At 67.8% G+C, this 57,671-nt stretch carries 49 protein-coding genes and 1 pseudogene (1 of these 50 running past the window's edge); 24 read left to right on the top strand and 26 right to left on the bottom strand.

Annotation, left to right across the window (positions count from 1 at the left end; all coding sequences use genetic code 11):
* Window positions 1-90: 90 nt before the first annotated feature.
* Together KUG41_RS13085 and KUG41_RS13090 are read right to left on the bottom strand one after the other, a co-directional pair.
* Window positions 91-474, bottom strand: coding sequence for a CrcB family protein (locus KUG41_RS13085; RefSeq protein WP_371734145.1), 384 nt, complete (start codon window positions 472-474; stop codon window positions 91-93).
* A 1-nt stretch (window position 475) separates the two neighbouring features.
* Entirely contained in the window at window positions 476-781 is a 306-nt protein-coding gene (locus KUG41_RS13090) for a SemiSWEET family sugar transporter (protein WP_216904656.1), read from the bottom strand.
* Window positions 782-832: 51 nt separating this feature from the next.
* Here KUG41_RS13090 and KUG41_RS13095 point away from each other — a divergent pair, with 51 nt between their 5' ends.
* Both KUG41_RS13095 and KUG41_RS13100 read left to right on the top strand, forming a co-directional pair.
* Window positions 833-2,350: a peptide ligase PGM1-related protein gene (locus KUG41_RS13095; protein ID WP_216904657.1), complete on the top strand. Its 1,518-nt coding sequence runs from the start codon at window positions 833-835 to the stop codon at window positions 2,348-2,350.
* A gap of 23 nt (window positions 2,351-2,373) precedes the next feature.
* Window positions 2,374-2,868, top strand: coding sequence for a septation ring formation regulator EzrA (locus tag KUG41_RS13100; RefSeq protein WP_216904658.1), 495 nt, complete (start codon window positions 2,374-2,376; stop codon window positions 2,866-2,868).
* Between the two features lie 18 nt (window positions 2,869-2,886).
* On the opposite strand, the gene KUG41_RS13105 is transcribed toward KUG41_RS13100, so the two are convergent.
* Window positions 2,887-3,723, bottom strand: coding sequence for a carbohydrate ABC transporter permease (locus KUG41_RS13105; RefSeq protein WP_216904659.1), 837 nt, complete (start codon window positions 3,721-3,723; stop codon window positions 2,887-2,889).
* Window positions 3,720-5,345 carry a 2-isopropylmalate synthase gene (locus KUG41_RS13110; RefSeq protein WP_216904660.1) on the bottom strand — a complete coding sequence of 542 codons (1,626 nt, stop codon included), beginning with the start codon at window positions 5,343-5,345 and terminating at the stop codon, window positions 3,720-3,722. The genes KUG41_RS13105 and KUG41_RS13110 overlap by 4 nt, the downstream gene beginning before the upstream one ends.
* Before the next feature lie 174 nt (window positions 5,346-5,519).
* On the opposite strand from KUG41_RS13110, the gene KUG41_RS13115 reads away from it, so the two are divergent.
* The 3 genes and pseudogenes from KUG41_RS13115 (at window position 5,520) to KUG41_RS13125 (ending at window position 9,755) form a co-directional block, all read left to right on the top strand.
* The gene (locus KUG41_RS13115) at window positions 5,520-7,097 is read left to right on the top strand and encodes a glycoside hydrolase family 57 protein (protein ID WP_216904661.1); all 1,578 of its coding nucleotides are present in this window, start codon (window positions 5,520-5,522) and stop codon (window positions 7,095-7,097) included.
* Window positions 7,098-7,168: 71 nt separating this feature from the next.
* Window positions 7,169-7,965 (top strand): annotated as a pseudogene (locus tag KUG41_RS13120) (IS630 family transposase).
* 827 nt (window positions 7,966-8,792) lie between these two features.
* Complete coding sequence (locus KUG41_RS13125) at window positions 8,793-9,755, top strand: hypothetical protein (protein WP_216904662.1); 963 nt, start codon at window positions 8,793-8,795, stop codon at window positions 9,753-9,755.
* 11 nt (window positions 9,756-9,766) lie between these two features.
* Here KUG41_RS13125 and KUG41_RS13130 read toward each other — a convergent pair whose 3' ends face one another.
* From KUG41_RS13130 to KUG41_RS13175, 10 genes are all read right to left on the bottom strand, one after another.
* Window positions 9,767-10,516 (bottom strand): amino acid ABC transporter ATP-binding protein, encoded by a 750-nt coding sequence (locus tag KUG41_RS13130; protein WP_305798579.1) that lies wholly within the window; start codon window positions 10,514-10,516, stop codon window positions 9,767-9,769.
* Window positions 10,517-10,533: 17 nt separating this feature from the next.
* Complete coding sequence (locus KUG41_RS13135) at window positions 10,534-11,745, bottom strand: amino acid ABC transporter permease (protein WP_216904663.1); 1,212 nt, start codon at window positions 11,743-11,745, stop codon at window positions 10,534-10,536.
* A gap of 1 nt (window position 11,746) precedes the next feature.
* Window positions 11,747-12,751 carry an ABC transporter permease subunit gene (locus KUG41_RS13140; protein ID WP_216904664.1) on the bottom strand — a complete coding sequence of 335 codons (1,005 nt, stop codon included), beginning with the start codon at window positions 12,749-12,751 and terminating at the stop codon, window positions 11,747-11,749.
* On the bottom strand, window positions 12,751-13,815 hold the full coding sequence (locus tag KUG41_RS13145) for an amino acid ABC transporter substrate-binding protein (RefSeq protein ID WP_216904665.1): 1,065 nt from the start codon (window positions 13,813-13,815) through the stop codon (window positions 12,751-12,753). Before KUG41_RS13145 ends, KUG41_RS13140 begins: the two co-directional genes overlap by 1 nt.
* A gap of 81 nt (window positions 13,816-13,896) precedes the next feature.
* A complete protein-coding gene (locus KUG41_RS13150) occupies window positions 13,897-14,298 on the bottom strand; it encodes a fasciclin domain-containing protein (protein WP_216904666.1) in 402 nt (133 codons plus the stop codon).
* Window positions 14,299-14,308: 10 nt separating this feature from the next.
* Window positions 14,309-15,619, bottom strand: a complete 1,311-nt coding sequence (locus KUG41_RS13155; RefSeq protein ID WP_216904667.1) for a CO2 hydration protein — start codon at window positions 15,617-15,619, stop codon at window positions 14,309-14,311.
* Entirely contained in the window at window positions 15,616-17,112 is a 1,497-nt protein-coding gene (locus KUG41_RS13160; RefSeq protein ID WP_216904668.1) for an NADH-quinone oxidoreductase subunit M, read from the bottom strand. Before KUG41_RS13160 ends, KUG41_RS13155 begins: the two co-directional genes overlap by 4 nt.
* A complete protein-coding gene (locus tag KUG41_RS13165; RefSeq protein ID WP_216904669.1) occupies window positions 17,112-18,986 on the bottom strand; it encodes an NAD(P)H-quinone oxidoreductase subunit F in 1,875 nt (624 codons plus the stop codon). The genes KUG41_RS13160 and KUG41_RS13165 overlap by 1 nt, the downstream gene beginning before the upstream one ends.
* Before the next feature lie 189 nt (window positions 18,987-19,175).
* Window positions 19,176-21,905, bottom strand: a complete 2,730-nt coding sequence (locus tag KUG41_RS13170; protein WP_216904740.1) for a cation-transporting P-type ATPase — start codon at window positions 21,903-21,905, stop codon at window positions 19,176-19,178.
* 56 nt (window positions 21,906-21,961) lie between these two features.
* A complete protein-coding gene (locus tag KUG41_RS13175; RefSeq protein ID WP_216904741.1) occupies window positions 21,962-23,185 on the bottom strand; it encodes a cation:proton antiporter in 1,224 nt (407 codons plus the stop codon).
* Window positions 23,186-23,524: 339 nt separating this feature from the next.
* On the opposite strand from KUG41_RS13175, the gene KUG41_RS15850 reads away from it, so the two are divergent.
* A complete protein-coding gene (locus tag KUG41_RS15850) occupies window positions 23,525-23,659 on the top strand; it encodes a hypothetical protein (RefSeq protein ID WP_256438952.1) in 135 nt (44 codons plus the stop codon).
* A 76-nt stretch (window positions 23,660-23,735) separates the two neighbouring features.
* On the top strand, window positions 23,736-25,556 hold the full coding sequence (locus KUG41_RS13180; RefSeq protein ID WP_216904670.1) for an SLC13 family permease: 1,821 nt from the start codon (window positions 23,736-23,738) through the stop codon (window positions 25,554-25,556).
* 15 nt (window positions 25,557-25,571) lie between these two features.
* Here KUG41_RS13180 and KUG41_RS13185 read toward each other — a convergent pair whose 3' ends face one another.
* Entirely contained in the window at window positions 25,572-26,237 is a 666-nt protein-coding gene (locus tag KUG41_RS13185) for a DedA family protein (protein WP_216904671.1), read from the bottom strand.
* Between the two features lie 35 nt (window positions 26,238-26,272).
* Between KUG41_RS13185 and def the strand changes: the two genes are divergently transcribed.
* The 15 genes from def (at window position 26,273) to KUG41_RS13260 (ending at window position 43,205) form a co-directional block, all read left to right on the top strand.
* A complete protein-coding gene (gene def, locus KUG41_RS13190) occupies window positions 26,273-26,767 on the top strand; it encodes a peptide deformylase (RefSeq protein WP_216904672.1) in 495 nt (164 codons plus the stop codon).
* On the top strand, window positions 26,682-28,334 hold the full coding sequence (locus tag KUG41_RS13195) for an NCS2 family permease (RefSeq protein WP_371734146.1): 1,653 nt from the start codon (window positions 26,682-26,684) through the stop codon (window positions 28,332-28,334). The genes def and KUG41_RS13195 overlap by 86 nt, the downstream gene beginning before the upstream one ends.
* A gap of 53 nt (window positions 28,335-28,387) precedes the next feature.
* Window positions 28,388-29,116, top strand: coding sequence for a VIT family protein (locus tag KUG41_RS13200; RefSeq protein WP_216904674.1), 729 nt, complete (start codon window positions 28,388-28,390; stop codon window positions 29,114-29,116).
* Between the two features lie 76 nt (window positions 29,117-29,192).
* Window positions 29,193-30,263, top strand: coding sequence for a dihydroorotase (gene pyrC, locus KUG41_RS13205; protein ID WP_216904675.1), 1,071 nt, complete (start codon window positions 29,193-29,195; stop codon window positions 30,261-30,263).
* A gap of 392 nt (window positions 30,264-30,655) precedes the next feature.
* Window positions 30,656-30,994, top strand: coding sequence for a hypothetical protein (locus tag KUG41_RS13210; protein WP_216904676.1), 339 nt, complete (start codon window positions 30,656-30,658; stop codon window positions 30,992-30,994).
* Window positions 30,995-31,131: 137 nt separating this feature from the next.
* The gene (locus tag KUG41_RS13215) at window positions 31,132-32,100 is read left to right on the top strand and encodes a toll/interleukin-1 receptor domain-containing protein (RefSeq protein WP_216904677.1); all 969 of its coding nucleotides are present in this window, start codon (window positions 31,132-31,134) and stop codon (window positions 32,098-32,100) included.
* Between the two features lie 401 nt (window positions 32,101-32,501).
* A complete protein-coding gene (locus tag KUG41_RS13220) occupies window positions 32,502-33,011 on the top strand; it encodes an MgtC/SapB family protein (protein WP_254217272.1) in 510 nt (169 codons plus the stop codon).
* A gap of 107 nt (window positions 33,012-33,118) precedes the next feature.
* Complete coding sequence (locus KUG41_RS13225; protein WP_216904678.1) at window positions 33,119-33,574, top strand: DUF6194 family protein; 456 nt, start codon at window positions 33,119-33,121, stop codon at window positions 33,572-33,574.
* A gap of 223 nt (window positions 33,575-33,797) precedes the next feature.
* Window positions 33,798-34,079, top strand: coding sequence for a type II toxin-antitoxin system PemK/MazF family toxin (locus KUG41_RS13230; RefSeq protein WP_216904679.1), 282 nt, complete (start codon window positions 33,798-33,800; stop codon window positions 34,077-34,079).
* A 100-nt stretch (window positions 34,080-34,179) separates the two neighbouring features.
* On the top strand, window positions 34,180-35,931 hold the full coding sequence (locus tag KUG41_RS13235; protein ID WP_216904680.1) for an NAD-dependent malic enzyme: 1,752 nt from the start codon (window positions 34,180-34,182) through the stop codon (window positions 35,929-35,931).
* A gap of 4 nt (window positions 35,932-35,935) precedes the next feature.
* Window positions 35,936-37,282, top strand: a complete 1,347-nt coding sequence (locus tag KUG41_RS13240; protein WP_216904681.1) for a hypothetical protein — start codon at window positions 35,936-35,938, stop codon at window positions 37,280-37,282.
* 108 nt (window positions 37,283-37,390) lie between these two features.
* A complete protein-coding gene (locus KUG41_RS13245; RefSeq protein ID WP_216904682.1) occupies window positions 37,391-38,950 on the top strand; it encodes a bifunctional orotidine-5'-phosphate decarboxylase/orotate phosphoribosyltransferase in 1,560 nt (519 codons plus the stop codon).
* A gap of 43 nt (window positions 38,951-38,993) precedes the next feature.
* Entirely contained in the window at window positions 38,994-39,215 is a 222-nt protein-coding gene (locus tag KUG41_RS13250) for a DUF3136 domain-containing protein (RefSeq protein ID WP_216904743.1), read from the top strand.
* A 69-nt stretch (window positions 39,216-39,284) separates the two neighbouring features.
* Complete coding sequence (locus KUG41_RS13255; RefSeq protein ID WP_216904683.1) at window positions 39,285-42,425, top strand: efflux RND transporter permease subunit; 3,141 nt, start codon at window positions 39,285-39,287, stop codon at window positions 42,423-42,425.
* Between the two features lie 93 nt (window positions 42,426-42,518).
* Complete coding sequence (locus tag KUG41_RS13260; RefSeq protein ID WP_371734147.1) at window positions 42,519-43,205, top strand: phosphoribosyltransferase; 687 nt, start codon at window positions 42,519-42,521, stop codon at window positions 43,203-43,205.
* Between the two features lie 128 nt (window positions 43,206-43,333).
* Here the strand turns inward: KUG41_RS13260 and KUG41_RS13265 are convergent, their stop codons facing one another.
* Both KUG41_RS13265 and KUG41_RS13270 read right to left on the bottom strand, forming a co-directional pair.
* Window positions 43,334-44,215 (bottom strand): transposase, encoded by an 882-nt coding sequence (locus KUG41_RS13265; RefSeq protein ID WP_216904684.1) that lies wholly within the window; start codon window positions 44,213-44,215, stop codon window positions 43,334-43,336.
* A 118-nt stretch (window positions 44,216-44,333) separates the two neighbouring features.
* On the bottom strand, window positions 44,334-44,789 hold the full coding sequence (locus KUG41_RS13270) for a transposase (RefSeq protein WP_216904685.1): 456 nt from the start codon (window positions 44,787-44,789) through the stop codon (window positions 44,334-44,336).
* A gap of 527 nt (window positions 44,790-45,316) precedes the next feature.
* On the opposite strand from KUG41_RS13270, the gene KUG41_RS13275 reads away from it, so the two are divergent.
* Window positions 45,317-46,654 carry a ferric reductase-like transmembrane domain-containing protein gene (locus tag KUG41_RS13275; protein ID WP_216904686.1) on the top strand — a complete coding sequence of 446 codons (1,338 nt, stop codon included), beginning with the start codon at window positions 45,317-45,319 and terminating at the stop codon, window positions 46,652-46,654.
* A gap of 369 nt (window positions 46,655-47,023) precedes the next feature.
* Here KUG41_RS13275 and KUG41_RS13280 read toward each other — a convergent pair whose 3' ends face one another.
* The 3 genes from KUG41_RS13280 to KUG41_RS13290 all read right to left on the bottom strand — a co-directional run bounded on the left by KUG41_RS13280 (window position 47,024) and on the right by KUG41_RS13290 (window position 49,586).
* Complete coding sequence (locus KUG41_RS13280; protein ID WP_216904687.1) at window positions 47,024-48,376, bottom strand: transposase; 1,353 nt, start codon at window positions 48,374-48,376, stop codon at window positions 47,024-47,026.
* 7 nt (window positions 48,377-48,383) lie between these two features.
* Window positions 48,384-48,569: a hypothetical protein gene (locus tag KUG41_RS13285; protein ID WP_216904688.1), complete on the bottom strand. Its 186-nt coding sequence runs from the start codon at window positions 48,567-48,569 to the stop codon at window positions 48,384-48,386.
* Between the two features lie 99 nt (window positions 48,570-48,668).
* A complete protein-coding gene (locus KUG41_RS13290; RefSeq protein WP_216904689.1) occupies window positions 48,669-49,586 on the bottom strand; it encodes a TraB/GumN family protein in 918 nt (305 codons plus the stop codon).
* A gap of 407 nt (window positions 49,587-49,993) precedes the next feature.
* Here KUG41_RS13290 and KUG41_RS13295 point away from each other — a divergent pair, with 407 nt between their 5' ends.
* On the top strand, window positions 49,994-50,446 hold the full coding sequence (locus KUG41_RS13295) for an Hsp20/alpha crystallin family protein (RefSeq protein WP_216904690.1): 453 nt from the start codon (window positions 49,994-49,996) through the stop codon (window positions 50,444-50,446).
* Between the two features lie 15 nt (window positions 50,447-50,461).
* Here KUG41_RS13295 and hypE read toward each other — a convergent pair whose 3' ends face one another.
* The 6 genes from hypE to KUG41_RS13325 all read right to left on the bottom strand — a co-directional run.
* Entirely contained in the window at window positions 50,462-51,478 is a 1,017-nt protein-coding gene (gene hypE, locus KUG41_RS13300; protein ID WP_371734148.1) for a hydrogenase expression/formation protein HypE, read from the bottom strand.
* Window positions 51,471-52,604: a hydrogenase formation protein HypD gene (gene hypD / locus KUG41_RS13305; protein WP_216904746.1), complete on the bottom strand. Its 1,134-nt coding sequence runs from the start codon at window positions 52,602-52,604 to the stop codon at window positions 51,471-51,473. Before hypD ends, hypE begins: the two co-directional genes overlap by 8 nt.
* Window positions 52,601-53,635, bottom strand: a complete 1,035-nt coding sequence (locus KUG41_RS13310) for a dihydroorotate dehydrogenase-like protein (protein ID WP_216904691.1) — start codon at window positions 53,633-53,635, stop codon at window positions 52,601-52,603. The genes hypD and KUG41_RS13310 overlap by 4 nt, the downstream gene beginning before the upstream one ends.
* A complete protein-coding gene (nifJ, locus tag KUG41_RS13315; RefSeq protein ID WP_216904692.1) occupies window positions 53,632-57,258 on the bottom strand; it encodes a pyruvate:ferredoxin (flavodoxin) oxidoreductase in 3,627 nt (1,208 codons plus the stop codon). Before nifJ ends, KUG41_RS13310 begins: the two co-directional genes overlap by 4 nt.
* Window positions 57,255-57,500: a HypC/HybG/HupF family hydrogenase formation chaperone gene (locus tag KUG41_RS13320; protein ID WP_254217273.1), complete on the bottom strand. Its 246-nt coding sequence runs from the start codon at window positions 57,498-57,500 to the stop codon at window positions 57,255-57,257. The genes nifJ and KUG41_RS13320 overlap by 4 nt, the downstream gene beginning before the upstream one ends.
* Before the next feature lie 137 nt (window positions 57,501-57,637).
* A protein-coding gene (locus KUG41_RS13325) for a hypothetical protein (RefSeq protein ID WP_216904693.1) crosses the window boundary here: on the bottom strand, window positions 57,638-57,671 show its final stretch. The gene runs 377 nt beyond the window's last position; only the last 34 of its 411 coding nucleotides appear in the window; its start codon lies beyond the right edge, outside the window; it ends in the stop codon at window positions 57,638-57,640.

The raw sequence follows: 57,671 nt of genomic DNA on the forward strand, positions 1-57,671 counted from the left end.
ACAGGGGGCCGGTGCGTTCCTGCTGGCCGCGCATTCGCTCAGTGCCGTTAGGCCATTCTCCCGCGGCTGAGCTGGTTTTTCAGCAGCCTCCTAGGCGCCGCCCAGGGCGAGGCCGGCCGTCATGGCCAGCAGTCCCCCCAGCACCGAACCGCCGCAGAGCAGCAGGGCCTCGACGTGATGACGACGGTGGAGGGTGTCCTGCAGTTCCGCCACCCAGGTGGAGAAGGTGCTGAAACTGCCCAGGAATCCCGTTGCCAGCAGCAGCATCAGGCGGCCTGCAGCCGCCCCGCAGCTGGCCTCCAGGGACACCAGCAGGCCCAGGGCGAAGCAGGCGATCAGGTTGACGCCGAAGGTGCCCCAGTGCCTGCGGGGCAGCATCGGCTCGAAATGGTTGACCACGCGGAAGCGGAGCCAGGCTCCCGGCACCGCTCCGACCGCCACGAGCAGGGCGTCGTTGCCCAAAGGGGGCCCCACGTCAGCCCGCACCACCGGGAGGATGGCGCTGGCCAGGCCGGCTCCCCAGCGAGACCCTCAGCTTGCGTTCCAGCACCGCCGACGCCGGCACCGGAATGATCAGATTGGCGGCGATCAGCGGTCCGTCGGCCTTGAGCAGACCATGGAGAGCTCTGAGCAACACCTCGAGCGTGAACAGCCCGTCCATCGGCAGCGAAATGGCGCTGGTGTCACCGCTGCGAACGGTCTTGACCGCCTGGGGACAGAGGCTGAGGGTGGTGCGCGATGCGGCGCCGTGCCCGAGGGCGCTCACCGTGAAGGGCTCCATGGGCGTTGGTCGCTGACCTGGTCAGCATGAAGGCATTCCGCCCCTGCCGCCATGGCGCTCAGCTTCCGCGAACTGCAGCAGCAACTGCAGGCCGCATGGGGCCGCGAGCACGGCGAAGGCTGCGGTGATTTCGATCTGCTGATGGTGCCCTCCCTCACCATGGATCAGGCCCAGCTGGAACTGGTCACGGGGGCCCACCACTACGAGGAACGCCAGCTGTTCTCGCTGATGCGGCTGCGCCATCCCGCCGTCCAGGTGGTCTACGTGACCAGCAAACTGCTGCCGGAGCTGGTGGTGGACGCTGTGCTGGAGCTGATGCCCGGCGTGCCCACCTCCCATGCCCGCCGCCGGCTGCACCTGTTCGACACCGACGACGGCTCCGCCCGACCGCTCACCCTGAAACTGCTGGAGCGTCCGGCCCTGCTGGGGCGCATCAGGGAGCGGCTCAGGCCCGGTCGCAGTTTCATCAACTGCTATGTGGTGACGGAGCTGGAGAAAGCGCTCTCGGAGCGGTTGCAGGTGCCGCTGCTGGGCACCGATCCGGCCCTGGGCTACTGGGGCACCAAGGCCGGCAGCCGGGACCTCTTCGAGCGCTGCGGGGTGCCCCATCCCCCGGGAACCGGCCTCGCCCACAGCCTGGAGGACCTGGCCGAGGCCATCGACGATCTGTGGGAGACGCACCCGGATCTGGGGGGCTGCGTCGTCAAGCTCAACGAGGGCTTCAGCGGTGAAGGCAATGCCCGGCTGGTCTTCGGGCCGCTGGCGCTGGCGGGGCTGAGCAGGAAGGAGCGGCTGGGGAGGCTGGGCCAGGCCCTGGCGGCCCTGCCGATGCCCGCGGCCGGATGGCAGGCGCGGCTGAAACGCCAGGGGGCCCTGGCGGAGGCCTGGCTGGAGGGCGGTGACGCGATCCGCTCGCCGAGTGTTCAGGGCACCATCCATCCGGGAGGGGAGGTGGAGATGCTCTCCACCCACGAGCAGATCCTCGGTGGCGCCGGTGGCCAGACCTACCTGGGCTGCTGTTTCCCCGCCGCGGAGCCCTACCGCGCCCGGCTGATGGAGCATGGTCTGGCCGTCGGCCGGGCCCTGGCCGCCGAAGGCGCCCTGGAGCGCTACGGGGTCGACTTCATGGCTCGCCGGTTCGGTGAGCACTGGGATCTCCAGGCCATCGAGGTCAACCTGCGACAGGGGGGAACCACCCACCCCTTCATGGCCCTGCGGGCCATCACCGCCGGCAGCCTCGAGCCCGGCAGCGGCCGCTTCCTCTCCCCCACCGGCCAACCGCTGCACTACCGCGCCACCGACAACCTCAGCGACCCCCGCCTGCGGGGCCTGATGCCGGTCGACCTGGTGGACATCGTGGCCGAGGCCGGCCTGCACTATGACCCTGCCCGTCTGCAGGGCAGCGTGTTCCACCTGCTGGGCTGCCTCTCGGAATTCGGCAAGCTGGGAATGACCTGCATCGGCCGGGATCCGGAGCAGGCCGCCGCCGTCTACCGCTCCACGGTGGCGGAGCTCCTGGCGGGAGCCGCGGCCCGCAGCAACGACACCCTCCCCCGCGCCGACCGCTGACGGCCCGGCCGGATCGGGGCAGGATGGGGCAGCGCGACGACACCATGGTCTCCATCACCGACCTCGATGACGACAGGTCCCGCCGTCGCCCCCAGCTGCCGGCGGGACCGCCGCCCTGGACCGGCTGGCTGCAGATCGGCCTGAGCACCATGCTCGGCGTGCTGTTCCTGGTGATGCTCGCCAAGACCCGGGAGCAGAACCAGCTGCTGCGGCAGCTGGAGGAGCGGGTGCAGGGACTGGAGAACAGCCGGGCTCTCGATCGCACCTCCGTGCTGGAGGAGCAGCAGCGGGCGATGGTGGAACGGCTTCAGTCGCTTGAGGCCGGAGCCAAACAGCTGGAGGCCATCGAGGAGCAGCAGGAACAGTGGCGGCAGGCCCTGACCGATCTGCAGAGCCGCCGCCAGCGGCGGCCGGCCCCGTCTGCCGACCGCTTTCCCTCCCCGCCGCCGCCACCGGCCCCCCCGACCCCACCCAGCGACGGGGGAGTGCTCCGTCCTCCTGGCCCCGCCAGCCCCTGAGGGCCTCCTGACACCTGATCAGCCCTTCACCGCATCACCGCTGGCGCTGGGCAGGATGTAGCGCTGCAGCAGCACGAACAGCAGCAGCACCGGCAGGATCGACACCACCGAACCGGCGGCCACCAGGCGCCAGTCGAGGGAGAAGCTGCTGGCCAGCTGCTGCAGGCCCAGGGGCAGGGTGTAAAGGGTGGGGTCGTCGAGAATGATCAGGGGCCAGAGGAAATCACTCCAGGTGCCGATGAACACGAACATCGCCAGGGTGATCAGGTCGGCCCGGGCGGCCGGCAGCATCACGTTCCACCATTCCCCCAGGGGCGTGCAGCCGTCGATGCGGGCCGCCTCCTCCAGCTCCACCGGCACGCCCAGGAAGCTCTGGCGCAGCAGGAAGATGCCGAAGGCGGTGGCCGCCTGGGGCACGATCAGAGCCCAGAGGCTGTTGCGCAGGCCGATCTGCACCATCAGCAGGTAGAGGGGGATCATCACCACCTGGAAGGGGATCAGGATCGTGGCCACCACCAGGGCCAGCACCAGCCCCCGGCCGCGGAAGCGCATCCGCGCCAGGGGGTAGGCCGCCAGGGAGCAGAACAGCAGGTTGGCCAGCACCGCCAGGGCGCTGACGATGGTGCTGTTGAGCAGGTAGGTGCCCATGGGGTTGGCGGCGAACAGCCGCCCGTAGGCCTCCAGGCTGGGCTGGACCGGCAGCAGGGCGGGGGGGCTGGTGAAGATGTTCTCCGCCGGCCCCTTCAGGGAGGTGCTGACCAGCCAGAACAGGGGCAGTAGCAGCAGCACCGCCACCAGCAGCAGCACGGCCAGCTGCAGGCCCGTGGCCAGGGGGGAGCGGCTGGCGGGACTCACAGGCGCGGCAGTTCCGCCACGGGCAGGGGGGTCTTCTGGGGGTGCAGGGGCGCCCGCTGGCTGCCCGACACCAGCCGGTTGAGGGCGTTGACGAAGGCATGGGCCGCCGCCACGACGATGTCGGTGTCGGCGGCATGGCCGGAGTAGAGCACCCCCTGGTGGCGCAGGCGGATGGTCACCTCGCCCATGGCGTCGATGCCCTCGGTGACCGACTTGACGCTGAACTCCACCAGCTCGTTGGGCACCTGGGCCAGGCGGTTGAGGGCCTGGCAGACCGCATCCACCGGTCCGGTGCCGATCGCCGCCTCGGTGAGGTCGACGCCGTCGCCGTCCCGCAGAGTGACCGTGGCGGTGGGCTGGAGGTTGGTGCCGCAGCTCACCTGCACCGACTGCAGGGCATAGCGGGCCTCGTCCTGCTGCTGCACCTGCTCGCTGACGATCGCCTCCAGATCCCGGTCGGTGATCTCCCGCTTGCGGTCGGCCAGCTCCTTGAAGCGGGCGAAGGCGTCGTCGAGGTCGTGGCGCTCGAGGGTGTAGCCCAGTTCCTCCAGCCGGGCCCGGAAAGCGCTTCGGCCCGAAAGCTTGCCCAGGGAGAGCCGGTTGTCGGCCAGGCCGACGGTGCGGGCATCGATGATCTCGTAGGTGAGTCGGTGCTTGAGCACCCCGTCCTGGTGGATGCCGGACTCGTGGGCGAAGGCATTGGCCCCCACGATCGCCTTGTTGGGCTGCACGGCCATGCCGGTGAGGTTCGACACCAGCCGCGAGGTCTTGGTGATCTCCTCGGTGCGCACGTTGGTGAGCGGATCGCGCCGGTCGGCGGGCCGGCCGAGGAAGGGATTGAAGTAGCTGCGGCGCACGTGCAGGGCCATCACCAGCTCCTCCAGGGAGGCGTTGCCGGCCCGTTCGCCGATGCCGTTGATGGTGCACTCCAGCTGGCGGGCACCGTGCTTCACGGCCTCGAGGAAGTTGGCCACCGCCAGGCCCAGATCGTTGTGGCCGTGCACCGAAATCACCGCCTGGTCGATGTTGGGCACCGAGCGGTCGATGCCGGCGATCAGTTCACCGAATTCGGCCGGGGTGGTGTAACCCACCGTGTCAGGAATGTTGATCGTGGTGGCACCGGCGGCGATGGCCGCCTCGATCACCTGATGCATGAACTCCGGATCACTGCGGCCGGCGTCCTCGCAGGAGAACTCGACGTCGTCGACCAGGGAGCGGGCGTAGGCCACCATCTCGGCGGTGATGGCGAGCACTTCGGCGCGGGTCTTGCGCAGCTTGTGCTCCAGATGGATGTCGCTGGTGGCGATGAAGGTGTGGATGCGGCGCCGGGCGGCGGGGGCCACGGCCTCGGCGCAGGCCTTGATGTCGCCCCTCGCGGCGCGGGCCAGGCCGCAGATGACCGGTCCGTCGGGGGTGCCCACGCTGGCGGCGATGCGCTGGACGGCGTGGAAATCGCCGCTGCTCGCGAAGGGGAATCCGGCCTCGATGATGTCCACCCCCAGGCGGGCCAGCTGCTGGGCGATCGCCAGTTTCTCCTCGAGATTGAGGCTGGCGCCGGGGGACTGTTCCCCGTCGCGGAGGGTGGTATCGAAGATCAATACCCGGCCGGGATCGCGGGCCATGGGGTCTAGGCGGAACTGGTATGAGTTAGGCGCACTCTAGGGGCCGGCTGTCCCGGCACCGCGGCGGCCAGGAAGGGGCCACCCAGCGCCGCGATCCCCAGGTGGGTGTGGGGCAGAAGGGCCGGGAATCCAGGCCGGAGGCGGAACGTAGAGTGCCGGCACAGAGGGGGCTCCATGGCCGCAGGCGATCTGGCCCTGGTGCTGCATGCCCACCTTCCCTACGTTCGATCGGGGGAGCCGGGCTCGCTCGAGGAGGACTGGTACTTCCAGGCCCTGCAGGAGTGCTATCTGCCGTTGCTGGGCGTGCTCGAACGGGCGGCCGCCGATCCCCGTCAGCGGCCGAAACTCACCCTCGGCCTGTCGCCCACCCTGCTGTCACTGCTGTGTGACAAGGCCCTGAACGGCCGCTTCCCCGGCTGGCTGGCCCAGCGCCGGGCCCTGCTCGACGAGGCGCCCCCGGACCTGGAGGCGCCGGCCCGCCAGCTGCAGGCAACGCTCGGAACCATCGAGGCCCAGTGGCGGGGAATGGGCGGGGTGCTCCTGCCGCGATTCCGGAGCCTTCAGGACAAGGGAGTCCTGGATCTGATCACCTGCGGGGCCACCCATGGCTACCTGCCCCTGCTGCGGGATTCTCCCGAGGCGGTGCGAGCCCAGCTGCTCACCGCCGTGCGGGAGCACCAGCGGCTGCTGGGCCAGCGTCCGCTGGGCATCTGGCTGCCGGAATGCGCCTATTACGAAGATCTCGATCACAGTCTGGCCCAGTGCGGCCTGCGCTATTCCCTGCTCGATGGCCACGGTCTGCTCCATGCCCTGCCCCGGCCCCGCTTCGGGGTCTACGCGCCCATCTGCTCTCCGGCAGGGGTGGCCTTCTTCGGCCGCGACAGCGAATCCACCCTGCCCGTGTGGAGCGCCAGCCAGGGCTATCCCGGCGATGGCGTCTACCGGGAGTTCCATCGCGATCTGGGCTGGGATCTGCCGGAAGCCTCCCTGAGCGCCCAGGGCATTCTCGACCGCCGCCCCCTGGGGCTGAAATTGCACCGGGTCACCGCCCAGGGCTGCCCCCTCGACCAGAAACAGCCCTACGACCCTTCCCGCGCCGCAGAGAGGGTGAAGGAGCACGCCGAAGCCTTCCTGCGGGGGCGGGCTGATCAGATGCAGCAGCTGGCCACGACGATCGAGCAGCCGCCGCTGCTGGTGGCTCCGTTCGACGCCGAGCTGTTCGGTCACTGGTGGTTTGAGGGCCCCCAGTTCCTGGCAGCCCTCTTCCTCCAGGCCCCCGCGATGGAGGTGCGCTTCACCCATCTGCGGGATGTGCTCCGCCAGGAGCGGACCCTGCAGGTCTGCCGCCCCTCCCCCTCCAGCTGGGGGCAGGGGGGCTACCACGACTACTGGCTGAACGAAACGAACGCCTGGGTGGTGGCCGAGTGGCAGCGAGCCTCCCGGGCCATGGTGCGGCGCGTGAACCGGGGCGTGGGCAGCGCGGATCAGCGACGTCTGCTGACCCAGGCGGGGCGGGAACTGCTGCTGGCCCAGAGCTCCGACTGGAGCTTCATCCTGCGGGCCGGCACCACCACCGGCCTGGCCCGGGAGCGGATCCACCGCCACCTGGACCGCTTCTGGCGGCTGATGGACGCGATCGAACACAGCACGGAGCTGCCGCGGGAATGGCTGGCGGGGGTGCGCCGAGAGGACGGCCTGTTCCCGGAGCTGAACGCCGCCGACTGGGCGACCGTGCCAAGTTCAAATGAATAGTGTGTCGTCCCGCAAATGACCTCTGGAACGCGGAGTGTCTCCCGCGGTGCTCCGCAGCGCTTGGTCGTCCGATGCCACCGCTGGTCCTCAGCGATGGCGAGGTTCAGCAGCTGCAGGGCATCGCCAGCTCTCGCTCGCTGCCGCATTCGAACGTGCAACGCGCCCAGATCGTCCTGGCCTGCGGCGGGGGCGAAACCAACACATCGATCGCCGAGCGGATTGGCCTGAGCGGCATGACCGTCGGCCTGTACCTGAACCCGCCCGACAAGGCGATGGGGCGCTGCGTCGATGAGAAGACGCAGATCCAGGCGCTGGACCGCACACAACCGCTGTTGCCCATGGGCCTGGACGACGCCGAGGGCGTCACCCACGACGACATCCGCCACGGCACCACCACCCTGTTCGCTGCGCTGGATGTGACCCGCGGTGAGGTGCTGACCCAGTGCAGGCTTCGTCACAGAGACCAAGAGTTCCTGGGCTTCCTGCGCCAGATCGAGAACTCTGTGCCGCAGGATCTGGACGTTCACCTGATCGCGGACAACGACTGCACCCACAAGCACGCCAAGGTCCGTACCTGGCTGGCGCAGGGGCCTCGCTTCCACGTCCACTACTCACCCACCGACGCCTCCTGGCTGTAGACGAAGTCGGCCGGATGCCATACCGGATGGAGCGCTGGTTTGGGATCATCACCCAGCGGGCCATGCGGCGGGGCAGCTTCTCGAGCGTCAAAAAACTGATCACCAGGATTAAAGAGTTCGTGGCGGCCTGCAACCAGAGAGAGGCCCCGTTCAACTGGACCGCCACAGCGGATTCAATCCTCGAGCAGCTCCAGCGACGTTGCGCGCAAATCTCCGGGACGGGGCACTAGGAGGGTTGTGAAGCTGTTGGCTGTCGACAAGATCTTAGGGTGAATGGATGTCCGCTCCTGATGCGGTGTTTGCCGCCATTGCTTTGCATATGAAGCCTATCCGGACAATCATCCGAACTTGAATTGCCCGAGACCGGCCAGGCTGCCAGCCCGCCACTGATCAACCAGACTTCGGCTCCTTCCGCTTCCATAGACTCCCGGGATTGAAGCACCTGGTCCACCTCTGATGCCATCCGGTTCTCCATGAGGGCCATGGCCCACGCACTTCATGAACCCCCCAAGGTCCATGGGCTGATGGATCGCGGGGCGCAACATGGCGCCATCCGCGCCGACGGGCTTCGGGGAGTCCAACGCCGTTCCCGGGCCGTCCATGCCCATAACGCCGCGATGGCATGCTCAGATAAGCGGCCGCTACCAGAAGGCTGAATCCATTCATCGGCTACCGCCATCATCAGAGGCTCCAAGCCGGAGGAAACCCTTCCACCCAGCCGGATCTCTGGCCAAGGAGAAGGCAATCACTGTGACGAAGTTGCCAAAACAATTTCGACAGGAACGCTTCCGCCGATGCTGCCGCCCGCAAGCAACATAAACGTTAATGACAAGTCCCGCTTAAGGAAGTACGATGGTTTCCAGAAGCCGATGGGTCATGACTCATCGAAATAACAGTAGACAACCAAACGGATCATGTCGTCAGCACCTTATTCCAATCATCTGATCGACCCAATGCCGAAGTCAGGCTGATCCTCCCCTGAGGGACCAGCGAAGGCAATGATTTTTCATATTCCGGACTCTCCCATCCCAGTGTTCGATTCGATCCGAAACCGGCCATGAGCAACAAGCCTCGCAGACTTCTGATCTGCGTTACCTTTCACTTCATGCCGTCGAGGCTTATTTATCTAAAACAAATAGCGGCAGAGTTTCCCAATCTGGCTGATAGCGTAAAGACTGTCATCATCACCAATGACGGAGATGCACATGATCGGATTTCAAGCTCCCTTGACGCCCTGCCACTGGATCTGGAGATCTTGACGCCATCTTTACTGGGACACCCATACCTATTGGCATGGTGCCATAAAGATGTGTTTCGAAGAGAGCTTGAGCTGCAGAGCCATAAGTTTAGTCACTATCTTTACCTGGAAGACGACATTCTCATCGACGACAAGAACATCTCCTATTGGATGGAGGCGCGAGAGCGCCTGAAACCATCCGGGCTGATCCCGTCTTTCGTTCGTTATGAAATTAATCATTCCAGCCAACTGAGAGTAAGCGCTGACTTGGAAGTTCAGGTCGATCCGGCCAAGGCGGCCAAGATTCTGTTCCCTGATCTCAAGTATGCCTATGTTGGCCTGCCCAACCCCTACCAGGGAACGTACCTGTTCGACGGCGAACTTCTGGCAGAACACTTTGAAAGCATCTATACGTATGGCCCTGAAGCACCAGCTCCAGATGAATGGAAATACACCAGGGAGAAGGCCGCCTTGGGCGTTACTTTTCACAGGGTTCCATATGGATTTGATTCAAGAAATGTCGTGGGCTATCGAGTTGACGCTCAAAGAGTCGATGAGCGTAGCCTAATTCACCACACTCCCAACAACTACGCCAACAATCCCAGCAGCAGAATCGGCAAAGTAAGCATCAAAGACTTGATATCCCCACCGATCACCCTACCTCGCAGGCGAACAGGGAGGCATTATCAACCCGACGGATCCGTCTATCAGCTACCCAGACCATCTTTTCAGGAGTATGCCAAGAGCACATCAAAACTCGCCAGAAAATGGTTTCAATGCTGAGCCATCGGTTCTCAGAGAATCTGATCGAGAAACCTGCGGGTGCGCTGGTGGGAGGGGTTGGTGAAGAACACCTCCGGTGCGGCCTCCTCCACGACCACCCCCTCGCTCATCAGCACCACCCGGTGGGCCACGTGGCGGGCGAACTTCACCTCGTGGGTCACCACCACCATGGTGATGTCCTCGTTGGCCAGGGCCTGCATCACCTCCAGCACCTCCCGCACCATCTCCGGATCAAGGGCGCTGGTGGGTTCGTCGAACAGGAGGATGCGGGGCTCCATGCAGAGCGCCCGGGCGATGGCCACCCGCTGCTGCTGCCCACCGGAGAGCTGGCCGGGGAACTTCTCGGCCTGCTCGGCGATGCCCACCCGCTCCAGCAGCCGGCGCGCCTGACCCTCCACCTCGGCCCTGGGCCGGCCCCGCACCAGCACCGGCGCCAGGGTGAGGTTCTCCAGCACCGACAGGTGGGGAAAGAGGTTGAACTGCTGAAACACCATTCCCACCTCCCGGCGCACCGCATCGATGTTGCGCAGGTCGTTGGACAGGGCGATGCCATCGACGCTGATCTGCCCCTTCTGAAAATCCTCCAGGGCATTGAAGGTGCGGATGAAGGTGCTCTTCCCGGAACCGGAGGGCCCCATGATCACCACCACCTCGCCCCGGTTCACGGTGAGATCGGCACCCCGCAGCGCATGGAAACCGTTGGGGTACCACTTCTCCACGGCCCTGGCCTCGATCATCGGTTCGGTGCTGGGTTGGCTCATGGCAGGGCGGAAGGGGATCAGGTCGAGGAGGGAACGGTCTGGGGATCCAGGCGGCGTTCGAGGGCCCGGCTGCCCAGGCCGAGGGCGGCGCAGCAGCACCAGAACAGCACCGCCAGGGTGAGGTACACCTCAGCGTTCTTGCCCAGGAAAGCCGGATTCGCCATCACGGTGCGGGCCGTGCCGAGCAGTTCCATCAGCCCGATCAGGGAGAGCAGGGTGGTGTCCTGCAGCAGGGAGATGAACTGCCCCACCATGGCAGGGAGCGCCACCCGCATGGCCTGGGGCAACACCACCTTCGCCAGGGTCTGGGGATAGGACAGCCCGAGGGAGCGGGCCGCCTCGAACTGACCGCCGGGCACGGCCGCCAGGCCTGCACGCACCGCTTCGGCCAGATAGGCGGCGGCGAAGAAGGTGAGCACCCAGGCCGCCCGCCACACCCGCTCGGGCGCCAGGCCGCCCGGCAGCAGGAAACCGAGGATGTTCTGGCCCAGGAACAGCAGGGTGATCAGGGGGGCCCCCCTGATGAACTCGATGTAGAGCACCGATCCCCAGCGCAGCAGGGGCAGCTCGCTGCGCCGGCCCAGGGCCAGCAGCACCCCGAGGGGGAAGCAGAGCAGGATGGCGAAGCTGGCCTCCAGCAGGGTGAGCAGCAGGCCGCCCCACTCGGAGGGCGAAACGCTGACCAGGCCCAGGCCACCGCTGATCAGCACCATCCCCAACAGGTAGAGGACGGGCCAGGTCAGGGCCACCAGGCGCGGCCCGAGGGAGCCGAAGCGGCGGCCGAAGCGTCCGGCCAGCCAGCGGACCAGCAGCAGCAGGATCACCAGGCCCCACCAGCGGGACTGCAGGGAGAGATCGAGCCCGAGGGCCCAGGGCACCCAGAGCCCCACGACCCCCAGCAGCACCGCAGCCAGTCGGTCGTTGCGGGGCCAGAGAGCGCCGGTCCGGTCGCGGCGGGGATGGCTGCGCAGCACCCCCCAGCTGAGGCCGGTGGCAGCGACCAGCAGCCAGAGCAGCAACCACAGTCGCCACTGCTGCTCGATGGGATAGCGGCCCACGGCGAACAGGGTGGCGTTGGCCTGGATCACCAGCCACCGGGCCTGGAAGAGGGCCCAGTGCAGGAAACCGAAACCAGCCAGGGTGATCAGCCCCAGCAGCGCGACGCTGAGAACGGCATCCCCACGGGTGGGGAACAGCTCGCGGCGGATCCGGCGCAGAAGGGCGGCCATCTCAGCGCTCCCGGATCTGCACGAATCGGTTGAGACCGTTCATCAGCAGGGAGATCAGCAGATCCAGCCCCAGGTAGGCCCCGAGCAGGATCAGATACACCTCCACCGCCCGGCCGGTCTGGTTGAGGGTGGTTTCGGCCACCGAATAGAGATCGGTGTAGCCCACGGCCACCGCCAGGGAGGAGTTCTTGGCCAGGGAGATGTACTGGGTGTTGAGGCCGGGAACGATCACCCGCAGGGCCTGGGGCAGCACGATCCAGCGCAGGGTGGCCAGCCAGCCGATCCCCAGGGAGGAGGCCGCCTCCCACTGCCCCCGGGGCACCGCGGCGATGCCACCGCGCACCACTTCGGCGATGAAGGCCCCCGAATAGATGATCAGGCCGGTGAGCAGGGCCCCGAACTCCACCGACACCCGCAGCGGCGCCTGCCAGACGTTGTTGACCAGGTGGGGCACCGTCCAGCGGACTCCCTCTTCGAAACCGGCCAGATAGAGCCCGGACTTGGCCAGCACCACGCCCGGGATCTGCACGGCCGCGGCGCCGTTGGGGAGGGCCAGGAACACCACGAAGTACCAGAACACCAGCTGCAGCAGCAGGGGGATGTTGCGGATCACCTCCACGTAGACCCGGGCGATGCCCCGCAGCAGGCCGTTGCGGCTGAAGGACGCCATCCCCGCCAGGGTGCCGAGAATCGTGGCCCCCACCAGGCCCAGCAGCACGGCCCGGAGCGTGTTGGCCAGCCCCGCCGCCAGGCCGCGCCAGTAGGGCATGGTGGCGTCGAAGGGGATGATGGTTTCAGCGATGCCGAAACTGGCTGGCTGGTTGAGCCAGCGCCAGCTGAGCAGCAGGCCGGCGGCGGTGAGGTTGCGCACCAGGTTGCCGAGCAGGAAGGCGATCAGCAGCAGCACCAGCAGGCCCACCACCGCCTGCACCACCCAGGGCAGCACCCGGCGGTCACGCCACCAGGGGGGGACGCCCTTGGCGGCGGGCTCGTTCTCCGCCCCCATCAACGGAACGGCGGCGAATAGATCAGGCCGCCATCGGTCCACTGGCGGTTCACACCGCGATCCAGTTTGAGCTTGGAGCCGGGGCCCACATTGCGATCAAAGATCTCGCCGTAGTTGCCGACGGCCGCCACGGACTTCACCACGAAGTCGGAGGGCAGGCCCAGCTGCCTGCCGAAGTCGCCCTCCACGCCAAGGAAGCGGCGCAGATCGGCCTGGTTGGGATTGGCCTTGGCCTCCGCCAGCTTCTCGGCCACGTTGGCCTTGGTGATGCCCAGCTCCTCGGCCTGCATCAGGCCGTAGACGGTCCAGCGCACGGCATCGGCCCAGGCGGGATCCCCGTTGACGGTGGCGGGGGTGAGGGGCTCCTTGCTCATCACGTCCGGCAGTAGGACGTGCTGATCAGGGCTGGGGAAGCTGGTGCGCTTGGCCGCCAGCTGGGAGCGGTCGCTGGTGACGGCGATGCAGCGGCCCCCCAGGTAAGCCGCGTAGGTCTGGTCGCCGGTCTGGAACTTCAGCGGGGTGTAGGCGACATCCAGCTCCCGCATCCGGTCGGCCAGATTGAGTTCGGTGGTGGTGCCGCTCTCCACGCAGATCGGCTTGCCGGCCAGGTCCTTGAGGGTCCTGATGCCACTGGTGACCGGGGTCATCACCCCCTGGCCGTCATAGAAGGTGGTGGGGCCGAAACTGAGACCGTTGCCCCCGGGCGCATCGCGGCTGAGGGTCATGGTGGTGTTGCGCGAGAGCAGATCCACCTCACCGCTGGCCAGGGCGGCGAAGCGCTCGCTGGAGTTGAGGTCGCGGTATTCCACCTTGCCGGGATCCCCGAACAGGGCGGCAGCCATGGCCTTGCAGACGTCCACATCCAGCCCGGTGTAGGCGCCGTCGGGGCCGACGAAACTGAAGCCGGGGAGCTTGCCATCCACACCGCAGACCAGCTTGCCGCGGCCGTTGATGGTGGCCATCTTCTGGCTCTGGACTCCGCTGCCGCTGTCGGAGGCGCATCCCGCCAGCTGGGCCGCCAGCAGGGCGGTGAGCGGCCAGAGAAGGGACCGACGGAGCGCCATACCGAGCTTCCTAACGACGCCGCATTGTTGCAGACCTGTAAAGGGATGGCGGATCATCCGGGCCGATTGCCGAAGGCGCCATCAACCGGGCAGGATCACCCGGTCGATCACATGCACGATGCCGTTGTCGCAGACGATGTCGGCGCTGACGACGGTGGCGTTCTTGACCTCGAAGGGATCGGCCCGGCGGATCGCCACCGGTGCCCCCTCCAGGCTCTCCCATTCCGGCTGATCCACCAGCTCACTGCGCTTGTAGGCACCGGACAGCACGTGGAACTTGAGGATCCGGGCCAGCTGGGGGACGTTGTCCACCAGGGTCTGCACGGTGCCGGGGGGCAGGGCGGCGAAGGCGTCGTCGACCGGGGCGAAGACGGTGAAGGGGCCGGGGCTTTCGAGGGCGGCGGTGAGACCGGCCACCTCCACGGCGGTGAGCAGGGTGCCGAAGACTCCGGCGCCCCTGGCGGTTTCGATGATGTTGGCCATGGGGAAATTCCTAGCGGTAGTCCTGGGTCTGGATCTGGGGCAGGCGGGCCTCGGGCCGCAGGAAGCGGTCCATCTGGGCCTCGAAGAAGCGCCGGTTGGCCATCAGGTGCTCGGGATCGGTGTCATCGAGCGGATAGAGGAGGGCGCAGCGCAGGGCCTGGATCACCGCCGAGGTGACGTTGTACATGGAGCGCTGGAAGGTGACCCCCAGCTGGTTGAGCACATCGCCTTCGCCGCGCTTGTGCTGGGCATAGAGCTCGGTGAGGTAAGGGGGCAGGAAATGCAGCATGTCCTGCATCAGCAGGGTGGGCGGAATGCCAGCCGAACCCACCGGGAACACATCGGCATAGAGGATGCCGTAGTGGAAATCGGCCTGCTCGGAGGGCACCTGGCCGGCCTGGGCGTTGTAGCTCTTGGTGCCGCGGAACGGCGCCGTGCGGTAGAACACCGCCTCCACATAGGGCAGGGCCGCCTCATAGAGCCAGGTGAACCCCTCCGACTTGGGAATGATCTCCAGGCATTCCCCACCGATGTAGACGTGGTGGTAGATGGGCCGGCCCGCGACGGCGAAGATACCGTTGACCAGGAAATTCATGGCATCGGGCACGCCCTTGAAGCCGCCTTCGTCGTAGATGTCGCTCATCTCGAAGAACACCGGCGCCATCACCTCCCAGAACAGGCCGAGGTTGGCGTAGTAGCTCATCTTGCGCACCTGCTCCAGGAACATCTCCGGGAACAGGGCGTAGAGGCCGAGCATCAGGGGATTGCCCTTGAAGTAGGCCTTGATGGCCTTGTCGGCACTGGCCTTGTAGGCGTCGCACTCCAGGTAGTCGTAGAAGCGGCCGCCCATGCCCTGGTGCCAGAACATGGCATCCATGCAGGCCTCGGCGAACTCCATGTTGATGCGGTCGTGCCACAGGTGATGCAGCAGCTTCGGCATGGCCCGGGTTTCACCCTTGGCCATAAACTCCAGCAGCTCCGGATGGGCCGTGGCAGGCCCGCGCCAGATGCGCAGCCTGGAGTCGTCGCCGGCGTAGGAGTTGGGCAGGTCCAGGTACTCCTGGGAGGGGAAGTACTTGAAGGCCGGCAGCGGGTCGAGGAACACCCGCTCGGCGATGTAGAGAAGGTCGCGCCAGTAGAAGTCCATCGGCACGGCATAGGCCTTGTAGATGCCGATGATCTGCATCAGGTTTTCCGGCGTGTCCGGCAGCATCGAGCCGCCGGCCTCGAGCCGGTGGATCACGTCGGCGTAGCGGTGCTGGGAGGGGGGGATCAGGGGCTGGCTCGCCGCTTCGGCCAGGCTGGCGGTGGGGGACGTCATGAGGGGAGCTGGCGAGGGGAGGCGGAGGTGGCGGTGGCGACCAGGGGCGGGAACGGTTCGCGGCGCAAGGCCAGGGCGGATGTGCTGGATTCGCTCCAGCCCACCAGCAGACCCGGCCAGATGCCGCCCACCACCACCAGGGCGGCAAGCAGAACGGCGGGGAACCGTTCACTCCAGACGGTGGCGGGGTAATCGACCCGGTCGTTGTCGAGGCGACCGAAACCGACCCGGTTGAACAGACGCACCGCGTAGACGGCGGTGAAGCCGGAGGCGATCAGACAGAGGATCGTGGGCACCGGGAAGGGGGTCCAGCTGGCCTCGAACATCAGGAACTCCGGCACGAAGCCCGCCAGGCCGGGGATGCCGGCGCTGGCCATCAGGGCCAGCAGGAACAGGCCCAGGGTGAAGGGCAGGCCCCGGTAGGGGTTGAGCAGGCCGGCCAGATCGGGGATCAGGGTGGAGCCCGTCTTGCTCTCGATCAGGCCCACCAGATGGAACAGCAGGGCCGAGATCAGGCCGTGGGCCAGCAGCTGGGCCTCCACACCCTGCAGGCTCAGGGGGGTGGCGGCGGCCAGGGCCACCACCAGCAGGCCCATGTGGCCGAGGGAGCCGTAGGCCACCAGGCGGCGGATGTCGCTCTGGGCGAGGGCATTGAGGGCGCCGTAGGCCGCGGTGAGGGCACCCACTCCGGCGATCCAGGGCGACCAGAGGATCCATTCCTCCGGCAGGAAGCCGATCGCGAACCGGAGCAGACCGTAGCCGCCGAGGATGGAGACTCCACCGCTGAGCAGCATGGCCACGGGGCTGGAGGCCTGGCTGTAGGCCAGGGGCTGCCAGCCATGCAGGGGCACCACGGGCAGCTTGAGGCCGAAGGCGAGCAGAAAGAGGGCCAGGATCCAGCGGCTGCTCTGGGGGGAGAGCTCCAAGGCGGCCAGGTCGGTGTAGGCGAAGCTGAAACCGTTGCCACTCAGCCAGCCCAGGGCCAGCACCGCCCCCAGCAGCGAAAGCCCCGACACGGCCCCGTACATGACGTACTGGATGGCGGCCTGGGCCCGGCGCGGGCCGCCCCAGATGGCCAGCAGCAGGGTGGTGGGAATCAGCACCAACTCGAAGGCCAGCAGGAACAGCAGGCCGTTGCGAGCCAGCACGGCACCCATCAGGCCCAGGTCGGTGGCGAGCAGCAGGCTGAGGAACAGCCGCGGCCGGGCCTGATCGGCAGGGGTGGCCAGCACCGTGACCAGCACGATCAGGGCGATCAGGGCGGCCAGGGGGGCGGACAGGCCATCGAGGCCCAGATCGAGGGCAAGGCCGATGCGGGGCAGCCACACCTGGTGGAGCTCGCTGGGGGCCTGGCCCAGCTGGCCGAGGCCGAGGGCGAACTGAAACACCAGGGGCACCAGGCAGACCCGCCGCAGCAGGATCTGGCGCTCGGGAAGCAGGGGCAGGAGCACGGCCCCGAAGGCCGGCAGCAGCAGCAGGAGAAGCAGGGCCATCAGCGGAGCAGGGAGGGGGGCACGATCGTGAGCAGCCAGGCGGCCATCAGCACCACACCGATCAGCAGGGTGAGGGCGTAGGTCTGGGTGCGGCCGGAGGTGGTGAAGCTGAGCCGGCGGGCGCTCTGCAGGGCCGCCTCACCGGTGGCACCGGTGAACCCGTCGACCAGCTGGCGGTCGGACCAGGCGCTCAGGCGGGCCAGACCCACCACCAGAGCCACCACGGTGCGGTGATAGAAGCTCTCGGTGTTCATGTCGTGGGCCAGCCAGTGCTGCAGGCCGCCGAGGGCGGAGGGCAGCTGGGCCAGGGGATGGGGCCGCAGGTAGAACACCGCCGACAGGCCGCCGCCCACCAGGGTGGACAGCAGCAGCGGCACTGCCGCCGGTCCCCAGCCCAGCAGGGGGCTGGCGGCGAAGACCCCATAGCGGGCCAGCAGGATCGGCAGGTGCAGCACCACACCCATCAGCAGCAGGGTGGGCACCACCATCAGCCACAGCACCTCCGCCGAGCGGATCGTGAAGATGCTGGGGCGCCCGCCCCAGATCAGTCCGAAGACCCGCACCAGCCCTGCGGCGATCAGGGCATTGGTGACGAGCACGAAGCCCCCGAGCAGGGCGGGCTGGGAGCTGGCGGTGCAGAGCTCGAGCAGCTCGCGGATGGCGGCGAAGCCGCCGAAGGGGGGCAGGGCCATCAGGCCGCCGGCACCGGTGAGGAAGGCCAGTCCCACCAGGGGGCGACGGCTCCAGAGGCCGCCGAGCTGGGTGAGGTCCTGGGTGACGTTGCTGACGATCACCGTGCCCACGGCCATCAGCACCAGGGCCATCGGCAGGGGGTAGACCAGCAGCAGGTGGGCGGCCACCGTGGAGCCGCCCAGGCCCACGGCCATGAACAGCAGGCCCATCCAGCTGCTGACCAGGAAGGACAGGGCCCGTTTGATGTCGATCTGGGCCAGGGCGATCAGGGCGCCCACCAGGGCGGTGGTGCCGCCCACCACCACCAGCACGGTGTTCACCAAAGGGCTGAGGGCCAGCAGGGGCTGGAGTTTGAGCAGCACCCAGGCGCCACCGGCCACCACCACCGAGTTGCGCAGGATCGTGGAGGGCAGGGGGCCCTCCATGGCCTCATCCAGCCAGAGGTGGAGCGGAATCTGGGCGCATTTGCCCATGGGGCCGGCCACCAGGGCGAGCAGGATCAGCTCCACCCCCAGGGGCAGGCTGCCCGGGGCGCGGCCCGCCGCCCAGGCCGCCAGGGATTCGAAGTTCCAGGTGCCGGTGACCGGCAGGATCGCCACCAGACCGGCGAGCAGGATCAGGTCGCCGATGCGCTTGGTGAGGAAGGCATCCCGCGCCCCCTTCACCACCAGGGACTGGTTGTACCAGGTGCCGACGATCAGGTAGGTGCCGAGGGTGAGAAGTTCGAGGATCACATAGCTGAAGAACAGCGAATCCGTGAGCAGAAGGGCACACAGACCGGCCTCGAAGAAGCTGAGGGAGCCGAAGAAACGGGGCCAGCCCCAGTCCATCTCCAGGTAACCGATCGCGAAGATCTGAGCCAGCACATGCAGCCCGGTGACGAACAGGGTGGCGATCAGGGCCGGCTGGGTGATCGAACCGTCGAAACCGATCGTCAACCCGGCCGTATCCAGCCAGGTCCAGCCGAAGTGAATCGGCAGCAGATCCGCATGGGCATTGGCACCCAGCAGGGCCAGCAGGCTGTGGGCGAAGGCCACGCTGACCATGGTCAGGTTGAGGTAGCCGCAGGGCCGTGGCCCCGTCTTCCAGATGAAGCCGGGCGACCAGGCCAGGGACGCCAGGGCAGCCAGCAGCGGGTAGAGGGGAACCAGCCAGGCCGTCTGGGCGAAAAACAGGGTCATGGCGGGAGAACAATCGGGGCCGGACATGGCCCGCGTGGTGGCGAACACTAAGATCTCCGGTGGCTTGCAGAGGGCTTTCCAGGAAGGAAAGTCCTATGGGAAGTGCAAGCTGTGGTTATCAGTCACCGGATCCGTCCAGCCCCCACAGCGGCCGGTCGGGTCCGCCGCGCCCCTCGGGGACTGTGGAGATCAGACGTGGGCCGTGAATCGACGGCGCCAGAGCCGCCAGACCTTCTCCAGCTCCAGGTAAACAAAGAACACCAGACTGAAGCCGATGCAGATCGACAGATCAGGGAGCGACAGCGGCACGGTACCGAAGAATCGGGACAGAACAGGTATGTAAAGCAGCGACAACTGCAACAGGGTGGTGAACGCCACCGCCCCCAGCAACCAGGGGTTGGTGAAGGGTGAGACCTGAATCAGGGGTCGATCGCTGCGGGCCGCCAGGGCATGGCCCATCTGGGCCAGGCACAGGGTGGTGAAGACCATCGTCTTCCAGGGACCGCCCGTATTGGCGATGAAGACCATCATCGTGATGGTGATGGCCGCGAACACCACACCGATGCGCAGGATGTAACTGCCCACGCCCCGGGCGAAGATCGATTCCCCGGGCTCCGCCGGCGGTCGCTGCATCAGCCCAGCCTCTCCCGGCTCCAGGGCCAGGGCCAGGGCGGGCACACCGTCGGTGACCAGATTCATCCACAGAATCTGCAGAGGCGTCATCGGCACGCCCACCAGACCCAGCAGGGGAGCCGAGGCGATGGTGATCAGCTCGCCCACGTTGCTGCCGAGGATGTACTTGATGAAGCGGCGGATATTGGCGTAGACCAGCCGGCCCTGCTCCACCGCATTGACGATGGTGGCGAAGTTGTCGTCGAGCAGCACCATGTCGGAGGCCTCCTTGCTGACCTCTGTGCCGGTGATGCCCATGGCCACGCCGATGTGGGCCTGTTTCAGAGCCGGGGCGTCATTCACACCGTCACCGGTCATGGCCACCACCTGGCCCAGACCCTGGAACGCCTTGACGATGCGCAGCTTCTGCTCGGGCGGCACCCGGGCGTAGACACTGCAGCGGCTCACCATGGCGGCCAGGGCCGCGTCATCGGCCGCCTCCAGCTGCTTGCCAAGCACCACCTCGGCGCCGGCGTCCACCAGCCCGATCGAGGCGCCGATGGCGGCGGCGGTGAGGGGGTGGTCGCCGGTGATCATCACCGGCCGGATGCCGGCCTCGCGGCAGCGGCTCACGGCCAGGGCCACCTCGGGCCGGGCGGGATCCAGCTGGGCCATCAGGCCGAGCAGCACCTGGTGCTCCAGCTCGTGCTCGGGGCTGGGGTGGTGGGGGGCGCAGGCGAAGGCCAGCACCCGCAGGCCCGAAGCCGCCAGCCCCTGGGCCTGGCCCAGCCACCACTGGCGCTGGGGCTCGCTGAGGGCGGCGAGCCCGGAACCATCCAGCCAGCGGTCGCAGGTGGCCAGGATCACTTCCGGAGCCCCCTTGCTGATCATCAGGGTGGCGGAGCCGGCGGAAGCCTCGCCGAGGGGGGTCTGCAGGCTGCCGTCGCGGTCCTGCACCCACACCGCCATCAGCTGGCGCTCGGAGCTGAAAGGGATCTCCGCCAGGCGGCGGTAGCGGCTGCGCAGGGCGAAGCCATCGAGGTCCGCCTTGGCGGCCGCCACCACCAGCGCCCCCTCCGTCGGGTCGCCCAGGATCTCCCAGCGGCCGTCGGGTTCCTGCTTGAGTTCGGCATCGCTGCAGAGCACCCCCGCCTGCAGCAAAAGGTCGCGGGCGCCGGGGGCCAGGCCGGCGGTGGCCCCCTCCGGAGGCACCAGCTCGGCGGCCCGGAAGGTTCCCGTGGGCTCGTAGCCGTTGCCGCTCAGGGCCAGGGAATGGGTGCCGCTGCGCAGTTCCTGCACCACCTGGCGGTTCTGGGTCAGGGTGCCGGTCTTGTCGGTGCAGATCACCGTGACCGAGCCCAGGGCCTCCACCGCCGGCAGACGGCGGATCAGGGCATTGCGCTGCACCATCCGCTGGGTGCCGATCGCCAGGGTGACGGTGATCACGGCGGGAAGGCCCTCCGGCACGATCGCCACCGCCATCGACAGCCCCACCTCGAGCAGATCCAGCAGCCGCTGGCCCAGCAGCCAGCCCAGCAGGACCACCGCGGCCACCAGGGCCAGGGCCGAACCCACCAGCACGTTGGCCAGACCATCCAGCCGCTCCTGCAGCGGCGTGGACTCGACGCCGGCGGTGTTGATCATCTGGGCGATCTTGCCCAGCTCGGTCTGCATCCCTGTGGCGGTGACCACGGCGGTGCCGCGGCCCCGCACAACCTCGGTGCCCTGAAAAATACAGTTCTGCCGCTCGAGCACCGGGGTGGCGGCCTCCAGCACCAGATTCGCCCGCTTGGTCACCGCCTCCGCCTCACCGGTGAGGGCCGCCTCCCGCAGGCCCAGCTCCGCCACCTCCAGCAGCCGGCCATCGGCCGGCACCCGATCGCCGGCCTCCAGCCGGATCAGGTCACCGGGCACCAGCTGCTCGCTGGACAACCGCTCCCAGATGCCGTCGCGGCGCACGGTCACCAGGGGCTGGGCCATATCCCGCAGGGCCTGCAGGGCCTGCTGGGCACGGCTCTCCTGCAGGTAACCCAGCAGGGCGTTGAGCCCCACGATCAGCACGATGGCGATGGCGTCCTTGGGGAAGCGCTGGGCCGCAAAGGCCACCCCGGCCGACACCGCCGCCACCGCCAGCAGCATGATCAGCATCACGTTGCTGAACTGGTCCCAGAGGATGCGCAGGTTGCTGCGGCCGGCCTTGAGCTCCAGCCGGTTGGGGCCGAGCCGGGCCAGCCGCTCGGCGCACTGGGCGGTGCTGAGACCCTCGAGGCTCCCGTCGACGGCCTGGAGACACTCCCCGGGCGCCATCGCATGCCAGGGGGTCACGACAGCGACGGAGTCCAACGCGGCGGTTCGTTTGGGTGTCAAACCTTAGGGCCGTTCCGCATGGCTGGGATCACCCCCGCCTCCGCTGCCCGGGGCCGCAGGGGGGTCAGCCGCCGCTCCAGCAGCAGCAGACCGACCACGGTGGTGACCACCACCATCAGCACCAGGGCCGAGAACAGCGGCGGCCCGATCAGTCCCCCGTTGAGGGCACCGGTGGCGAACACCAGCCCGGGCAGGCCGCGGGGCATCAGCCCCCAGACCACCAGCCAGCGGTCCACCCCGGCGGCGCGGTCGCCGCGGCCGATGCCGAGGCCGCAGGCCAGCTTGCTGAGCAGGGCCAGGGCGATCAGGGCGGCGGCCAGGCTCCACGCCCCTGGCCGCAGCAGGCTGGCGGCGTCGATGCGCAACCCCACGCCGAGGAAGTACAGGGGCAGAAACACCTCCGAGAGCACGGTCAGCACCTGCTGCACCTGGCCTTGCACCGACCCCAGCCGCGCCATCAGCACCCCGCCCCAGAGAGCACCGAGCAGGCTGGTGAGGCCGCAGGCTTCCCCCACCCAGGCGGAGCCGATCAGGAGCAGCAGGATCGCCAGGGCTCCGCTGGGACGCTGCGGCCGGTGGCGGATCCACCAGCCCACGGCAACCCAGCTCAGCAGGGCCAGAGCCAGACCCGACAGAGGCCCGACGCTTCCGGCTCCGCCCAGGCCCAGCCCCTGGCCGGCGCTGGCGGAGGCGAGGCTGAACAGGGCGATCGCCGGCAGGTCGTCGAGCACCGAGACCCCGACCAGCACCCGTCCGGAAGGGGTGCGCAGGGCACCACGCTGGGCGAGCACCCGCAGGGTGACGCCGGTGCCGGTGGCGCTGAGGGCGGCCAGCACCAGCAGGGTGGCGGGCAGGGAGAGGCCGAAGCCGCTGCGCAGCGGCCAGAAGGCCAGCAGCGGCGTGAGGCTGCTCAGGGCCACGGTGCGCAGGATCGCCCCGCGGCGGGATCCGAGCAGATCGCCGCGCACCTCCAGGCCCACCTGGAAGAACAGGGTGAGCACCCCCAGCTCCATCAGGCCGCTGAAGGGCGCCACGGCCCTGAACGGCAGCAGCGTGTTGCCGAGCGCGAAGCCCACCAGCAGCTCCAGCACGATCGCCGGCACCGCCCAGCGGGCCAGCCGTCCGGCCGAGAGCCGGGCGATCAGGACCCCGATGAGCAGGATCAGCAGGGTGCCGAGCAGGGAAGGAATGGGGAAAGGACCCGGCGGACGACAGCTCAGCGATGCATTGTGGCCGCCCCATGGGCAGCTTCAGGTTCGATCTCCCCCTCTGCGTGGGCCGTTCGACCACAGCCGGATGTGACGGCCTGCGGCGCAGGCTGATCGGCACCCCCCTGCCCACCAGCGCTCACCAGGAGGAGCCGTACACCAACGCCGAGGCCCTGCCGATCCCGGTCCTGATCGTGGGGTGGATGCTGATCGTGGCCACCAACTACCGGCAGGCAATCAAGGCCTACCCCCTGGGGAGCGGCTCCTACCGGGTGGCCCAGCAGAATCCAGCCCGATCATGGGCCTGGTGGCGGGCGCCTCCCTCTCGATCGACATCGTCACCGCTTCTGCATGGTCGTGCTGCCGGTGCTCGTGACGCGAAACCGCTGGGAGAACCTGCTGCACAATCAGTCGACGATCCTGCTGCGGCGGGCGCAGCGGGAGATGGGCACCCAGAAGGTGACGACCGTGGGCTTCTCCCTCTGAAGACTGGCTGAATCCGGCCCCCCGGAGCAGCGGCGGAGGGAGCGAGCTGCTAAAGCCCTGGCAACCGGTCGCTTCCATGCACGCCTTCCTCACCGTCGCCAGCACCGGGCCGGGCCTGATCACGCTGGCGGTGTTCGCCGGGGCGATCGTCCTGTTCGTCACCGGCCGGCTGCCTCCTGAAGTGACAGGCCTGCTGGCGGCCGCCCTGCTCGTGACCTTCGGGGTGCTGAAGCCCGAGGAGGCGGTGAAGGGCTTCGGCAGCCCGGCCCTGATCACCCTGATCGGCCTGTTCGCCGTGGCCTCAGGCCTGTTCCGCAGCGGTGGCCTCGACCGGCTGCGGGCCCTGATCGGCTCCGACGCAGTGCGCAGCCCGAAGCGGATGATCGCCCTGATGGTGGGCGTGGTGGCGCCGATCTCGGGCTTCATTCCCAACACTCCGATTGTGGCCACCCTGCTGCCGGTGCTGGAGGGCTGGTGCCAGCGGCGGGGCATCTCCCCCTCCCGGGTGCTGCTGCCCCTGTCTTTCGCCACGATCCTGGGCGGCACCATTTCCCTGCTCGGCACCTCCACCAACCTGCTGGCCAGCGACGTGAGCCGGCAACTGGGGTATGGGTCGCTGGAGCTGTTCAGTTTCACGGCGATCGGCATCCCCGTGTGGCTGATCGGCGGCACCTACATCCTTCTGTTCTCCGACCGCCAGCTGCCGGATCGGGGCTCGGGCGACGAGGACCTGCTGATGAGCCTGGCCCGGGAGGGCTACATCACCGATGTGCTGATCCCGCCGGGGTCGGAACTGATCGGCAACTCTCTGCACGACAGCCGCCTGCAGCGGCGCTTCGACGTCGACGTGCTGGAGCTGCACCGGGGACCGGAGAGCTTCAGCGCCCCCCTGGCCGACCTGCAGCTCCAGGCCGGCGACCGGCTGTTGCTGCGCTGCAACCGGGACAACCTGCTGCGGCTGCAGCAGGAGCACACCGTCACCCTGGCCCCGGTGGGCGACCAGGAGGACGACCTGCGCGAGCTCAGCGGCGCCAGCGAGTCGCCCCAGCGGGTGGTGGAGGTGCTGCTGCCCAGCGGCTCCACCCTGGCCGGCGCCAGCGTCCGCGACCTGCGCTTCCGACAGCGCTACAACGCCACCCTGCTGGCGGTGCGGCGGGGCAACCAGGTGCTGAGGGAACTGCTGGGGCGGGTGGTGCTGCAGGCCGGCGACGTGCTGCTGCTCCAGGCCCCCCTCGATGCCATCCGGGGGATGCAGGCCAACAACGACCTGGTGCTTCTGGATGAGCTGGAGAAGGACCTGCCCACCACCGACCGCAAGCTCACCGGCATGGCCATCGCGGGGCTGATGATCCTGCTGCCGATGCTGCGGGTGTTGCCGCTGATGGCGGCGGTGCTGCTGGCGATGGTGGCGATGGTGGCCACCGGCTGCCTGCGGCCGGGGGAACTGCAGCGCTCGATCCGCTGGGACGTGATCCTGCTGCTGGGCTCCCTCTCCTGTTTCAGCGTGGCGATGCAGAAGACGGGCCTGGCGGCAGCCCTGGCCGACGACCTGCTGCAGGCCCTGAAGGGATGGCCGACCTATGCAGTGTTGCTGGTGGTGTTCGTGCTGGGGCAGGCCTTCACCGAAGCGCTCAGCAACGGCACCACGGTGGTGCTGCTGCTGCCGATCGCCACGGAACTGGCCGAGGGCCTGGGCATGCCGCCGATGGCGTTCATCTTCGCCATCACCTTCGCCGCCAGCCAGAGCTTCCTCACCCCGATCGGCTACCAGACCAACCTGATGGTGTTCGGCCCGGGGCGCTACCGCTTCCTCGACATGGCCCGCTACGGAGCGCCCCTGTCGATCAGCCTGGCCCTGACGGTGCCCTGGCTGATCTGCCGCCACTTCGGCCTCTAGGTCCGGCGAGCCCCATCAGGCAGGGGGCTCGATCTCCTCCTGCTCCAGTTGCCGCTGCTCGAAGCGGGCGATCACTTTCGGCACCACCAGAACGATCACAACCAGCACCAGGGCGCCGATCCCGAACTCGATGACGCCGCTGACCATGCGCTCAAAGGGGATCCAGCGCCCCCCCAGCCAGGCCAGGCTCACCATGGTGGCGGCCCAGAGCACGGCTCCGAGCGTGTTGAACAGCAGGAAGCGGGGGTAGGGCATGCGCACCGCTCCGGCCAGGGGACCGGCCAGCACCCGCAGCACCGCCACGAACCGACCCAGCAGCACCGACTTGCCGGCGTGACGCAGGAACCGTTCCCGCAGGGTCTCCATCTGCTCCGGGCTGCGGCCCAGCAGGCGACCGCCCCGCAGCAGCAGCCCCCAGCCGGCCCGGCGGCCCACCCAGTAGCCGAGGTTGTCGCCCAGGATCGCGCCGCCGGCCGCCGCCCCCATCACCCCCAGGAACTGGAGCTGGCCGCTGCCGGCGGCGTAGCCCCCCAGCAGGGTGACGGTCTCGCCGGGCAGGGGCACACCGGCGTTCTCCAGGAGCATGGCGCCGAACACAACCCAGTAGCCCCAGTCCTGGATCAGGCTCTGCAACGAGGCGGTGCTGAGGGTCCCGTCAAACAGGGCCAGGGGCCACGCCATCGGAGGGTTGAATGGAGCCAGACCCTATCTCCCCCATGGCCGTTCGCGAGGTCCTCAGCATCGGAGATCCCCGCCTGCGGCAGAGAAGCGCCGAGGTGGAGGATGTTGGACGTGCTGATCTGCAGGCCCTGATCACGGACCTGCGCGACACCATGGCGGCCTGCGACGGCGCCGGTCTGGCCGCCCCCCAGATCGGCGTACCCCTGCGGGTGGTGATCTTCGGCATCAGCCACAACCCCCGCTACCCGGAGGCGCCGCCCATCCCCGAAACGGTGCTGATCAACCCGGTGCTGACGCCCATGGGGGAGGAGAGGGATGACAGCACCTGGGAGGGTTGCCTGAGCGTGCCCGGCTGGCGGGCCCGGGTGCCCCGCTGGCGCCGCCTGCGCTACCAGGCCCTCGATCCCGGGGGCCAGCGGTTCGAGCGGGAGGTGGAGGGCTTCCATGCCCGGGTGGTGCAGCACGAATGCGACCACCTCGACGGCGTGCTCTTCCCCGACCGGATGCCCCGGGGGCTGCCCCGTGGCTGAACGTTCCGGGGTCTCCCCCCGCTGGTGGGTCAAGGGCGACCTGGATGGCTTCCTGGGCCTGGGGCTCGACAACCTGATCCAGATCCTGCTGATCGTGGCCCTCTGCCGGGGGGTTCTGGGCTATCCGGATGAGCTGATCTTCGCCACGATCCTGCCGGCCACCGGCGTGAGCCTGGTGGTAGGCAACATCGCCTACGCCATCCAGGCCCACCGGCTGGGGATGCGCGAGGGCCGGGACGACCGCACCGCCCTGCCCTACGGCATCAACACGGTCAGCCTGTTCGCCTACGTGTTCCTGGTGATGCTGCCGGTGAAGCTGGCGGCCACCGGCCAGGGCATGGATCCCCAGGCGGCCTCCCTGCTCTCCTGGCGCGCCGGCCTGCTGGCGTGTCTGGGGTCGGGCCTGATCGAGGCGGGGGGCGCCTTTCTGGTGGCTCCGCTGCGGCGCTGGCTGCCCCGGGCGGCCCTGCTCTCCACCCTGGCCGGCATCGCCCTGGGCTACATCGGCCTGGGCTTCCTGCTGCGCACCTATGCGGTGCCGGTGGTGGGGCTAGCTGTGCTGGCGGTGATCCTGCTGGCCTACTTCGGCCAGGCGCGGCTGCCCCTGCCCGGCGGCGTGCTGGCGGTGCTGGTGGGCATCGCCCTGGCGGCGGCCACCGGCCTGCTGAAGCTGGATGGCCCCACCTGGCAGAGCAACCTGGCCCAGGTGGGGCTGCACCTGCCGGTGCCCCGGCTCGGCGCCCTCTGGGCGGGGCGCAATGAGCTGCTGCCCTGGCTGGGGGTGACGGTGCCGATGGGGCTGTTCAACCTGCTGGGCTCGCTGCAGAACCTGGAGAGCGCCGAAGCAGCCGGCGATGCCTACCCGGTGAAGAGCTCCCTGCTGATCAACGGCATCGGCACGGTGGCCGCCGCTGTGCTGGGCTCCTGTTTTCCCACCACCATCTACATCGGCCACCCGGGCTGGAAGGGCATGGGCGCCCGCATCGGCTACTCCTGGCTGAACGGCCTGGTGATGGGCCTGGGCTGCCTGCTGGGCCTGTTCGGGGTGGTGGGCCAGCTGGTGCCGATCGAGGCGGGGATGGCGATCGTGCTTTACATCGCCCTGGTGATGGCGGCCCAGGCGTTCCAGGCCACGCCTCCGGCCCATGCCCCGGCGGTGGCCCTGGGGCTGCTGCCGGGCCTGGCGGGCTGGGGATCCCTGCTGCTGAAGGCGGGGCTGCGGGCCGGGGGCAGCGGCACCCCTGCCAACCCCTTCGGCCCCCAGCTGCTCCTGCCCCTGCAGCAGGCGGACGTGTGGGCCGCCGGCGCCTTCGCCCTCGAGCAGGGCCAGATCCTGGCGGCGATGCTTTTGGCGGCGATGCTGGTGTACGTGATCGAGCAGCGCTTCCGGGCCGCCGCCCTCTGCGCCCTGGTGGCGGCGCTCGCCTCCTGGCTGGGGCTGATCCATGCCTGGAGCTTCACCCTGGCCGACACGGTGCTGGCCCCGGGCTGGGGCAGCGGCACCCCTTGGGCCCTGGGCTACCTGGCGATGGCGGTGGTGTTCCTGCTGGGCCGCCCCTCGCGCTGAAGCCGGCTGCGGCTGGGAACATGGCGGGGTCGTTGCTTGCCACCGGAGCCGCCATGGCCAGGGACCAGGGTCAGGTGAATCAGGGCCGGCGCCGCCACCGCGAACGCCACTACAGCCACCGGGTGGGCTGGCTGCGGGCAGTCGTGCTGGGGGCAAACGACGGCACCATCTCAGTGGCCTCACTGGTGGTGGGCATCGCCGCGTCGGGCGCACCGCGCAGCACCATTCTGTTGTCGGGCATCGCCGCCACCGTGGCCGGGGCGATGTCGATGGCGGCGGGGGAGTACGTCTCGGTGCAGTCCCAGGCCGACACGGAGCGGGCCGACCTGGCCAAGGAACGGCGCGAACTGCAGACGGATCCGGTCGGCGAGCTGGCAGAACTCACCGAGATCTACCGGCAGCGGGGGCTGGATCCGGTCCTGGCGCGCCAGGTGGCCGAGCAGCTCACCCTTCGCGACGCCCTCGGCGCCCACGCCCGCGAGGAACTGGGCCTCAGCGAGACCCTGCGGGCCCGCCCGATCCAGGCCGCCCTGGCCTCCGCCGCCAGCTTCGCGGTGGGCTCGGTGGTGCCGATCACCACGATCCTGTTCAGCCCGCCGGAGCGCATCACCCTGGTCACCACCCTCAGCGCCCTGGCGGCCCTGATGCTGCTCGGCGGCCTGGCGGCCGGGGCCGGCGGCGCCTCGATCGGGCAGGGGGCGCTGCGGATGCTGTTCTGGGGCGCCCTGGCCATGGCCCTCACCGCCGCGGTGGGCCACCTGTTCGGGGTGGCGGCCGTCTGAGCCAGGCCCGGCCGTCCGGAGAGGAGACTGGCCGGGGGCTGCAGCCGGCACCGCCTCCCGTGATGGACCCCTCCCGATGAGCAGCACCGCCCCCGCCCGCCTGTGCCTGCGCCGTCCGGACGACTGGCACGTGCACCTGCGCGACGGGGCCCTGCTGCAGGCGGTCGCGCCGGCTACGGCACGGACGTTCGCACGGGCGATCGTGATGCCCAACCTCAGCCCGCCGATCACCACGGTGGCGGCGGCCGAGGCCTACGGGGCGAGGATCCGGGCCGCCCTGCCCGATGGCAGCCGCTTCACACCGCTGCTCACCGCCTACATCACCGACACGATCGCGCCGGGGGAGATTGCCCGGGGCCACCGCGAAGGGGTGTTCACCGCCTGCAAGCTCTACCCGGCCCACGCCACCACCAACGCCGCCGCCGGCGTGAGCGACCTGGGGCGCATCGGGGCGGTGCTGGAGACCATGGAGCGGATCGGCATGCCCCTGCTGATCCACGGCGAGGTGACCGACGCCGAGGTGGACATCTTCGATCGGGAAGCGGTGTTCATCGAACGCCAGCTGGCGCCGCTGCTGGCGCGGCACCCGGGGCTGAAGGTGGTGCTGGAGCACATCACCACGGCCGATGCCGTGGCGTTTGTGAGGGCAGGGGGCCCCAACCTGGCGGCCACCATCACCCCCCACCACCTGCACATCAACCGCAACGCCATGTTCCGCGGCGGCCTGCGGCCGGATTTCTATTGCCTGCCCGTCGCCAAGCGCGAACGGCACCGGCTGGCCCTGCGCCAGGCGGCCACATCAGGGGAGCCCTGCTTCTTCCTGGGCACCGACTCGGCCCCCCACCCCCGCTCGGCCAAGGAGGCCGCCTGCGGCTGCGCCGGCATCTACAACGCCCCCTTCGCCCTCGAAAGCTATGCGGAGGTGTTCGAGCAGGAGGGAGCGCTGGAGCACCTGGAGGCCTTCGCCTCGGAGCACGGCCCGCACTTCTACGGCCTGCCCCTGAACGAAGACAGCATCACCCTGGTGCGGGACTCGCACACGGTGCCGCCCCGGCTGCACGGCAACGCCGCCGGTGGGGAAGCCACCGATCTGGTGCCGTTTCATGCGGGGCAGGTATTGCAGTGGCGGGTGGGGGAGGAGGGGTGAAGGCGCCTGGCCTTCCGAGAAGTGTTGTCCAGAGCACCAGCAGCACTGACGATTGATGTCGTCGTCCCTGGAGGGATCGGCCACTCGGGCAGCACGGAAAGGCCCCGGGAATAGACGGGGCATGCAGCATGGAATAACTGCGCGGGTCGTCCCATCCCGCGGGGACTTACGCCATGCATCGCGGAAACGGTGATGCACGCAGCGTCAGAGGCTGCGAAGTGTCAAAGTGATGGCGCCAGAGGGCTCCTGGCGATCACCAGGCAGGAGAATAGCTACATGGGCGGCGCCGGCAACCTCAGCTGGCGTGCATCACGGAACCACCCATTTAGTAGTTAGCCGCATCTTTCACTCATTGGCAAACTAGAATGAAGAGATCTATTCCTGTCATAGCCTTGCTAATTGCTTCCCTTGCAGGATGCGACAAGGCGGACACCAAAACCGATAACATCACCCTACATTACTTAAATGCCAAGATCTATCCCGGCTCGGCCATTGTCTGCGAACTACGGCGAGTGTCCAACCGGGATTTCATTGGCTGCTACGGCAAAACAATGAGCGGTCGATCCAATATTCATCTATGGGAATATCAGAATGGAAAGTATCTTGCCATCAATGGAACAGCAAGGCGCGCTGCAGAGATTCACTTTGGCGGCCATAATAATTTGGCGATTCCGCCACTTCCGCTACCTAAAGAGATTGATATTGGCAGAGTATTAGATGAGTTTCAGTGACATTGCGGCTAACATCAAGATTCAGAAGCCGGGATCGAATGGTATCGTCTATACCAAACTCATGGCCCGCTTCTGATCTTGGGCGTTAGACGGGTAGTGACCATAACTGCCATAATGATCAGGACAGCCAAGGACTGATGGCACGAATCTTTATATCTCATTCGTCCGTAGACAAGGCATTTGTCAGGCGTCTTTTTGAAGACCTTCGGACATTGGGTCATTCTCCATGGCTTGATGAGTGGCAGATCAAAGTCGGAGACTGCATCATCAGCTCAATCCAGGAAGGCTTAAGCTCATCCGACTACATCATAGTTGTGCTAAGTCCGGCTGCTGTCGCATCTGGCTGGGTAGAACGCGAATGGAAGGATGCTTACTGGACCGAAGTATCAGCAGGACGCACAATCGTATTGCCAGTCTTGTTGGCTGATTGCGAGGTTCCTTCTCTTATTCGAACCAAAAGATATGCAGACTTTAGGACCAAGTACGAGCTTGGCCTCGCAACGTTATGCCAGGCTATTTTGCCTCCCCAGCTGGCAGAAGCTCAACAAGATCTTGAGTTAGAGGGATCAGCCTCGTCTTCGGTCACTAAGTTAATCTCACAAATACATGATGGAACTCAGCCATTAAGTAAATCAATTGCCGATGCGTTTGAGATTGCTAATCGGCTAAGAGATAAGCCTCTAATGGAGTTTTGTAGTAACGAGCTTGCTGGCTGGAAGAGACCCGAAGCAACATCAGACCCGCCGTCGTACCGCTCGTTTATCACCTACTTATCATTTGGCTATGTGGATCCTCAGTTGCTCAGTTTTTCATCTTCCGCTGATGCGCTATTTGGTTATATGGATGCTCATCCAAAAGAGTTTATTCAAAGGCGAACTCACTATAGCAGGCCTGTTGTGGAGTTGGAATCACAAGCTGAAGAACGGCCAGAAAATCCGAGGGCTTATGCACACTGGACACTGCCGTATAGCCAGGTTAACCCAGATGCTGATGAACCAGATCGACAAGTACATTGCTATGCACGTGCCACATGCTTTTCAGATATGCTTCAGAGAATTAAAAGTGAGCTAACGGGCCATCTGATTCGGCTGCTACCTGCGTTGTAGAGGCCTTCCGTCTAACAACAAAATTCAGAAGACGGGAGCAGGAAGTGCATTATTACTGGACAGAGCTCTACCCGCTTCTGATCTGGGGCGTTAGGCGGTCGTTTGAACAGCCATGGGTGACTGCCGATTACGACCAGAAGCTGCTGACCGGAAGAACGTCCTCGCGAATAATGTTTCTTCATGAACAGGTGGCTAACGAGCACGTGAACCACTGATACAATCTGTGTGCTGCTATCCAAAATCTATGCAGCATCATGGCGTTGAAGCTGCTGATCAGTTGCGGGCACTTTGGGTTACAGAAACTGCAGCCGACTTCGGCGTAGAGATCGGAATCGCCCATTGAGGAGTTAGCCGGGCTCTTTAAGGCACCGAATGAGGCAAAGACAAAGCAGGGAGCGACGATGGACGTGTGGCAAGTGATACGCAATACTGTGCTATCGGAATTCTCCGAGATCACGGATGTGGCTCAAATTACCCGCATCATCTTACGCTTGGTGCTTGCTGCGGCCCTTGGTGGCCTACTGGGGTACGAACGGGAGATCAAGGGCAGGGCAGCAGGATTGCGAACGCACATGCTGGTTTCTCTCGGGGCGGCGCTCTTCGTTCTCATTCCTCAACAAGTTGGAGCGTCGATTGCAGATTTGACTCGTGTGGTGCAGGGCTTGGCCGCTGGGGTGGGATTCCTTGGAGCCGGATCCATCATTATGGGAAGGCAGCAAGAAGATACAAAAGGTATGACCACGGCGGCGAGCATATGGCTAACAGCTGCAATCGGCGTAGCCTCAGGCATGGGACGGGAAGCGACGGCCATCCTGAGTACTGTCTTAGCCCTGGTGATCTTGTCCTTAATTCCCAAATTCGAACGGTTGCTTGAAAGCCGTGGAAGAAGGAGAAATTCCAAGTCGGGCTGAACAACCATGATACAGACTTGGCCATATCCGAAGAACGTAAGCCCCGTGTGGGGTTGCCAAGGTTATTTGCCACTGCGGCGCTTTGCCATTCTTGAGCGTTAGGTCGCATGGACAGTTCCGCGATCTCCAGCCACATAACCAGCAAATTTGCTGGCATTCAGCCAATTCCCGCCTGGGGAGAGGTCTCGTTCTTCTACAATCCAGGCGGCAAACTTCCTCGAGGCGTCTACTTCGCTACGCTCAAGGACAAGGACGGCAGCAATGACCGTGCGTCCGATCTCCAGCGCCCGGGGGTGTTCCGATTGAACATCGGCATCAGCAAGCCTACGTATCGCTCTCTATTCGGAGAGCAGCCAGCTAGACCGCCAGCCGGCGGTGTCGTCGATACGGGGCATGATTTCACTGCGCTGGACCAGCTTCTGCCACATCCTGTGTACGGCTGGATGTCGTGGGTTTGCGTGCTCAATCCGAGTGCTGTCACCTTCAAGACCATTGAGCCGCTTCTGGCTGAGGCCTACGATCTCGCAGTCGCCAAGTTTGCCAAACGGGCTGCGTGCGGATGAGGCCTACTCCCCGTAGAGCCGCCATGGGACCATGAATACGCGAATCCAGAAGTGGGGAAACAGCCTTGGGCTGCAGATCCCGCGCGCTTGCCGAAGAAGTCGGCATTGGCCCTGGCTCGGAGGTCCATCTGAGTGTTCTTGAGGATCTCCTGGCGGACATCACTCCTGAACATCTTCATTCAGCAGTCGATGCTGGAGAGGCCGTTGGCATAGAGAGCTTCTGATGCCAGCCAGCGATGCTCCGGATCAAGGCAACTTGGTGTGGCTTGATTTCATCCTTCAGGCAGGCCTGGCCCTTCTGTGCCCAGTGATATCACCGATCAAAGGCTATCCCTTCGAGGTCCGCCTTCCCGATGGTCTGGACGTTGGTGGCGTTGTGCTTTCTGATCAGCTCAAGAGCCTGGACTGGCGAGCAAGAAAGGCCCGGCTGATCGATCCTGCGCCTGCGGCGGTTGTCCAGCAGGTGACGGACAAACTCATCCCGTTACTGGATCCAGCCCGTTAAGACCACTCCCTGACGTCAGGACTGGACGCCTGGCCACATCCCAGGCCACCCCCCCAAACCCCATGGATGATGGGGGCGCCAGCGGATCCAGGAGCCTCCCGTGGTCGCCGACCCCCCACGCCAGCGGAGCACCGGCCTCCGGGGCGCCGCGCTGCTCAACGATCCCCTGCTGAACAAGGGCACCGCCTTCAGCCGGGCGGAGCGCCAGGCCCTGGGGCTGGAGGCCCTGCTGCCCTGGCAGGTGGAAACGATCGAGGCCCAGGTGGAGCGCTGCTGGCAGGCCTTCGGGGCCATGGGCAGCGATCTGGAGCGCTACGCCTACCTGCAGACCCTGCGGGAGCGGAACGTCACCCTCTTCCACCGCGTCCTTGCAGGCCACATCGAGGCCGTGATGCCGGTCGTCTACACCCCCACGGTGGGGCTGGCGATCCAGAGCTTCAGCCACACCTACCGCAGCCCCAGCCAGGGGATCTACCTGGCTGCCCCCCAGCAACACCAGCTCGAGGAGCTGCTCGCCCAGGCCTGCGCTGCCAGCGGCGGCGGGCCGCCCCAGCTGCTGCTGGTCACCGACGCCCAGGGCATCCTCGGCATCGGTGACCAGGGGGTGGGCGGCATCCAGATCTGCCAGGGCAAGCTGGCCGTCTACACCCTCTGCGCCGGCCTCGATCCGGCCCGGGGCCTGCCGGTGATGCTCGATGTGGGCACCGACCGGAGCGAACTCCTGGCCGACCCCTGCTACCCCGGCCTGCGCCAGCCGCGGCTGCAGGGGGAGGCCTACACCGCCTTCCTCGATCGCTTCATCGATGCCGTGGAGCGGGTCTGCCCCGGCGCCCTGGTGCACTGGGAGGACTTCGGCGCCGCCCATGCCCGCCCCGTGCTGGAGGCCTACCGCCAGCGGGTGCCCAGCTTCAACGACGACATCCAGGGCACCAGCGGCGTGGCCGCCGCCGCGATCCTGGCCGGCCTGCGGGGCCTGGGCCAGCGGCTGGTCGACCAGCGGATCGTGATCTTCGGGGCCGGCAGCGCCGGCTGCGGCATCGCCGAACGGCTCTGGCGCCTGCTGCAGCGCCAGGGGCTCAGCGCCGCCGCGGCCGCCGATCGCCTCTGGCTGATCGACCGAGACGGGCTGCTCCACAGCGGCAGCCCTGGCATGGGCGAGGGCGCCCGCCCCTTCGCAAAATCGGCTGAGGTGTTGCGCGAGCACTTCGGCACACCAACGGCCCCCAGCGGCGCAGGCTTCGGCCTCCAGGCGGTGATCGAAGCCGTGCAGCCCGGGGTGCTGATCGGCACCTCCACCGCCGCCGGGGCCTTCGACCAGGCGGTGGTGGAGGCCCTCTGCCGGGGCTGCGAGCGGCCGATCGTGCTGCCCCTCTCCAACCCCACCCGCCTGGCGGAGATCACCCCCGCCAACCTGCTGCTTTGGAGCCACGGCCGAGCCCTGGTGGCCACCGGCAGTCCCTTCGGCCCGGTGGCCAGCGCCGACCCCGAAGGCCGGCCCCGCGAACGGGTGATCGGCCAGTGCAACAACTGCTTCGTGTTCCCCGGCCTGGGCTACGGCGCCGTGGCGGTGGGGGCCACCGAGGTGAGCGAGGCCATGATCGATGCCAGCATCGAGGCCCTGGCGCGGGTGATCCCGGCCGCCGCCGACCCCGACGCCCCGCTGATGCCGCCCCTGGCCGCCGTTCAGGAGGTGTCGCGCGCCGTGGCCGAGGCGGTGGCGCTGGCGGCGGTGGCCGAGGGGCTGGCCCGGCTGGCCGCCACACCCGAGCAGGCCCTGGAGCGGCTGGAGGCCTGCCGCTGGAGCCCCGAGTACCCGGCACTGCAGGCCGCCACCCCAGCTTCAGCCGACTGACCCCATGGGCCGTCATCAGCCAACGCCAGTCCTGCGCTCCCAGCCGATCGCGGCCCGTCTGGGCTGGCTGGTGGCCGGCGCGGCCTTCCTGTACATCCTCTTTTCTCTGGTCGTCTACGCCGTTCCGTCTCTGGGCGAGTGGCAGGGGCTGGCCTTTGCTCCGATCAGGCCCCTTGGCATGCTCCAGCCCCCCTTCGCGGACCTGGCCATGCTCACCCACAGCGCCGGCTGCGAAGCCAGCCTGGGCGATCTCTACGACGGGCGGGTGAACTGCGATCCCTACGGCCGTCTGTTCACCTATCCGGCGATGGCCCTCTGGATGTTCCAGGTCCTCGGCCTCTCGGCCGCCAGCCTGGGGTGGGTGGGCGTGGCGCTCGGAACGGCAGTGGCCCTGATCACCGGAGCCTTCTTCTTCGCGCTGATTCCCTCTCCCGCCGTGGCAGGGCCTCTGCTCGCTCTGGCCTATCTGTCGCTGCCCTTCCAGCTGACCCTCGAACGGGCCAACAACGACCTGGTCGTCTACCTCCTCCTCGCCCTGCTCGCCCTGGCCCTGGCGGGCGGGCAGCGGCGCTCGGCAGCCGCTGCGGCCGCTCTGGGCTTTCTGGCGGTGGCCACAAAGGTGCTGCCCCTCTTCGGTATCGCCGCCACCCACCTGGTGCATCCGGGCGGTGGACCGATGGGGCTGTTGCGCCCGGGCAGAACGCTATGGGCCCTGCTGGGCGCCCTCGCCGGCCTGGGGCTGGTGCTCCCCTGGATCGGCCCGATCCTTCGCAATTCCCCCGGCCCCCCCGGCAACCTTCTCAGCCATGGTCTGATGGCTCACCAGGTCTGCTACGACCTGATGACCAGCCTGAACCTGAGCGGCACCCAGTCCCGGCTGCTGGCCTACGGCTGCCTGGGAACGAAGCTCCTCCTCCTGCTGACGGGCATCGTCGCGGCCGCCCGGCTGGGCCTGCCGCGAAGCCTGCGGGCCTTCATCGCCTCGGTGGCCAGCCCGGACCATTCACGGCTGATCGCCGTCACTGTCTGCCTGTTCACGGGCACCTGGGTGGGCACCTACCTGTTCACCCGCTCCTACGACTACACATTCATCTTCCTGCTGCCTGTCCTCGGGCTCACCGGTGCCCTGCTCTCCAGCGAACCCAGGGGCCCGAGCCGGCGCGGCTGGATCGCCCTGGTGCTGGCGCCGATGCTGGCCATCTGGTTCCTCCCTTACCTGGCCATCAGTTTCAACCTGCCCCTGGACGTCCCTCTGGAACTGGTCAGGAATGTCCTGCTGACCCCGCTGCTCGCCGGCGCCCTGCTGGTCAGCCTCAGCGGTTGCCGACCCTTCCGGCGGATCAGCGTCTGACCCTCCGCGATCGCCATCAGGAGCCACCGGCATCAATAAGAGCTGTGTCACCGGCTCGCGCCGGCGCCGGCCCTCGGCCTAGCACCTTGGGCAACCACCCTCCGCGCGATGGGCTTCTTCGTCCGGCTCACCGACGCCATCGCCGCCCGTCAGTCTCTGCTGGTCACCGGTCTCGACCCCAACCCGGAGATGCTGCAGGTCTGGGCGCACCGCCGCGGCATGGGGGGGCGGTCGTTCCTTTCCCAGGCGCGCCACTGGATCAAGGCGGTGGTGGAGGCCACCGCCGACCATGTCTGCGCCTACAAGCCCAGCCTGGGCTTCTACCAGGCCCTGGGTCCGGTCGGACTCGACCTGCTGCGGGAAGTGCGGGAGCTGGTGCCCCTGGAGATTCCCCTGATCATCGACGCCAAGCACGGGGACCTGAACAGTTCCTCGGCCCTGGCCCACTACCTGTTCCGCGAACTCGGCGCCGACGGCGTCACCCTCTCGCCCCTGGCCGGCCAGGACATCGCCGCCCCCTTCCTGCTCTATCCGGAGAAGGCGGTGGTGATCACCTGCCACAGCTCCAATGCGGCCGCCAGGGTGCTCCAGCACCACCCCGACGAGAACGACCCCCTCTACCTCAGGATTGTGCGCGAGTGCCAGCTGTGGGCCACCCCCGACCAGCTGCTGCTGGAGGTGGGCACCAGCGACCCGGCGATCCTGGCCCGGGTGCGCCAGGAGGCCCCCGAACGCTTCCTGATCCTGCGCAGCCTCTGGGGCGAGGAGGACCGGCTCGATGCCCTGCTGGAGGCCGGCCTGAGCCCGGCAGCCGACGGCCTGCTGATGCCCCTGCCCCAGAACCTGCTGGTGGAGGACGACATCGCCACCCGCGCGGCCGCGCTGAAGCAGCGCATCAGCGAGCGGCGCGACCGCTGGCTGGAGCTGCGCGCCCGCGACCACAGCGATGTCTGCAGTCTCTGGCTGCCCCAGCGCCGGCTCGACAGTTCGGCTCCTTCCGGCAGCGATCCGGCCGGCGATGGGGTGTCGGATCCGATGGACGAGCTGATCCTCGACCTGTTCGACATCGGCTGCCTGCTGTTCGGCGATTACGTGCAGGCCTCCGGGGCCGTCTTCAACTACTACGTGGATCTGCGCCAGATCATCTCCGATCCCAACCTGTTCCACCGGGTGCTGCATGCCTACGCCGGCCAGCTGGGGGAGCTGGTCTTTGATCGCATCGCCGGCATCCCCTACGGTTCCCTGCCCACCGCCACCGGGCTGTCGCTGCAGCTGCACAAGCCGCTGCTCTATCCCCGCAAGGAGGTGAAGGCCCACGGGGCACGGCGCCTGATCGAAGGCGACTTCGAGGAAGGCGACCGGGTGGTGGTGGTCGACGACATCCTGATCACAGGCGGCAGCGTGCTGGAGGGCATCGCCAAGCTGGAGAGCTCGGGCCTGGAGGTGGAGGACGTGGTGGTCTTCATCGACCACGGCGGCAAGGCCGACAGCAGCGCCTGCCAACGGCTCGCCCGCGGCGGCTACCGCTGCCACGCCGTGCTCGACATCGAGCGGATCACGGCGGTGCTGCACGCTGCGGGCCGACTCAGCGACGCCCAGGCCGCCACCCTCGGCCATGTGCCGCTGCAGCGGGAAGCCGGCGTCCGGGACCTGCTGGCCAGCTCGTAGAGTGGCATGGCGCCCCTGCAGTACCCGGGTGCCCCCTTCCGCCATGCCCCAGGTCCAGGGTCAGCCCCCCACGATCGGCGAGCTTGAGGCGAAATATTCTCTGTACTGCAAGGCGATGCGGCTCCTGCTCAAGGAAGGCCGAACCATGGAGGAGATCCAGCGCACGGTCTGCTGGAGCCGGCTGGAGCAATTGCACATCTGCCTGCCCAGCCGGTATAAGTCGCCGGACTACCTCTACGCCGTGCTGAAGCGCGACCTGCGCTGATCCGCAGCACCGGTTCGAACCTGCCAGGATCAGCGCGCGCATCTGGTCGGTGGTCAGCCGGGCGATTCCTTGAAGTCGATCTCCGACCCCTTCCTGCGCCGGCCGGTGCTGACCCTGGTGCTCAGCCTGCTGGTGCTGCTGGCCGGTCTGATCAGCCTCCCCGGCCTCAAGATCGAGAACCTGCCGCCGATCGCCCCGGGACGGGTCACGGTCAGCGCCAACTACCCGGGGGCCAGCCCCGAAGTGGTCGAACAGGGGGTCACCACCCTGCTGGAGAAGCAGTTCAACGGCCTGGAGCGCCTGGATTCGATCCGCTCCACCAGTTCCGCCAACGGCAGCAGCATCTCGCTCAGCTTCGAGGGGGGCAACCCCGAGCTCAACCAGATCAACACCCAGAACGAGGCGGCGGTGGTGAGCAACCAGCTGCCGGCCCAGGTGGCCCGGTTCGGCGTCCAGGTGCGGCGCACCTCCGACGACCTGCTGATGGTGCTGAGCTTCAGTGCCAACCGGGATCGCTACGACGCCACCTTCCTGAGCGGCTGGGTGGATCAGGTGATGCGCGACCGGCTGCAGCGGGTGCCCGGCGTGGGAGAGGTGCGCCTGTTCGGCGGCAGTTCCCTGGCCTTCCGGCTCTGGCTCGATCCGGTGCGTCTGGAACGGCGGAACCTCACCATCAGCGAGGTGCGTGACGCCCTCGAGGAGCAGAACGTGCTGGCCGCCCTGGGCCAGGCCGGGGTGGCACCCTCCCCTGACGATCAGCTGGTCACCCTGCCCCTGCGGATGGAGGGGCGTCTGCGCACCCCCCGGGAGTTCGAGGATCTGGTGGTCGACCGCAGCGCCAACGGCGGTGTCACCCTGCTCCGGGACGTGGGCCGGGTGAGCCTGGGCAGCGAGAACTACGAATCGATCGCCACCGACCTGAACGGCAAGACCGCCGTGGCCGTGGGCATCTTCCAGCGCGACGGCAGCAATGCCCTGGAGGTCAGCCAGGGCATCAACGACGCCCTCGACGAACTCGGGCCCCGGTTCCCACCGGGAGTCGATCTGCAGGTGATCGTCGACGAGGCCGCCACGATCCGCACCAGCATCGACCGCACGACGGCCAGCCTGCGGGATGCGGTGCTGCTGGTGTTTCTGGTGCTCCTGCTGGGGCTGGGCAACAGCCGGCTGGCCCTGATCAGCGCCGCGGCGGTGCCGGTGGCCCTGATCGGTTCCCTCACCGTGCTGCGGCTCAGCGGCGACTCGATCAACACCCTGACCCTCTTCGGCATGGTGCTGGCCAGTGGTCTGGTGGTGGATGACGCCATCGTGGTGAGTGAGGACATCGGCCGACGCCTCGAAAACGGCCGTCCTCCCCTCCAGGCCGCCCGTGAAGCCATGGCGGAACTGGGGGGAGCCGTGATCGCCACCTCCCTGGTGCTGGTGGTGGTGTTCCTGCCGGTCCTCACCCTCCAGGGCAGCCTGGGCCGCCTCTATGCGCCGATCGCCCTGACCATCGGCGGCACCATCATCTTCTCCACCTTCAACGCCCTCACCTTCACGCCGGTGGCCGCCAGCCGGCTGCTGCACGGGGAGCGCCGGGAGCCGGCCTGGCTGCTGCGCTGGATCGATCCCCCCCGCCGGGCCCTCGAGAGACTGGAAGGTCCCTACGACCGGCTGCTCACCCGCGTGCTCGCCTGGCGCCGTCGGGTGGTGGTGGTGCTGCTGATCGGCCTGCTGCTCACCGGCCTGGCCTTCCAGCAGCGCCCCAAGGCCTTCATCCCCCAGGAGGACGGCGGCCAGCTGCGGGGGGTGGTGCTGCTCAAGGACGGCATCGCCCTGCCCCGCACCCAGCAGGTGATGGAGGAGGTGCGGGCGGTGGTGGCCGAGGAACCCCTGATGCGCTTCGGCAACTTCTACGCCGGTCGCTCCTTCGGCGACAGCTCCCCCAACAAGGGGATCTTCTTCCTGCGGCTGAAGCCCATCGAGCAGCGCAGCGGTCCCGACCAGAGCGCCGCCGCGGTGGCCGAACGGCTCAACCGCAGCTTCCGTCAGCGGATCAACGACGCCACCGTGATCGTCAGCGAATCCCCCACGGTGCGGGGCTTCAGCAGCGAAAGCGGCCTGGAGCTCGACCTGCTCGACACCAGCGGCGGCCGCCTCAGCCTGGGGGAATTCCAGCAGGAAGCCGACGACTTCATCTCCGCCGCCCGCGACACCGGCGCCTTCGATCAGGTGGGCACCCGCTTCAGCGCCGACGCGCCCCTGCTGCGCCTGATCCCGGACCGGCTGCGCATGGCCTCCCTCGGCGTCGACCTCGACGAGCTGGTGAGCGTGCTGGGCGCCAGCTTCGGCAGCGACTACGTCAACGACAGCTTCGAAGGGGACCAGGTGCGCAAGGTGATCGTGCAGCTGGATGGCGGCTCCCGCCGGGATGCCGCCGATGTGCTGGCCCTGCAGGTTCGCGACCGGAACGACCAGCTGATTCCCCTCGCCCAGCTGGTGCAGCTGGAGGAGGCGACAGGACCCACCACCATCAATCACACCCGTCTGGTGCGATCGATCAGCATCCGGGCCCAGCCCGCAGCGGGTATCAGCAGCGGCCAGGCCATCGCCCTGCTGGAGCAGCTGCAGCGCGACCGGGAGACCACCGCCACGGAACTCGAATGGGCCGGCCTGGCCCGGGAGGAGGCCCGGGCGGGCGGCGGCAACCTGCGGGTGTTCGCCCTGGCCGTGGTGGTGATGTTCCTGGTGCTCGCCGGCCTCTACGAGAACTTCGCCGATCCCTTCATCATCCTGATGACCGTGCCCATGGGTGTGCTCGGCGGCGTGCTCGGGCTGGCGCTCCGGGGTCTGCCCCTGGATGTCTACGGCCAGATGGGCCTGCTGGTGCTGGTGAGCCTGGCGGCCAAGAACGCGATCCTGATCGTCGAATTCGCCAACCAGCGCCTCGACGAAGGCATTCCCCTCGACGAGGCCGTACACGGCGCGGCCGTCGCCCGTCTGCGGCCCATCCTGCTCACGGCCTTCTCCTCCCTGGCGGGCTTCGTGCCCCTGGTCTTCGCCAGTGGGGCCGGGGCCGCCAGCCGCACCAGCATCGGCACGGTGGTGTTCTTCGGCCTGCTGGTGGCCACGGGCCTCACCGTGTTCCTGGTTCCCTCTCTCTACCGGATCGTCAAGGGATGGGAGCTGAGCCTGGGGGCCGGCCGGCATCAGGGCCAGGAGGCCTGACGCGGCGGATCCGACGCAGACCCGGTCCATGGGTTCCGGCAGCGGCCGTTTCCCCTGGAAAATGGACCAGGCACCTCTTGCAGGACGCCGATCGTGACCACTTCCCGCCGCTGGCCCGACCGCTGGAGCGCCGGCCAGGCCCTGGCCCTTCGGCTGCTGGACTGGCAGGGAAGGGGTGCGGACGCCACCCTGGTGGCCCTGCCCCGGGGAGGAGTGCCCGTGGCGGCGGCCATCGCCGAACGGCTGCATCTGCCGCTGGTCACCTGGGCCGTGCGCAAGCTCGCCCATCCCTGGGCGCCGGAGGTGGCCATCGGTGCCGTCGCCCCGGGCGGCGTGGTGCTGTGGGCCCACGACCGGCTCGACTCCCAGCACAGGGCCGATCCCAGCCTGCGGGAGGAGCTGGCGCGGGAACAGCGGCTGGAACTGGAGCGCCGCCGGCGGCGTTTCGGCGATCCGTCCCCCGAAACCCTGAAGGGGCGCCATCTGATCGTGGTCGATGACGGCATCGCCACCGGCATGACCACCCGGGCCGCCCTCCGCTCCCTGAGTCTGACGGCGCCGGCCTCCCTCACCCTGGCGGTGCCGGTGGCCGAACACAGCCTGCTGCCCGCGCTCGCACGGTTGGTGGAGCGGCTCGAGGTGCTGCGGGCCGTGCTGCAGCTGCGCTCGGTCGGTGAGTGGTATGAACGATTCGACCAGATCAGCGACGAGGCGGTGCTGCGGCTGCTGGACGAGGCGCGCCGCCGGGCCGTCCTGCCCGGCACCGGGGATCGGGGCTAGGAGTTTGTTGCCGATAGAGCAGCAGCCCTTCTGACGCGGCGCATGCCGCTGCTCAGCTTGTCTTCTGCTGGTTGTGCCATTGGATGGTGGCCGATTAAGCCCCGGCTGACGCCGCCAGGGCTGACCCTTCATCCCGTGGCTGCCCACTGCGCCTGCTGCTGTGATCGCCTGAACCGGAACAACTTGAGCAGGTTGTGGGTGGCCGCGATCAGGTGCCACTCGCCGTCGACCTTCTCAAGGCCCCGCAACAGAAAGCGCCGCAGGCCTCGGCCTTCCTTGATCTGGCCGTTCACCGGCTCCACGATCGCCTTGCGCTGGGCGTAGATCGCTGATCCTGTCTTGCTTCTGAGCTTGCGGGCCATCCGAGCTTTCCCATCGGCGTCCTTGGGCATCGGACCGCGTTTCGGTGGTAGCGGCTGGCCATGCGGCAGGCGGCCGGTGGCGATGTAGGCATCGATGCCCTGATCGGTGCAGGCCTTGGCGTTGTCCTCGCTCCAGTAGCCCGCATCCAGCGTCATCACCTCAGGCAGTGCACCGGCTGTGGCTGCGATGCGCTGCAGCATGGGTTCGAGGTGCTCGACATCCGGCGGTTGGTTGCTCACGCCCACCGCCACGATCACCTGATGGTCGCTGTCGACTGCCAGCTGGCAGTTGTAGCCCTGCAGGTACGACCCGCCTGACTGCATCAGGTGGCTGTCGGCATCCGTGAAATTGCGCTGGGTCTTCCTGGTTGGCGTGCCATCGGCCTTCCTGGCCAGGCCCCGCCTGGGCATCGCATCACAGGCCAGGGGCTCCAGATCCGGTGGTTCCAGGCCTGCATCCTCGGCAGCCTCGATTGCCTTCTCCCGCGCGGCCTTGGCCTTGGCCGCTGCCGTCTCGACCTTTCTGGTCAGCTCAGCCTGCTCTGCCGCCGCTGCATCCGACTCGCGGGCGGCACTCGCTTTCGCCCTGGCCTCCTCAGCTTCCTGTTGCCGTTGACGCGCCGTCGCTGCAGCGGTTTCGGCTTCCATCTCCTTGCGGGCCTGACGGATGCGAGCCAGACGGTCCTGGCGGCGCCGGAGTTCATCGGGCAGATCACTGCCGAGTTTGCCCTTGACGTAGCGGCGATCGTCCTGGGCATCCAGGATCTCAGCCTTGCGCATCAAGGCGTTGATCTCCTGCTCCAGTTCCTTCTCGGCCCTGAGCATCCGCTCGTGGCTCATGGCTTTGCGCTTGGAGGCGATGGCCTGCACCTTGGTGCCATCCATGGGCGACATGACCCAGGCTCACCATCCCCGCCTTCTGGCACAGCCGCAGGATCTGAACAAACAGGTCTTTCAACGCATCGAGATTCCGGCGCCGGAACTCACTGATGGGGCTGTGGTCCGGTTGCTGGTTGCCGGTCAGCACCCGAAAGGCCAGGTCCTCGTAGCAGGCCCGCTCGATCTTGCGAGAGGAGACGATGCCCACGCAGTAGGCGTAGAGCAGCAGCATCGTCATCATCCTGGGGTCAAAGCCCTTCTCGCCGCGGGGATCCTTGGCCTGAGCGGGGATCAGGATCTCGGAGAGATCCAGCTCATCCACCAGGTCCAGCAGGAAATACACCTGGTGGTCGTCGGCAAGCCACTCCCTGGGTGACGGCGGCAGCAGGGTGATCTGCTCCGGCTGCCAGCGACGGAAGGACTTGGCTTCTGCATGGCCCATTCTATCGCCCAGATCCATAGCTGCCACTGGGATCTGGGCAGATTCTGGAGCGTCTGTGGAGAGCCGAGGGCGATCTACGCGCGACAGGCTCCTAGCTCTGTGAACCACGAGGAGCAGCGGCTGACATGCCGCGGCACTGCTGGTCTCACCCTTGCGACCCGGCCCGGCCCACGGTGAGGTGGGTGCCTGCCCGGAATGCCGGAAGTCGAAGGGATCGGCAGGGCCTACCGGGAGGGGCGGTTGCTGGATGGTGTCCTCAGAATTGGGGGAACTCCAAGGTTGAAGGCGGGGTTGGTGTGTCGCACCTCAACCCGTAGCGGCCTGACAGCTCCTTGACCACTGAACTGCTGTGGAAGAACACCTAGGGCAGATAGAGTTTGCGGTTGCGTTGGTAGAATTCGAAATAATCAGTCGCAAAGAGGCCTGATATGCATCGTCTGCTGATGCACAACCCCATCGCTATAGCGACCCTGTGGATTCTGGCCTACGTGGTGATCTGCCTATTTCCCCTGTTGGTGGCTCTGCTGTACCCAGCGCCAGCGGGGCGGAGTTTCTGGGTCGAGTTTTCAGTGGCTCTGGGCTTTATCGGCTTGGCGATGATGGTGCTCCAGTTTGTGCTGACCGCTCGGGTCAACCGCATTGAGGCCTCCTTCGGCATCGATATTCTAATCCAGTTTCACCGCTTTTCCTCCCTGGCGGCCTTTGCCATGGTCGTTGTACACCCCATCATTCTATTCATCCACGAGCCCACAACTTTAGACCTGCTCAATTTTCTCCAGGCGCCGCTGCGGGCTCAGCTGGCGACCATTGCCACCCTCGCTTTTCTCGTGATGGTGGTGACGACGATCTGGCGACGCCCCCTAAACATCCCCTACGAGCCCTGGCGGTTGCTGCACACCCTTCTAGCAGTCCTCGCGGTGGGCCTGGGCTTTGGTCATGCCATGCTCGTGGGCAACTATCTGAGCCTGTTTTGGCAGGCGGTGCTGTGGTCGGGGCTGGTGCTGGTTGCCCTGTGGCTGATCGTCTACGTGCGGCTGGTCAAGCCCTGGATGATGACCAAAAGGCCCTACTTTGTGGAGGAGGTTGTTGTCCAGAGGGGGGATGTGCACACTTTGGCGCTGCGGCCCTACGGCCACGATGGTTTTACCTTTAAGCCGGGTCAGTTTGCCTGGCTCACCCTGGGAGTGAACCCAGTGCATATGCGAGAGCATCCCTTTTCGATGTCTTCCTGTGCTGACCAAAGTGATCGCATTGAGTTTGGCATTAAAGCCCTAGGCGACTTCACGCGTCGCATTAAAGATGTCAAACCAGGTACCAAGGCCTACTTGGATGGACCCTACGGCGTATTTACCACCGAGAGCTACTGGGATAGCGCTGGCTTTGTTCTGATCGCAGGGGGGATTGGGATTACCCCGATACTGAGCATGATTACAACGGCGATCACCCGCCAGGACGATCGCCCCTTCCTGCTGATCTATGCGATCAAGACATGGGGAGACGCCACCTACCGGGAGGAGCTGGAAGCCATGAAGAGTCAGCTGGATCTGACCATTGTCTACGTCCTGCGCGAGGGCCACGAGGGATGGGGAGGGGAGACAGGCTACGTCGACAAGGATCTACTCGATCGCTACATTCCTCTGCACCGAGGCAGTCGCCACTACTTTATTTGCGCGGCCCCGGTTATGATGGATGCAGTGGAGACGGCCCTCCTTGACCTGGAAGTACCTGTCACCAATGTGCACATGGAGCACTTTAACCTGGCCTAGATGTTCTCGCTCAACGCCCATGGGGGATTGAGGCACTATCGATCAGACCGTTGTCTGGGAGCAAGATAGGGCCCAAACCAACTGACATGGTTGGATCGAACAAGCTTAAGGAGACGCCATGCGCTACAGTATTATGCTGCAAATCGCGCTTAGCACCACGCTGATTCTGGTGGGAGCAGGCGCATTCTTTGCCTGGCTGCAAACCCGCCCGATCGAAGACCCCAGAGCCCCTCATCTAGGAGTTTGTTGCCGATAGAGCAGCAGCCCTTCTGGCGCGGCGCATGCCGCTGCACAGCTTGTCTTCTGCTGGTTGTGCCATTGGATGATGGCCGATTCAGTGCTGGCTGACACCGCCAGGGCCATGACCCTTCATCCCGTGGCTGCCCACTGCACCTGCTGCTGTGATCGCCTGAACCGGAACAACTTGAGCAGGTTGTGGGTGGCAGCGATCAGATGCCACTCGGCGTCGACCTTCTCAAGCCCCCGCAACAGGAAGCGCCGCAGGCCCCTGGCTTCCTTGATCTGCCCGTTCACTGGCTCCACGATCGCCTTGCGCTGGGCGTAGATCTTCGATCCCTTCTTGCTTCTGAGCTTGCGGGCCATGCGGGTCTTGGCATTGGCGTCTTTGGGGAGCGGTCCGCGTTTCGGCGGTGGAGGCTGCCCGGGCGGCAACCGGCCCGTGGCGATGTAGGCGTCAATCCCCTGATCCGCGCAGGTCTTGGCGTTGTCCTCGCTCCAATACCCCGCATCCATCGTCATCACTGTGGGCAGCTCTCCGGCGTTGGTGCCGATGCGCTGCAGCATCGGCTCCAGATGCTCCACATCCGGCGGCTGGTTGCTCACGCCCACCGCCACGATCACCTGGTGGTCGCTGTCCACCGCCACCTGGCAGTTGTAGCCCTGCAGATAGGTGCCGCCTGACTGCATCAGATGGCTGTCGGGGTCAGTGAAGTTGCGCTGGGTCTTCCTGATGGGGGTGCCATCGGTCTTCCTGGCCAGGCCACGCCTGGGCATCGCCTCAACCGCCAGAGGCTCCAGGTCCGGTGGTTCCAAACCGGCGCTCTCGGCAGCTTCGATCGCCTTCTCCCTTGCGGTTTTGGCCTTGGCCGCTGCCGTCTCGGCTTTCTTGTTCTGCTCGCTCTGCTCAGCCACTGGTGCATCCGATTCGCGGGCGGCAGCCGCTCGTGCCCTGGCCTCCTCCGCTTCCTCCTGCCGCTGCCTTGCAGCAGCCGCAGCGGTCTCCGCTTCCATCTCCTTGCGGGCCTGACGGATGCGAGCCAGACGGTCCTGGCGGCGCCGCAGTTCATCGGGCAGATCACTACCGCGATTCCCTTTGCCGTAGCGGCGATCCTCCTGGGCATCCAGGATTTCGGCCTTGCGCATCAAGCCGTTGATCTCTTTGTCCAGCTCCTTCTCCGCCCTGAGCATCCGCTCATGGCTCATGGCTTTGTGCTTGGAGGCATTGGCCTGAACCTTGGTGCCGTCCAGCGCCACATGGCCCAGGCTCACCATCCCGGCCTTCTGGCACAGCCGCAGGATCTGCACGAACAGGCCCTTGAGCGCGTCGAGGTTGCGGCGGCGGAACTCACTGATCCGGCTGTGATCGGGCTGCTGGTTGCCGGTGAGCACCCGAAAGGCCAGGTCCTCGTAACAGGCCCGCTCGATCTTGCGAGAGGAGACGATACCTACGCAGTAGGCGTAGAGCAACAGAAGGGTCAACATCCGCGGATCAAATCCCTTCTCCCCGCAGGGATCCTTGGCCTGAGGGGATCAGGATCTGCGAGAGATCGAGCTCATCCACCAGGTCCAACAGGAAATACCCCTGATGGTCTTCTGAAAGCCACTCCCGGGGGGAAGGCGGCAGCAGGGTGTTCTGCTCCGGCTGCCAGGGGCGAAAGGTCTTGCGCTTCTGCATGCCCCATTCTCTCGGTCAGATCCACTGCAGTCACTGGGATCCAGGCAGATTCAGGGACGTCTGTGGAGAGCTTGGCCGCGATCTACGCGCAACAGGCTCCTAGGGATCGGGACGCCAGGCACCGTCAATGAACCGCTCCGTCACCAGGCCCCGACCCCTGAGCAGGGCGATCAGGCCCTGATCGCCGAGCAGATGCAGCAGGCCCACCACCACCAGGGTGTCGTCAGGCCGCCGCAGGAAGCCGCGAACCGGGGACACCCAGGCAGCATTGCGCCGGGCCACCAGGCGCTGGAAGAGATCGGGTCGCAGGCGGTAGTCGCTGAGCAGCAGGGCATCGAGCCGGGGCAGATCTCCGGCGCGCCAGGCCCCCTCGAGGGCATCGAGCCGGGGCCCGAGGCCGTCCAGTTCCCTCAGGGTGAGCTCCAGCAGATCCACCTGATCCCGTCGGGGCAGGCCGTCCAGCAGGTCGAACTGCTGGGCGGGCGTCTCCAGACCCTCGATCGGCTTGTGATCGGCGGCAGCCCGCGCCTGCAGCTGGGCCTCCACGCCGCTCTCCGGGGTGTATCCGCGGCGCAGGAAGTCAGCGGAGGCCAGCAGCAACGCCACCGCCCAGGGCTCGAACCGGTCAACAGCCGCCTCCGGCAGACCCAGCCCGGCCAGCTGGGGCTGCAGGGCCCGCCAGCTCTGGGCGGGCAGTCCGCTCCGCAGGGATCGGCCCTGGGGATCGATGGCCCGCTCGAGCAGCTCACCGGCCAGGTCCGCGGGGCTGATGGCGTCCATGTCGAGCTCCATCGCCAGCCGCTCGGCGTCCCTGTAGGCCCGGCCATAGGACGGGGGAAGAGCGGCCCTGTCGCGGCGCAGCTGATGCAGGGAACCGGCGATGAACACCGTGCCTGCGCCGTCGCGCACTCGCCAGAGGGTGCCCACGTCGGCCGCCGCCGCACCGGCTGCGGCGGCCTGGGTGCAGACCAGCAGGGCCACCAGGGTCAGGGAGCGGCGCAGCACCGACGCAGGCATGGGGCTGCGGGAGCGAGGAATCTCGCTGCTGACGCTAGCGATGGTCCCTGGGGGCCATTGTTCCGGCCATGCTGGCCGCGGCTTCCGCCTGCGACCGATGGCCCTGGCCCCACTGCTGGTGATCGGCCGATGCCCTGCACAGAGGCTGGCGGGGGCGCTCGGGGAACGCCCTCGTCTAATGGGGCCTCCCGGGCTTCACGCTCTGGCTTGAAGGAATGTGAGCACCCGGGGGAGCGGGGCCCCCGGCAGCGGAAAGAAATTAAAATGAGCACAGGAGGGAGGCTCTTCGCACCCACCCCGCTCCGGTCCCGCCTAGCACCACCCGCTGAGTCAGCGAGCGGCCGCCGGAGCTCCCACCCACCCTGAGCCGACCCTCCCACGCCCTTCCAGCCAGAGGAGTCAACGCCATGGCCATCATTCCTTCGGAAACCCTCAAGGACGTCGAAGAACTCTTCGACCGCTACACCCGTACCCTGCCCTGGCCCTGGCCCGCCGGACGCAGCCATGCCACCACTGGTGCCATGGCCGACTGGAACCCCCGGGTCGACATCGTCGAAACCGATGACGCCTACGAGGTTCAGGCCGACATTCCCGGGGTCCGCAAGGAGGACCTCAAGGTGACCGTCGACCACGGCGTGCTCACCGTGCAGGGGGAACGGCAGCAGGAGAAAAAGGAGGACAGCGCCCGCATGCACCGGGTGGAGCGCTTCTACGGCCACTTCTCCCGCAGCTTCACCCTGCCCGAAGATGCCGACACCGGCGCCCTCCAGGCCACGGCCCGGGAGGGCCAGCTGACCGTGACGGTGCCCCGCAAGGGCCCGCCCCCCAGCGCCGAGCCCACCCAGGTGCCGGTGCAGTGACCGGGCTGCCCCGGATCAGCAGATCCGGGGCAGCAGCTCACCGCTGAGCGGAACCAGCACCCGCTCGCTGCCGTAGGGGGTGCGCAGCAGCACCCGGCCCCGGGGAGTCCCACCGGCCACCGCGCCGATCCAGGCGCCACCGCCGGGCTCCAGCACCGCCAGGGCCCGCTCTCGCTCGGCTTCGGGAACCACCGCCACGAAGCGGCCCTCGTTGGCCATGTGCAGGGGTTCGAAGCCCAGCAGGTCGCAGCTGCGCCGCACGGGTTCGGCCACCGGAATCCTCTCCTCCTCGATCAGCAGCTCCAGTCCCCGGGGGGCCGCCAGCTCCTGCAGGGCACTGGCCAGGCCGCCCCGGGTGAGGTCCCGCAGGCAGTGGAGCCGCACCCCCTCCGCCAGCAGCGCCTCCACCGCGGGCCACAGGGGCATGCAGTCGCTGGCCAGGGGTGGCTGAAGATCGAGGCCATGGCGGGCGGCCAGGATCGCCACCCCGTGGCGCCCCAGATCGCCGCTCACCAGCAGCTGGTCGCCGACCCCGATCGCCAGCGGATCGATGGAGTCGGCCACCTCCAGCGCCCCGATGCCGCTGGTGTTCACGAAGATCCCGTCCCCCTTGCCCCGCTCCACCACCTTGGTGTCGCCGGTGACGATCGCCATGCCGCACTGCCGCGCCGTGGCCGCCAGCGAACTGACGATGCGCCGCAGCAGGGCCAGCTCCAGTCCCTCCTCCAGGATCAGACCCAGGCTGAGCACCAGGGGCCGGGCGCCGGCCATGGCCAGGTCGTTGGCGGTGCCGGTCACCGCCAGGGTGCCGATGTCGCCCCCCTCGAATTCCAGGGGCTGCACCACGTAGCTGTCGGTGGTGAAGGCGAGCCGGCCATGGGGCAGATCGAGGCGGGCGGCGTCATGGAGCACCTGGTCGGGGTCGGCGTAGAGGCGGCGCAGTTCGGTGTCGATCAGCTGCTGCATCAGGGTGCCGCCGCCGCCGTGGGCCAGCTGGATGCGGGCCCCGGGGGCCGGGGCGGGCTCAACCACGGCGCCGGTAGCGGTGGTAGGCGGCACAGGCCCCCTCGGAGGACACCATCGGCGCCCCCAGGGGATGCTCCGGGGTGCAGCCGCTGCCGAAGGCGGGGCAGTCGAGGGGGCTGGCGCGCCCCTGCAGGATCCGGCCGCTGATGCAGACGCTCTCTGGTGCAACCGCCAGGGAAGGGGAGGCGCTGCCGGCGGCCGCGAGGCCGAAGCGGGCGGCCGCCTCCAGCCCCCGGCAGGGCGCCCGCAGCCCCAGGCCGCCGCCCGGAATCACCCCGAAGCCCCGCCAGGGCCGGTCCACCGCCTCGAACACCGAGGTCAGCAGCTCCCGGGCCACCGGGTTGCCCTCCGGACGCACCACCCGGCCGTAGGCATTGGCCACCCGGGCCTCACCCCGCTCCAGCTGCCCCACGCAGGCCACCAGACCCCGCATCAGGTCGACGGGCTCGAAGCCACTCACCACCACCGGCACCCGGTGCCGCTCCGCCAGCTGCTGCAGCTCGCCGGTGCCCATCACGGCACACACATGCCCGGCCGCCAGGAACCCCTGCACCTGGTTGCCCTCGGCGCTGAGGATCGCCTCCATGGCAGGGGGCACCCGCACGTGGGCGGGCAGCAGGGAGAGGTTGGCCACGCCGGCGGCCATCGCCTGGCGCACCAGCAGGGCCGTGGCGGGGGCGGTGGTCTCGAAGCCCACCGCCAGAAACACCACCTGCCGGCCGGGATGGCGCCGTGCCAGGGCCAGGGCCTCCAGCGGCGAGGTGAGCAGGCGCACGTCGCCGCCTGCCGCCCGCACCCCCAGCAGATCCCCCGCCGTGCCGTCGGGGTCGGAGCTGCCGGGCACCCGCAGCATGTCGCCGTAGGAACAGAGGATCACCTCCGGACGCCGGGCCAGGGCCAGGGCGGCATCGATGGTGGCAGCCTCGGTGACGCAGACCGGGCAGCCGGGGCCGTGGATGAGCCGCAGGCCCGGGGGAAGCAGCTGGTCGAGCCCCCAGCGCACGATGGCGTGGGTCTGGCCGCCGCAGACCTCCATCAGGGTCCAGGGGCGGGTGGTGAGTGCGGCCAGCTCGGCCGCCAGGTCCCTGACCTCAGCCACCTGACGCGGTCCCGCCGCCAGCGATGCGCTCACCACGGGCCGGGCGTCAGGGCGGCATCGGCCGCGGGGTAGGTCTGGACGGCCCGCATGTACTGGGCGCGCTCGTACTCACTCGGATCGGGGCAGCGCTGCTGGCTCATGCAGCCGATCAGCTCCCGGGCCGTGGCGTGCTCATGCTCCACCAGCCAATGGCTCAGCTCCTCCTCCAGGCCCGCGAGCCGGCCGGGGCCGTGGCGCAGCAGGGCCGCCACCACCTGGGTGATGGCGGCGCCGGCCATGAGCATGCGCACCACGTCGGTGCCCCGGTGAACCCCGCCGGTGGCGGCCAGATCCACTGGGTGGCGGCCGTGGAGCAGGGCGATCCAGCGCAGCGGCAGACGCAGATCGTGGGGGGTGCTGAGCAGCAGGTTGGGCCGCAGCTCCAGTTCCTCGATGTCGATGTCGGGTTGGTAGAAGCGGTTGAACAGCACCAGGCCGTCGGCGCCGGTGGCCGCCAGCCGCTTGGCCATGGCACTGAAGTTGGTGAAGAAGGGGCTGAGCTTCACCGCCAGAGGCAGCCTCACCTCGGCCCGGACTTCCGCGACGATCTCCAGCACCTGGTTCTCGATCGCCTCGCTGGAGAGGTCCGGATCGGTGGGCACCGAATAGATGTTGAGCTCCAGGGCGCTGGCCCCGGCGTCCTCGAGGCGCCGGGCCACCTTGACCCACTGGCCGGGACGGGCGCCGTTGAGGCTGGCGATCACGGGCACCGACAGGCGGGAGCGGGCCTGCTCCAGATGGCGCAGGTAGAGGTCGTGGCCCACATGGAAGATCGACGGCTCGGGGACGTAACTGAGCGCCTCGCCGTAGCTGTCGGTCCCCTGCAGGGTCATCCGGTGCAGCTCCAGCTGGTCGTGCTCGATCTGCTCCTCGAACAGGGAGTGGAGCACCACGGCGGCGGCGCCGGCCTCCTCCAGCCGCAACAGCTGGTCGATGTCCTCGCTGAGGGGGGCGGCGGCCCCCACCACCAGGGGGCTGCGCAGCTCCAGGCCCAGATAGCTGACGGAGAGGTCGGGGCGGATCATGTCGGTGACTCCGCCGGGCCGTCCGACGGGACACCGGCCAGGGCCAGGTAGGCCGCCCAGCGCCGGTCCACCTCCAGCTGGGCCTGGCGGGCCAGGGCGCGGGCCCGCTCCGGCTGGCTGTAGGAGAGCATGCGGAAGCGGTTCTCCGTTGCCATGGCCTCGGCCAGGGGGCGCCTGGGCCCTTGGCTGTCGATCTGAAGGGGGTTCTCGCCCCGCTCGCTGCGGCGCGGGTCGTAGCGATAGAGCAGCCAGCGACCCGAATCCACCGCCGCCTTCTGCTGCTCCATCCCTTTGGCCATGTCGATGCCGTGGGCGATGCAGTGGGAGTAGGCCAGGATCAGGGACGGTCCCGGATAGCTCTCCGCCTCCAGGAAGGCCCGCACCGTGTGCTCGTCGCGGGCGCCCATGGCCACGCTGGCCACATAGACGCTGCCGTAGCTCATCATCATCAGCCCCAGATCCTTCTTGGGGGCGGCCTTGCCGCCGGCGGCGAACTTCGCCACCGCCCCCCGGGGGGTGGCCTTCGACATCTGGCCGCCGGTGTTGGAGTACACCTCGGTGTCGAGCACCAGAGCGTTGACGTCCCGGCCGCTGGCCAGCACATGGTCGAGGCCGCCGAAGCCGATGTCGTAGGCCCAGCCGTCGCCCCCCACCAGCCAGACGCTCTTCTTCACCAGGGCATCGGCCAGATCCAGCAGCCGGGCCGCCTCGGTCGCCCCGGGGTCACCGGGCGTCACTGCCCGCAGCAGGCGCTTGAGCTCCTCCACCCGCTGCCGCTGGGCCACGATGCCCGCTTCGTCCTGCTGGTCGCCACCCGTGATCGCCGCCACCAGAGCGCCCGGCAGCGGGAGTCGCTCCAGCAGCTCCAGGGCCATCTGCCGCTGCTGGTCCACCGCCACCCGCATGCCGAGGCCGAATTCGGCGTTGTCCTCGAACAGGGAGTTGCTCCAGGCCGGCCCGCGGCCCGCGGCGTTGGCGCTCCAGGGGGTGGTGGGCAGGTTGCCGCCGTAGATGGATGAGCAGCCCGTGGCGTTGGCCACCAGCATCCGATCGCCGAACAGCTGGCTGGCCAGCTTCAGGTAGGGGGTTTCGCCGCAGCCGCCGCAGGCGCCGGAGAACTCGAACAGGGGCTGCTGCAGCTGCTGCTGACCGATCCTGCGCAGGTTGAGCTCGCCCCGGGCCACCTCCGGCAGCCCCAGGAAGAAGTCCCAGTGGCCGCAGGCCGCCTCCCGCAGGGGCCGCTGGGGGGCCATGTTGATCGCCTTGCGGCGCGGTTCGGTGCGGTCCCGGGCCGGGCAGACCTCCACGCACAGGGCACAGCCGGTGCAGTCCTCGACGGCCACCTGGATCGTGAAGCTGCGGCCCTCCAGGTCCGCGTCGCGGGCCGGGGCCTGGCGGAAGCCTTCCGGGGCCCCCGCCAGGGCCTCCGGGGCCACCGCCTTGGCCCGGATCACAGCGTGGGGGCAGACCATCACGCACTTGCCGCACTGCACGCACAGATCGCTCTCCCACACCGGCACCGTCTCGGCGATGTTGCGCTTCTCCCAGCGGGCCGTGCCCGTGGGCCAGGTGCCGTCGCAGGGCAGGGCACTGACCGGCAGGGCGTCACCGCGGCGCTCCAGCAGCGGCGCGATCACCTCGCGCACGAAGGCCGGCGCGGCAGCGAAGGGGTCGGCGGCGGGCGATGGCGGCGCCATGGCCTCCTCCGCCGGCAGCGCACGCCACGCCAGAGGCTGCAGGTGCTCCAGGGTGCCGTCGAGGGCGCGCAGGTTCATGGCCACCACCGCCTCCCCCTTGCGGCCATAGGTCTTGCGCAGGGAGTCCCGGATCCGCTCGATCGCCTCCTGGCGGGGCAGCACGCCGCTGAGGGCGAAGAAGCAGGCCTGCATCACCGTGTTGATGTGGGAGCCCATGCCGGCCTCCCGTGCCACCCGGTAGGCGTTGATCAGCCACACGTCCAGCCCCCGTTCCCGGATGCCGCGGCGCATGTCCGCCGGCAGCCGCCGCCAGCTCTCCTCGGGGCTGAAGGGGCTGTTGAGCAGCAGCAGGCCGCCCGACTCCAGGCCCGCCAGCAGGTCGAAACGGTCGACGAAATCCCACTGGTGGCAGGCCACCAGGGTGGGCCGCTCGATCAGGTAGGGGGCGCGGATCGGCCGGGGACCGAAGCGCAGGTGGGAGACCGTGACCGAACCGGACTTCTTGGAGTCGTAGACGAAGTAGGCCTGGGCGAACAGATCGGTGTGCTCGCCGATGATCTTGATGGTGGCCTTGTTGCCGCCCACGGTGCCGTCGGAGCCCAGGCCGTAGAACACGGCCCGCACCTCATCGGCCCCATCCACGCCGAAGCCCACCTCCACCGGCAGGGACAGATGGGTGACGTCGTCGTCGATGCCGACGGTGAAGTGGTTGCGGGGCCGCTCGGCCTGCAGGTTGTCGAGCACCGCCTTCACCATCGCCGGGGTGAACTCCTTGGAGGAGAGGCCGTAGCGGCCGCCCACCACCCGCGGCAGGGGGCGATCGCCGTGGACCGCCGACCACTCCTCGCTGAGGGCGGCCACCGCATCGAGATAGAGGGGGTCACCGCCGGCGCCGGGCTCCTTGCAGCGGTCCAGCACCGCCAGCCCCCGCACCGTGGCGGGCAGGGCCGCTGCGAACAGGGCCGCCGCGAAAGGGCGGAACAGGCGCACCTTGAGCAGGCCCACCCGCTCCCCGGCGGCCACCAGGGCCGCCACCGTCTCCTCGGCGGTCTCGCAGCCGGAGCCCATCAGCACCACCACCCGCTCGGCGTCCGCGGCTCCCACGTACTCGTAGGGCCGGTAGCGGCGGCCGGTGAGGTCCGCGAAGCGGTCCATGGCTTCCTGAAGGTGGCCGGGCAGGGCGTCGTAGAAACGGTTCACCGACTCCCGCGCCTGGAAGTACACGTCCGGGTTCTGGGCCGTGCCGCGCAGCACCGGATGGTCGGGGGAGAGGGCGCGATGGCGGTGGGCCGCCACCGCCTCCATCGGCATCAGGCCGTGGAGCACGGCATCGGAGAGGGGCTGGATCTTCTGGATCTCGTGGGAGGTGCGGAAGCCGTCGAACATGTGCAGGAACGGCAGCCGCCCGTTCAGGCTGGCCCTGCTGGCGATGGCGGCGAAGTCGCCCGCCTCCTGGACCGAGGCGGAGCAGAGGATCACACAGCCGCTGCCGCGGCAGGCCATCACGTCGCTGTGGTCGCCGAAGATCGACAGCCCCTGGGCGGCCAGGGACCGGGCCGCCACGTGCAGCACCGCCGGCGTCAGTTCCCCGGCGATCTTGTAGAGGTTGGGGACCATCAGCAGCAGCCCCTGGGAGGCCGTGAAGGTGGTGGTCAGCACGCCGGCCTGCAGGGCCCCGTGCACGGTGCCGGCGGCGCCCGCCTCGCTCTGCAGCTCCACCACCGCAGGCACGCTGCCCCAGAGGTTGGGGCGGCCTTCGCTGCTCCAGGCATCGGCCCACTCACCCATGGGCGAGGCGGGGGTGATCGGATAGATGGCGATGGCCTCGTTGAGGCGGTAGGCCACCCGCGCCACGGCCTCGTTGCCGTCCACGGTGATGGTCTCGGTGGCGGTCCTGGGCGAGATCTGTGCTGCGGTGGCGGTCATGGCAGATCGTCCTCGACGAGGCTGAGGGCCAGGCCCACGTGCACCAGCACCCGATCGCCCACCGCCGCCTCGGGCAGGCAGGCCAGGCTCACCTGCTGGCGCACGCCGCCGAAATCCACCTCGGCCATGCGCCAGAGGGAATCGCCGGGGTCATGGGGATCCTGGTCGGGATGGACCGGAGGCACGGCCGTGATCCGCAGGATGCGGCCGGGGATGGCCAGGCACATGGCACGGGCGGGCAAGGAGGACCCATCCCCCTCAGTTATAGACAGATCAGGCCCGGCAGCCCAGACGGACCATCAGTAACGGCGCCGCCGGCTGGAACGACGTCCGCCGGGACCGTTCAGCCGGCCCAGGCCGCAGGGTCAGGGAGTGACGTTCACCAGCCCTTGTAGGGCTTGTTCTTCTTGGGC

Origin of the sequence: Synechococcus sp. CCY 9618, assembly GCF_019038415.1 — a bacterium.
GTDB lineage: Bacteria > Cyanobacteriota > Cyanobacteriia > PCC-6307 > Cyanobiaceae > Cyanobium.

Bases quoted from the DNA above. Each gene is read 5' to 3' on its own strand.
- KUG41_RS13090 (WP_216904656.1), bottom strand. From the start codon at position 781: ATGGAGCCCTTCACGGTGAGCGCCCTCGGGCACGGCGCCGCATCGCGC.
- KUG41_RS13095 (WP_216904657.1), top strand. From the start codon at position 833: ATGGCGCTCAGCTTCCGCGAACTGCAGCAGCAACTGCAGGCCGCATGG.
- KUG41_RS13100 (WP_216904658.1), top strand. From the start codon at position 2,374: ATGGGGCAGCGCGACGACACCATGGTCTCCATCACCGACCTCGATGAC.
- KUG41_RS13110 (WP_216904660.1), bottom strand. From the start codon at position 5,345: ATGGCCCGCGATCCCGGCCGGGTATTGATCTTCGATACCACCCTCCGC.
- KUG41_RS13115 (WP_216904661.1), top strand. From the start codon at position 5,520: ATGGCCGCAGGCGATCTGGCCCTGGTGCTGCATGCCCACCTTCCCTAC.
- KUG41_RS13125 (WP_216904662.1), top strand. From the start codon at position 8,793: ATGAGCAACAAGCCTCGCAGACTTCTGATCTGCGTTACCTTTCACTTC.
- KUG41_RS13130 (WP_305798579.1), bottom strand. From the start codon at position 10,516: ATGAGCCAACCCAGCACCGAACCGATGATCGAGGCCAGGGCCGTGGAG.
- KUG41_RS13135 (WP_216904663.1), bottom strand. From the start codon at position 11,745: ATGGCCGCCCTTCTGCGCCGGATCCGCCGCGAGCTGTTCCCCACCCGT.
- KUG41_RS13140 (WP_216904664.1), bottom strand. From the start codon at position 12,751: ATGGGGGCGGAGAACGAGCCCGCCGCCAAGGGCGTCCCCCCCTGGTGG.
- KUG41_RS13145 (WP_216904665.1), bottom strand. From the start codon at position 13,815: ATGGCGCTCCGTCGGTCCCTTCTCTGGCCGCTCACCGCCCTGCTGGCG.
- KUG41_RS13150 (WP_216904666.1), bottom strand. From the start codon at position 14,298: ATGGCCAACATCATCGAAACCGCCAGGGGCGCCGGAGTCTTCGGCACC.
- KUG41_RS13155 (WP_216904667.1), bottom strand. From the start codon at position 15,619: ATGACGTCCCCCACCGCCAGCCTGGCCGAAGCGGCGAGCCAGCCCCTG.
- KUG41_RS13160 (WP_216904668.1), bottom strand. From the start codon at position 17,112: ATGGCCCTGCTTCTCCTGCTGCTGCTGCCGGCCTTCGGGGCCGTGCTC.
- KUG41_RS13165 (WP_216904669.1), bottom strand. From the start codon at position 18,986: ATGACCCTGTTTTTCGCCCAGACGGCCTGGCTGGTTCCCCTCTACCCG.
- KUG41_RS13170 (WP_216904740.1), bottom strand. From the start codon at position 21,905: ATGGCGCCCGGGGAGTGTCTCCAGGCCGTCGACGGGAGCCTCGAGGGT.
- KUG41_RS15850 (WP_256438952.1), top strand. From the start codon at position 23,525: ATGGTCGTGCTGCCGGTGCTCGTGACGCGAAACCGCTGGGAGAACCTG.
- KUG41_RS13180 (WP_216904670.1), top strand. From the start codon at position 23,736: ATGCACGCCTTCCTCACCGTCGCCAGCACCGGGCCGGGCCTGATCACG.
- KUG41_RS13185 (WP_216904671.1), bottom strand. From the start codon at position 26,237: ATGGCGTGGCCCCTGGCCCTGTTTGACGGGACCCTCAGCACCGCCTCG.
- def (WP_216904672.1), top strand. From the start codon at position 26,273: ATGGCCGTTCGCGAGGTCCTCAGCATCGGAGATCCCCGCCTGCGGCAG.
- KUG41_RS13195 (WP_371734146.1), top strand. From the start codon at position 26,682: ATGCCCGGGTGGTGCAGCACGAATGCGACCACCTCGACGGCGTGCTCT.
- KUG41_RS13200 (WP_216904674.1), top strand. From the start codon at position 28,388: ATGGCCAGGGACCAGGGTCAGGTGAATCAGGGCCGGCGCCGCCACCGC.
- pyrC (WP_216904675.1), top strand. From the start codon at position 29,193: ATGAGCAGCACCGCCCCCGCCCGCCTGTGCCTGCGCCGTCCGGACGAC.
- KUG41_RS13215 (WP_216904677.1), top strand. From the start codon at position 31,132: ATGGCACGAATCTTTATATCTCATTCGTCCGTAGACAAGGCATTTGTC.
- KUG41_RS13220 (WP_254217272.1), top strand. From the start codon at position 32,502: ATGGACGTGTGGCAAGTGATACGCAATACTGTGCTATCGGAATTCTCC.
- KUG41_RS13225 (WP_216904678.1), top strand. From the start codon at position 33,119: ATGGACAGTTCCGCGATCTCCAGCCACATAACCAGCAAATTTGCTGGC.
- KUG41_RS13230 (WP_216904679.1), top strand. From the start codon at position 33,798: ATGCCAGCCAGCGATGCTCCGGATCAAGGCAACTTGGTGTGGCTTGAT.
- KUG41_RS13240 (WP_216904681.1), top strand. From the start codon at position 35,936: ATGGGCCGTCATCAGCCAACGCCAGTCCTGCGCTCCCAGCCGATCGCG.
- KUG41_RS13245 (WP_216904682.1), top strand. From the start codon at position 37,391: ATGGGCTTCTTCGTCCGGCTCACCGACGCCATCGCCGCCCGTCAGTCT.
- KUG41_RS13250 (WP_216904743.1), top strand. From the start codon at position 38,994: ATGCCCCAGGTCCAGGGTCAGCCCCCCACGATCGGCGAGCTTGAGGCG.
- KUG41_RS13265 (WP_216904684.1), bottom strand. From the start codon at position 44,215: ATGGAAGCCGAAACCGCTGCAGCGACGGCGCGTCAACGGCAACAGGAA.
- KUG41_RS13275 (WP_216904686.1), top strand. From the start codon at position 45,317: ATGCATCGTCTGCTGATGCACAACCCCATCGCTATAGCGACCCTGTGG.
- KUG41_RS13280 (WP_216904687.1), bottom strand. From the start codon at position 48,376: ATGTTGACCCTTCTGTTGCTCTACGCCTACTGCGTAGGTATCGTCTCC.
- KUG41_RS13285 (WP_216904688.1), bottom strand. From the start codon at position 48,569: ATGCAGAAGCGCAAGACCTTTCGCCCCTGGCAGCCGGAGCAGAACACC.
- KUG41_RS13290 (WP_216904689.1), bottom strand. From the start codon at position 49,586: ATGCCTGCGTCGGTGCTGCGCCGCTCCCTGACCCTGGTGGCCCTGCTG.
- KUG41_RS13295 (WP_216904690.1), top strand. From the start codon at position 49,994: ATGGCCATCATTCCTTCGGAAACCCTCAAGGACGTCGAAGAACTCTTC.
- KUG41_RS13310 (WP_216904691.1), bottom strand. From the start codon at position 53,635: ATGATCCGCCCCGACCTCTCCGTCAGCTATCTGGGCCTGGAGCTGCGC.
- nifJ (WP_216904692.1), bottom strand. From the start codon at position 57,258: ATGACCGCCACCGCAGCACAGATCTCGCCCAGGACCGCCACCGAGACC.